Source organism: Aeromonas sp. ASNIH8, from assembly GCF_002919855.1.
In the GTDB taxonomy this organism is placed as follows: Bacteria; Pseudomonadota; Gammaproteobacteria; order Enterobacterales; family Aeromonadaceae; genus Aeromonas; species Aeromonas caviae.
On record NZ_PQLN01000003.1, the window covers coordinates 1 to 55,972 of the forward strand.

The window sequence follows — 55,972 nt, forward strand, 5'->3', positions numbered from 1 at the left end:
GACGATTAAAAAGTGTGAAGGCGATCCTGACTATAAAGTTAACTGCATATCACAGGCCTATAAGTATTTGTTTTGTAGGCAAAAAACTATTTTTAATTTTTAACAAAATGTTCACGATCTCGCCCTGCAAAACCGGTGAGTCCATAGTGAAGGATGCGCCAATCACAGAGGGAAGAACTGGTGACCCTAGCGACCCCATCAAGGAGTTTACCCCGCAGCAATTCATTAATCACTTTGGCAAGGCATATCAGGTCAGTCAGCAGATCCAGAAAAACCCAGAGCAATGGGATAACTACCTCGTACAGACAGGGATGAAGCCACCAGTTGACCACAAGGGATTCAGGAGTGCGGTATCAAAAATCAACGCAGACACGGCAAAGGCTATCAGCCAAATCCGGCGCAGTGATATGACCGAGCAGGATAAGCAGGTCGCAATTAAAGAAGAACGAGTGGCCGCAGAGACACAGATCAGCGACACCAAAGAAATATTTGATATGGGTGGTAAAAAGGCTGACGCTCCCGGTGCTGGAGCTGATACTGGATCAAGGCTACCTGAGCAAGTAAATGGGTGGGTTGGTGGTGATAAGAGAAAGCAGAGCTTTATTGACTCAGCAGTGAGTCGCGGCTTTGACTTTTCCACTTATACACCCGAGCAGCTTGAAAATGAATACCAGTCCATCATCAAGACGCAACGCCAGCGGTCGGCTTACGAGGCGATAATGGGTGGCGGGAAGCAGTGATTATAACCACCGCTGCTGGTTGAACATTTAGCCTGCCAGCGTTAGCATCTCTCCATACTCGGCCAATCTGTTCATTGGCCAGCACTCACCATATCAAGCCCTGATCGGTTCTCCGGTCGGGGCTTTTCTTTTGCAAAAAATCCGAGGATATCATGGCGGAAACCAACGAATTCGATGCCTACTGGGATGACAAGCTCAGCCAGCGTAACCTTGAGGTGGGGGGCATCGATGTCGCCAAAGGGATCGCTGGTGCTGCGGTAAAGGGGACCGGCTCTCTGATCTCGAATCTAAGTGCTGGCGACATTGCTCGCGGAGCCCGTGGTCTTGTTGATCCAACGATGAACAAGGTTGAAGAGGGTGGGGTCATTGATACTGCCCTGACTTGGTTGAATGACACTTTCGACCCAGAAGGTAAAGAGCGCCAGCGGGTTTCCGAGCGGGTAAAAGAGCTGCAGGACAGCGGGTCTCTGCCGAAAGGTGATGGTCAAAATAAGGATCTGACTGTAGCGGCGCTGCCAGGTTTATCTGCGCTTGCTGAGCCATTGAAGGGAGCGGAAGTTATTGGTGACATTGCAGACAAAGCGATAAAGCCGACAGCAAAGTTTATTGGTGAGCCCATCAAGGAGGTTGGTCAGGGAATCATTGAATCAACCTCACCAGATATGCAGGAGGCAATGAGCAACCCAGAGCTCTTCAAGGGTGGCCAGCTTGGGCGAGGGGCCGGGGACCCGGCAGCATGGGCAGGCGTTGCGGCGCAAGCTGTCGGTTCGCTAATACCGACTGTGGCCACGGCCGCTATCACCAAGAATCCAACCGCTGGCCTTGGTGTTGGCATGGGGATGTCAGTGGGCCAGGCCGGTGATGGCGCTTATGAAACGGCTATCAATAGCAACCCAATGGATTTGATCGACTCGCCAATCTTTGTTGGGGAATTGAAGAAGGTCAGCCAAGACCCAGAATTTGCCGAGCTTGATGGGGCCGCAAAGGTCGAAGAGGCGCAGCGACGATACGCAGAACTGTCGTCAAGCATGGCGAAGTCAAAGCCGGAGACCATTGCTGCCGCTGCGATGGGGACCATGCTTGGTGACGCAACCATCGTGAAGACAATGCTTGGTTCAGGTGCTGGCGGTGCTGTCCGTGGCATGCTGAAAGGGGCCGCAACCGAAGCTCCTGGTGAATTTGGTGAGGAATGGCTGCATCGGTATGTAGGCAACACCACTCAGAACCAGATGGCAAGTAAGCAGTTGGTGGAGCCAATGGCCGGCACCTTGGACGCTGGTCTACATGGCGCGGCGGGTGGTGTCATGGCCGGGGGCGCGATGGGCGGCGCTGCTGCAAAATTTGCCAAAGTGCTGCATGCCAATAAGGATAACCTGACGCCGGAGCAGGCTGTTGAGGTTGTTGAGCGATCTATGAAAAATCGCGGTGTTGATGATGCCACTGCAAGACAAGTAGCAGAGCAAGCTGCCAGTATGATGGCCAACCCCGATCTAGACGCTGCCGTGGATGGCCTGGCCGATCCGCCGCAAGCAAGCAGCGATCAAAACCCACTCGGCCCCAGCGCCAGCCAGTTTGACGAGCTGCGTGATGTGCCGGCCTACCTGCGCCGCGACGATACCGCAGAGCGGTTCAAAGGCATGGCTGCCGATAGCGAGGTGCAGCGCGCCCTGGCTGGTGAGTTTGGCCAGTCAGTGCAGGAGCTGGTTGCCTCCCAGATGCAGGCTGGCGATCAGGGCAAGAGCCTTTATGAGCGAGCTCAGGCTGGCGAGCTCGGGCTTGACCCGTTCGCGGGTAACAAGAGTGCCCAGCAAGTGGCCATGGAGAACCAGCGCCTAGCCCTGCCGCTCAAGGATGTGATCTTTGCAGGTGACGCCAATGCCAAGCCCAAGGGAGAGGCGTTGGCTGCACCAGGGGATCACGATGATCATCAGGCCGGTCCCGGCCCGCAGTTTCGTGGCACAGAGCGCACCCGGTGGCAGAGCGGGCAGGAAGGCGACCTGCTTCCGCCAGAGCGTGATCCGCGGTATTACGCTGCCGAGGCACTGCCCGGAGCCACTATAGAGGGTGAAGGGCGCGAGGTGGGCAGCGAGTTGCCATTTCGTGATGTGATCTACGGGGCTGACCAGCGCCAGCAAGAGGCGAGGCCGTCTCCCACCCGAGCGCAGCAGCAGGCCGATGATCGCCCCATGATAGGTAAGTCAGACACCATCTTTGCCGCTGGCACGCCGGGCGCTGACCCGCGCAACAGCGCTTACACCCCGCCGCGCCTGTCCCGCGATCAGGTTGACAGCACCCTGGGGGAGGAGTCCATTCGGGATCCGCGCAGCCCGGTCGCGCAGTCCATCGCCAAGGCTGGCAGCGCCACAGATAGCGTGTTTGGCCCGCTCAGGACCCTTCGCATTACCCGCAAAGGCAAGCCGTTCGCCAGCGAGAAAGAGGCTGCCATGGCCAGCCGCAAGGGCAAGGAAATCCCGGTCCCCCTCAATGGCGGTGGCTTTGGCGTGGCCGAGATAGCCGAAGTGGAGCAGGTGAGGACCGAACAGCCCACCCCCAGCCAGCCCCAACAACTCGCACCGGCCGTCGATACCGGCTACCGGGATGTTATCCCTTCCAGCGAACAATCCGAGGTGACCCATGGCCAGCCTACCCCGATACCTGCAATCAGCAGTGAGCGACCAGGTGATCAGCCTGGAGCAGGCGATCCGGTTGCAACAGGTGTTGGACAAACCCCTGCCGAACTCGCGGAGCGAGCTGGACCCGGAGATCCGGCAGATGGCGCTTCTCTTGCACCTGTACCTGTCACCCAACCAGGAGAGGAAAATGCACTGACAGCCCCGGCACCTGCCGGGGTTGCTGTATCTGAAGAGGTGCAACCTGAGCAAGCTCGCACGACTGCCGGGCCAGCGGCGGCACCGACACCATGGTCGGGGATGATCGATAACCCTGACGGCACCATCACCCTGGAAGGGGAAGTGGCGGCCCTCAAGTCGTGGGCGAAGGATAACGGCGTGAAGGCGATCCCGGGCAAGGGTGGCCTGGTAGTGTCCACGACTTCGGTAGCGAAGGTGCGACAGCTCACCACGCCTGCCACCAGTGAACCGGTGCGGCAGATTGAAGCGGCCCGCGCCGAGATAGCGCCGGAGCCCACCGAAGCACAGAAGGAAGCGGGGAACTACAAGAAGGGGCACATCAAGCTGCAGGGGCTGGATATTGCGCTCGAGAACCCCAAAGGCTCCACCAGATCCGGTACCGATCAGGATGGCAAGGCATGGCAGTCAACCATGACCCATGACTACGGCTACATTAAACGCACCCTGGGGGCGGACGGAGATCATGTCGATGTGTTCATCGGTGACAAGCCGGATAGCGAGACGGTCTATGTGGTGGACCAGGTTGACCCCAAAACCGGCAAGTTTGACGAACACAAGGTGATGATGGGCTTTTCCGATGAGCAGGCCGCCCGGGAAGGCTACCTTGGCAACTACGAGGCGGGCTGGAAAGGACTGGGTGCCATCAAGGCGATGCCGGTGGAATCGTTCAAGCGCTGGGTGAAGGAGGGGGACACCACCAAACCAGCCGACTCCATGGAGAGTGAGCCTGTTGATGCCAACGCGTTGGCCGATGAGGAAGCTATCGCGGTTGCGGATGAGTTGGGCATCGAGCATGGGGATAACCCTGATGATGCGCGCTGGGGGCTGGACGGCATCAAGGCTGATGTGCTGGCCGCTGCCGTTGGCCGGGTACGCAACCCTGGCGAGCCGGTAGCCATCAAGCGGCCGCTCGATAACCCCAACATTGTGGCAGCACCTCCCATGGAGGGCGACCCCGTCACTCGCGCCAAGAAAGTACGGATGTCCCAGCAGCGGGAAGGAGGTTATGAAGGGCTATCGGTTGACGAAGCGACGCGGATCGTGGACGATTTTCTGGCGGACTTTAACGGAAACATTCCGCTGAAGCCGTTTATCAGGGAGAAGGTCAGTGAAATCTACCGAAACGTCGCCGACGATTCCGATACCGCCAGAACCACCAAGGGTGCCTATCACCCCTCCGCCGACCTCTTCACCGTCGTCGCAGGAAATGCCAGAGGGACCGTTTCTGGATCTCCCGCTCTTCGTTTGCAGAAGGGACGACTACGAGAATCAGTGGAGTTGGGAGCGAAAGCGGACCTCCTCAAAACTTTACGCCATGAGTTGCTGGGTCACTACGGCCTGGACACGTTTGCGCCAGAAGATAAGCGGGCTCTGCTCCAGAAGCTGATCGCAGCACAAAAGGAGCCGTGGCTTGCCCCCGCTTGGAGGCATGCCAGCAATCTGGGTGACCAGCTCGATGCGATCAAGGAGCACGAGCGGGAACTGGCGGTCGCTGAAGAGGCGTTTGCCCGCCTCGCCGAGCGGGAACTGCCTTCTCGCGCCATCCAGACCTGGAACGATATCAAGGCCACCTTCTCCCGCCTGCTGCGCAAGATCGGTTTGGTCAAGGGCCCTATCAAGGAGCACGAGCTCGACAGCCTGATCCGGGCCGTGAGCAAGGGCATTCGCAAGGGTGAGCGCACCCGCCAGAACATCCGCGGTGATAAGGAGGTGATCGGCAAACAAGCCGATGAGCCAGCCAAGGATGACAAGCCCGAGCGCATCATCCGCTTCTCAAAGCAGGCAATGGCACAAGGGGACAAGCCGGCTAAGCACCTGACCCGTAAAGAGGCTGAGCTGGTTTCCCATGGTTGGTTCAAGCAGTACCGGGGGGCGAGCGGCATCAAGGTGCAGATCCACGCCACCCAAGCAGAGCTTGAAGGGGCCCTGGGGCTGGATGCCAAGGACGGATTGATCCGTCGCGCGGCGTTTGACGACGATGCAGGCACCCTGCACGTGGCTGCCGACACCATCTCCGACCCCAAGCGGATGCGCGAGATCCTGCGCCATGAGGTGCTGGCCCACTATGGCCTGGCCAATGTCCTGGGTGACGGGGAATACACCAAGCTGATGAGCCGCCTCATCCAGTCCCAGAAGGACCACAGCATGAAGCCGGTGTGGGACTGGGTGAACACCCATTACGCCGATGAGGACATCGGCACCCAAGCCGAGGAAGTGGTGGCCCACCTCGCCGAACTGGAACAGGGGGCTTGGGGCCGTGGCTGGGATCAGGTGGTAGCCTGGGTCACCCGGGCGCTGCGTGCGGTCGGCTTTGTACCTGATGGCATTACCGCCGCGGAGACCCGCTCCCTCATCGAAGGGTTGGGCAAGAAGCTCAAGCGTTCCGGGCCGGATGATAATGGTCCGGACGGCGACAAGAAATTCAGCCAGGAGGTAGATCTTCCAACAGAAATAAGCCAAGACTCGGTTGGAAAAACCCTTGATGTTAGCGGAGTGGAGAGACCGACCATAAACCATGATGGGCAGCCAATCCACCAAACCGAGGAGGGGCTTCGCAACTTCTGGCGTTGGTTTGGGAATAGCCTGATGCGAGATGGTGCGGGCAATCCAGTTGTTGTTTATCACGCAACAGAATCAGATATTACTGCGTTTAATACGCGTGATGCGGTCGAGAATCAATCGTTCTATTATGGTGAAGATAATGGTAGAGAAAAAGACGCCGGGGGATTTTTCTTTACCCCCGACAAGACACTCGCCAACGATTACGCCGAAAATCGACCTAATGCCAACATCATTCCCGTCTACCTGAAATTGAATAATCCAGTCTATCTGGACGAGATGAGCCTCGAAGAGCAAGGTAATTATCTGCGCGAGGCCAGAGCGAATGGGCATGATGGTGCCATCATTGGTGATGGCCTCGAATACGTAGTTTTTACCCCTGAGCAAATTAAATCTGCCATCGGAAACAATGGCGAATATTCCAAGTCCAACCCGGATGTCCGCTTTAGCCAAACCAATACCGCAGCCGACGACTCTAAAACTCTTGAGCAATCCATCAAGCAAAAGGCGGTCTACCAAGCCGGAGCTGCTCTTAGCTCAGTAAAAAACTGGCTCAAGCAGGGGCGACCGTTGATGCTTGGGACCTTGACCGACCTGCAGATTGACCAAGTTTACCGAGATATCACGGGCGGGGCTGTATCCCAGTATCAGCGCTTGCGCACCCAGATGGAGGCTGATCGCAACGACATTCTGCTGGATGCAGAAACCCGGATAGACCCTCTGTGGGATGCGCTCGGCAAGCAGGAGAAGGCAGATCTTTCCAACCTGATGCACGATGCCACCATGGCCCGTTTGCACCCTGACAAGTCACTGGATGAAAACAGCTACTACCAGGAGGCAAAGCAGAAGCTGGAGCGGGCCAAGAAGCCGGAGACGCGCGCGGCCTATGAAGCGGAGCTTCACATCATCGAGCGCAATCACTCCGAGCTGGCCCGCCAGTATCAAGCCTTGACCCCCAAGGCCAAGGCGCTGTACGACACCATGCAGGACACCTACACCAAGCAATGGGAATCCCTGCGTGGTGCGATTGAGCAGCGACTGGAGGATTTGCTGGGTGTAAACCAAGGGCGTGCCATGGCTGCCGAGATGCGCCAGAAGATGGAGCACGCCCTGCAGCATGGCCCTTACTTCCCGCTGACCCGCTACGGCGACTACGTGGTTAAGGCTCGCAAGGGGGACGAGTACGTCCGCGAGCACTTTGAGCGACGAGCCGACGCCGAACAGGCGGTTAAGCAGTACCAGCGTGACGGTTACAACGCGGTGATGACGGTCAAAGAGGAGGGCGGTGGCGATAGCGCCAACGCGAACCAGCTCGGCATGGAGATGCTGAGCTTCCTCGATAGCGCCGATGGGGTCAGTAAGAGCGCCTTGAAAGACGAGATATGGCAGGCGATGCTGCGCATGATGCCGGATGCCTCCTACGCCAAGCATGCCATTCACCGACGTCGGGTGAAGGGGGCCAGCCGAGATGCACACCGAGCCTACCTCAACAGCGTCTACCACTATGCCCGCCACGTATCCAAGATCCGCTATGGCCACAAGATGCAGGGGGAGCTGGACAAGCTGAGCGAGCAGATCCGGGCTGGTGTCGCTGGTGAGCCAAGCAGCCTCAAGCCAGAAGACCTGGAGATCGCTCAGCAGGTGCTCAATGAGATGAACAAGCGCCATGACCTGAACATGAACCCGACCGGCAAGGCGTGGGCGGGTTCTGCCGGTAATATCGGCTTTCTCTACTACATCGGCCCATCGGTTGCCTCTGCTGTGGTCAACATGACCCAGAACTTCACCGTGATGCTGCCCCAGCTGGGAGCCAAATATGGTTTTGCGAAGTCTGCTGCCGCCATGACCCAGGCGCTGGGGGATTATGTGAAGCACGGTAAATTCAAGGCTGGCACTACCGAAGCGTGGCACTCACTGACGCGCTCTACCACGTTGCCAGCGGATGAGCGGGCCATCCTGGATAGGCTTTACCGTGCAGGGGCGCTGGATCTCACCCAGGCGCACAGCATTGCTGCCAAGGCTGACACTGACCAGCAAGATGCCAAGCCGATGGGGAAACGCTGGCGCCGAGCCATGCGCTGGGCGGGGGCCACCTTCCACAACGCCGAGGTGCTCAACCGTGAGGTGGCGGCCCTGGCCGCCTACCGTTTGCTCAAGCAGGCGGAGCCGACGCTCAATGGCCAGCAATACGCTGACCGGGTGGCTGAAATGGTGTATGACGGCCACGGCAACTACGCCGCCAGCAACCGACCACGCTACATGCGCAACGACATCACCAAGGTGCTGACCCAGTTCAAGATCTACAGCCAGATGATGACCTACGTTCTTTACTCCAATGCAATCAAAGCAGCCAAAGCTGGGTCGTTGAAGGCTTGGAAGAAGGGAGTGCTTGGCAAGGAGCTGACGCAAGATGACCTCAGAGCGATTGCCGATGGCAAGCTTGCAGCCAAGACCCTTGGTGGCGTGCTCGCCACCCACTGGGTGATGGCGGGGGTGATGGGATTGCCAACTCCACTGACCTTTGCCGCCTACGCGATAGCGGCAGGGCTAGACGACGATGATGACCGCAGCGGTGAAGCGTCATTCCGCCTGGCACTGACCGAGGCGCTCGGGCCCCGCGCCGGGGAGCTGCTAGCCAAAGGGCCGATGGATGCCTTGACCAACCTCAGCATTGCCGGCCGCACCGGGCTGGGCGATCTGTGGTGGCGTAGCCCCAAGGAGGGCACCGAAGGGGACGATCTGGCATGGCACGCTGTTCAGCAACTGCTGGGCCCGGTTGCCGGGATTGGCATCAACCTGGCGCGGGGCACAGGGCAGATGACGGATGGCCATATTCAGCGCGGGCTGGAAACCATGTTGCCGAAGTCGATTCGCGACGTTGCCAAGTCCTATCGCCAAGCGACAGAGGGGGAGCAGACCATCAAAGGCGACATCATCATGGATGATGTTGCGACCTGGAACGTCGCCATGCAGGGGCTGGGTTTCGGTAGCGCCCAAATGGCCAAGAATTACGACGCCCGCGAATACATCAAGGGCAAGGAGAAGCGCATCGCGGATAAGCGCTCCCAGTTGTTGACCGACTATTACATGGCCCGCAAAAGCGGTGAGATGGACGAGGTGCAAGAGGTACTGGAGCGCATCAAGATGTTCAATGCCATCCACCACCCTCACGAGCGCATCACCGGCAAGAGCTTGGCGTTGTCCTTTAAGTCAAAGCTTCGTAGCAACGAGCGCACTCAGGGTGGGGTATACCTCAATCGCAACCGCGAATACCTGAGAGAGGAGGGGCGCTTCGCAGATTGATGGGGAATGGCGGCCGCCTGATAAAAAGGGAATCAGGCGGTTTTTTGCTCTTCTAACCAAAGCGCGTAAAGGATATCGGCAAACCACTCTTCTGGCAGCTCGCCGAGCACAAGGTCAACCATTGCATCTGCCAGCTTCTCGTTATCTCTTTCAATCTCGAAGTCGTTGAGGGAGAGATACTCAAGGCAGACCGCGAGCCCGGTGCGCTTGTTAGCATCTGAAAAGGCGTGAGCGGTACCGATGGCCATTGCGTACTTTGCAGCGATGAGAAACACATCGTTTAGCCCGCTGTAGGCGATGGCATTGTCGATGCGGCCAAGCGCCCCCTCCAATAACGCGATGCTGGCAGGACCCTGATGACCAGGCGACGCACCAAGAATGTAGTGGTTAATCTCCAGCACCCGAGCGGGAGGAAACTGGATGATGTCCATTACATGTCAGCCAAACGGGTGAAGGTTTTTTCGTGGGTTTTCAGTGTCAGCTTGGTTTCAGACTTGATGATCTGGCGACCCTCTTCACCGTCCAGGCACAGGTTCTTTTCAGCTTTGATCTGCGGCCGATTCTGCACTTGTGGCAATCCATATTTGTTGCTGACGGTGTTGTCTTTCATGCTGTGGCTACCTCTTGATGTCGCATGGTGAGACTTTACCATAAATGGTAAATCGACAACCGGTGGGATGTCCAATTCCGTTGCGCGGCCCTGGCTGACCCCCAGTGACAGATGTAAGCTGGGGGTATTTTCAGGGAGCGAGTTATGACGGTGAGAGAGTGTGTCGAAGGAATTCAAGAGGCGCTATGGTTTCTGGCTGGCCGCATTATGGAGGGGGTGGCAATGGGGTTTATCATCGCCTGCCTGATCGGTAGCACAGACACCTTCTTGGGGGTGTGGATCATCACCGGCGCCATGTTCGCGATGTTTGGGCGGCACTGGAGGGGGTGAACTACCTTCCTCTGAGCAATGAAAACAACCCTACGACGCCAAAGGCAGAAAATAACGCCACACCAGGCAATGCAGCTGCAAGTGATGCAATCCAGTGCCAGCCAAGGCCATGAAGAGCACCAAAGAATACGGCAATGGGTATTATCGGGGCCATTCTAAAGAGCAATATTACGACCATCGCTAGAGTGGCGTAACCATACCCAATAAAATATGAAATGCCAATAAACCCCAAGTATAGGTAAGCAATGGAGGCTAGCAGAATGCCACTCATAGTCAAAGCTGGCGCTATTGATATAACTGCGCCCACTAGATTCTTCACCATGGTCGTCATTTTTCGAGCCAAATAAATAGTGATGATAGCCAACGCAGATATACCTACTATTTGAGAAGGTAGGGCTTTATTGTTTGGTGCCAGCAGTTCACAAATGTATGAGGTTGCCAACGTAAATAGCACTAGCGTAGCTATAAATGCGATGCCAAACAAACACCCGTACATATTTGCCTTTGCCTCGATGGCGTCGGCATCATACTGCTCTTTGCTATAGCACGGCAGCGCTGACTCATCTTTTTTTATCTCAATGATATTGCGGATTTTGTGTTTCCTGGCGTTCCTTTTTTGATACGTGTTATCACCAACGAAATCCTTATGCGGCTCCACTCGTGATCTCCATCACAAAATCAAATAGGGTTTAACAGCACGACTTAGTCGATGCTGTTCAACGTGCTCTAACAGGCCATCCCACTCTTCCTGCAAAGTTGAGTACAATAGTTGACCACTGGTACTCCAAAGATCCGGGGATGCTTTGATGGTTTCCCAGATTCTGAGCTCGTCGTAATCCAGGAGGTCAGGGCGAGCCATAGCAAGATTAGCCAAGCGAACCGACTCATCGGTTGACCATAACCTATCAATCACTTCTAAAAAGCTATCGCCGCGCTCGATATCGAAGATGGCTTCAGCACCGGCGCGTTCAACAGCCCACTCAATCACCCCTGTAATCGTCCGCTTCTGATGTCTTGCCATTAGATCAATCAGGTACTTAGAGCGCGGATCTAGCCTCAATGAGAGGTTAACGCTAGTAGTGTTCTTCTTTGATTTTTTCTCGATAGCCATAACTGGTCCTAATGTGCCGATTGGGATAGTCATCAGCATTTTTCAATGGCGACAAGTATTTACCATGCAGCGCATGAGAGTCAAAGCGCTTCGTTTCACATATGGTATTGAAAAATCATTGCATGCGGTGATTTGTTGGATTATCTTCATCATGTCGAAACGACAACCAAGAGAGGAAGAAGGTGGAGAGCGAGAAGAAAAAACCAATACAGATACGCATGACGCCAGCGATGATCGCGGAGTATAGCGAGAATGCAGACCAACATTTCAGGACGCTGGCAGCAGAGGTGATGTACAGACTGGCGGTACTGGATGCACTGGTAAAAAGGGGAGAGGTAAACCTGAATGAGTTCAAGTTTTAGCAGAAAGAATTCGGCCAAGACGGGTGGAGCCGCCAAGGCCGAGGGATGTAAACCTAACCAGCAAAGTAAGGACTACGGTATGACTATACATCAATCGGATAGACAAACGAAAGTCAATGCCATCGTTATCGAGAGCCATTCTATCGCAGTGAAGGCTGACGGCATGTACTGCCTCAACGATCTACACAAGGCCGCTATGGCGTTGGGTAAGGCGACCGAGAGCCAGCGTCCGGGGGCATTCTTTGATGCAGAAACAAACCGAGAGTTTGCCCGTGTCGTTTCAGAAAGTGCAGGTATCGCTGCATTTAAATCTATAAAGGGCCGCAACGGTGGCACCTGGGCTGTCGAGTTGGTAGCCATGAAATATGCCGGCTGGATCGATGCCTCATTTGAAGTGCAGGTCTATGCCGCAGCTCAAGCCCTGCGCCACGGCGACATTGAAAAGGCGGTTGAGCTCTCGGGTAGCAAGGCAGCCAAGGCGGCGCTGGATGACATGCGGTTAGCCAAGGCTGTCACGTTGCGCGCTCAGGCGCTCGATCAGCAGATCAAGAATGCTCAGGCAATTTGTAATCTGCTCCCCCACCTGAGCGATGTGTCTCGCCAAACCATTACCGCATCACTGGTTAACCCAGTGGCGGGCGCTGACATCATTCCGCTGCCATTGCTCACTGAGCATTACTACACAGCCACGGAGGTGGGCGACCGCTACGGCATCAGTGCCAACAAGGTGGGCCGCCTCGCCAATGAGCACGGCTTGAAAACCGAGCAATACGGCAAGGTGTTTCTCGACAAATCGCCAAACTCGCCCAAGCAGGTGGAGTCGTTCCGCTACAACGACGCAGGCATGAAGGCCATTGGCGAGATCATCACACTGCTGGAAGTTGGGGGTGCGGCATGAACCTTCATCAGCAAACCAAAGTTTTGGCAGGGCCGCAGAATGACGGCGGCAGCCTGATCATGAAGTCTTTCGAGAACTACCAGATCCGCATCATCACCGACGAACAGGGCGAGCCTTGGTTTGTGGCCAGCGATGTTGCCGCCGTACTGGGGTATGCGCAAACCAACAACATGAACAAGCTGATTGATGAAGATGACAAGAACAAGAGGGTGCTCCAAATTGGAGGAAACTATGTCAATCAATCACTTATAAATGAGTCAGGCCTCTATCAAGCCATCTTCGGCAGCACGAAATTAGAAGCCAAACGCTTTAAACGCTGGGTCACCTCCGAAGTGCTGCCGAGCATTCGCAAGATAGGCAGCTATGGCGCACCGGCCGCCAACCTGCCTGACTTCAGCAACCCGGCCGCCGCTGCTCGCGCTTGGGCTGAGGAGTACGAGCGCGGTCAGGTGCTGGCTATTGAGAACAAGCAACAGCAATCGCAGATCGACTCACTCGAGAGCCTATTCCGCCAGGGTATGACCATCCCACAGTTCTGCAAGATGCTCAACGGCGTCAACTCTCAGCAGGTGTGCGCCTATTTTGAAGATCGCGGCTGGTTGTACAACGAAAGCCGTTCCGGCAAGCGCTGGCGCGCCGCATCTTACGCCCGTGACACCTACCTCACCGAGGAGCAGCATGAGCAGAAGCGGCATGGTTTCGACCCCTTCATCTATTTCACGCCTGTGTTGTTGCAGAAGGTGGCGGTACGGATCTATCAGATCTACCTGAAAGGTGAGCTCCCCATGAAGAAGGATTGGGACGGTCTGTTCACCCAGGACAAAGTGATCAAGGGGGCCGCATGAGCAGCCAGCCTATTTACCCAGTTTTTAGATTCAGAGATAGCGTCAGTGACGGTGAGAAGGAAAGACGCCTGTCGGGGTTTCGTGATGCCATGCAATCTGTGTCACTGGCTCTCAGCATGAGTGAAAGCCCCCCAATTGTTTTGAGTGCGGCAAGAACAACGCTGGCTGCTGCGTACCTGTTATTCAACGGTAGGGCATTCAACAATGGCACTGTCAGTAAGCTGCTCACACTGGAGGATATTGAGTGGACAATGAGCTGCACGCTCGAAGCTGAGTTTTATGGCGAGGGCGGAAGTAAAATCACTGCGTCTAAACTGACAGAGCTGTACATGTGCCTGACTGTAATTGATGACCACACATGCTGGCTTTCAGAGGCCGGGATTGGGGTGATGGATGACCTGATGATGAGTACCCTTGGCGTGACATTTGTGATGCCAGACTTCGTCACCGAGTTCATGGGAGGTCTGCAATGAGCGCCGCCCAACTGCAGGTTGAGTTGAATGCCCTGCTGGGGGAATTGGAGGTTATCGACCTCTGTCCTCAGGATCGCAGGGCGCTTGTTGACAGGATCCAGCGCATGATGCCTGACAAGGCTGACTGATACTGATGGGGCTGCGGCCCCATTTTTAATACCCAAATCAGTCCGAAAATGATAAATTCAAGAAGTTTACTGTATGTGTATACAGTGTTTCACAGTCGAGAGACTGGGAGAGCAAGGGGGAAATCGGATGGAATCACTACTAAGCGAACTGGAAGAGTTTGTTGAGACGCTGGACCTGGCGCCTGAGGAGGAGAGCAAGATCGCGCGCATTCTGGAAAAACTACGCGATGAAGCCACCGTGTCAGCGTGATGCGGAAGGATTCGGATTGGCCCGCCACTGTGCGGGCTTTTCTATGCCTGGATGGCAGAAAAGAAAAAAGCCTGCATTTCTGCAGGCTTTCTTGCTCTTGGATCACCAGTGGATCATTTCGATTCCAGTTTTGGTCCAGTCACTGTCGCTATGTTTTTGCTAAGTGGCTGTTTTTTCTTGGTTTGTCCTGTCAGTGTCCTAGTTAAATTGGTGGAGCTGGGGGGATTTGAACCCCCGTCCAAAATTACTACATCCTCGGTACTACATGCTTAGTCACTCTTTACATTCGCCAACACGCTGCGGAGAGACACGCCACGCATTGACTAGCTCGATTGGTTTTAATGCTTCCGCCCCGAGCAGGACTTCCACACGATCCTGTGAAGGATGACCTTCCATTTCCCTAGGACACAGGCAAGCTAGGGGAGAAGGGCTCAGCGCAGGTTATTAAGCTGCGAGTGCGTAGTTTTCGTCGTTTGCGACTATTTTTTTGCGGTTTATTAACGAGGCCTACCGCACCTCGGCATGCACCTTGGGTTTCGTGAATCTTGTCGAATCCAGAATCAGCCCCAAGTTGTCAAAAGGGATTGTACGCAAAAATCCTGTCATGGCAAGGCGTTGATGGCAATCGACCGGCCTTGGCCGGTCGATTGCTGGTTTATTGGTCGCCGCAGGGGGCCGGCGGCGCACAATCAACCGCGGTGCTTGTTCTTCATGATGCGGGCCTTCTCACGGTCCCATTCCCGTGCCTTGGTGTCTTCCCGCTTGTCGTGCTCTTTCTTGCCTTTCACCAGGCCGATCTCGACCTTGACCCAGCACGCTTTCCAGTAGAGGGCCAGCGGCACTATGGTGTAGCCCTGACGAGCGGTCAGGCTCTCGAGCTTGTCGAGTTCACGGCGACTGAGCAGCAATTTGCGGGTGCGGGTCGGATCGCATACCACGTGGCTGGAGGCGGCGTTCAGCGGCAGGAAGCTGGAGCCGAACAGGAAGGCTTCCCCCTGCATGAAGATGACATAGGCTTCGCTGATGTTGGCCTTGCCCGCCCGCAGGGACTTCACTTCCCACCCTTGCAGGGACAGACCGGCTTCCACGCGCTCTTCGATGAAGTACTCGTGACGGGCGGTTCTGTTGAGTGCAATGGTGCTGGACCCGGCTTTGTTTTTACTGTTCTTTTTGCTCATGACGGGGGCCTTAGGCAATGTTTAGGAAGGCGCATTATACGTGGGTGGCGGCGGCTGTAAAACGCACAGCGCTCCGAGTGGCGGCTTTGTGAGCAGTTCGATGACGATTTTGAGGGAAGGGCGGGGCGAGAGCAGGCCACACTGGCCGGAAAGTGTGCGATTGCCCTGCTTGGTGACCCGCGAACAGTTTCGGCGGTGATTTTGGCTGACAAGGTGATAAAATCGGGCCGATTGGATGAGGAAAACCCATGCCCCGTATTACTCGCAGTGCCCTGGTGATGTTCAGCGCGGAACAGATGTTCCGGCTGGTCAATGATGTTGATGCCTATCCTGAGTTCCTGCCCGGCTGTGTCGGCAGCCGTGTTCACGAGTCAGGTGAAGACTACATGATGGCCTCGGTCGATGTGGCCAAGGCAGGTATCGCCAAGACCTTTACCACGCGCAACCAGCTCGATGCCAATCGCACCATCAAGATGGAGCTGGTGGAGGGGCCTTTCAGCAAGCTGGCGGGATGGTGGACCTTCACGCCCCTGGACGTGGATGCCTGCAAGGTGGAGTTCGATCTCGACTTCGAGTTCACCTCCAAGCTCATTGAGCTGGCCTTTGGCCAGATCTTCCGCGAGCTGGTGAGCTCCATGGTGCTCGCCTTCTCCAATCGTGCCAAGGTGGTTTACGGTGTCTGAGCTCCTCAATATCGAAGTGGCCTATGCCCTGCCCGAGCGGCAGACGGTGCTGTGCATCAGGGTCTCGCCAGAGACCAGTGTGCTGGCGGCCATCGAACAGTCCGGCATCCTGCAAAAGCACCCGGAGATCGACCTGTCGGTCAACAAGTTCGGTATCTACAGCCGTCCGGTCAAGGGCGCAGAGCCGGTGCAGGAGGGGGATCGCATCGAGATCTACCGCCCTCTCATCGCCGACCCCAAGGAGATGCGCAAGAAACGTGCGGAAAAAGCCAAGGAAGAGGGGCGCGCCGATGTGGTCACCGGCGGGCGACCCGATGTGCACCGCAAGCGAGACGATGCCGGCACCTGACGGGTGATGGGCTGTGACAAGGGGCGCCGTGGCGCCCCTTTGTGATCGTCTCGCCCGGCGCGGGGCATCACAGGGTGAGCAGGCGCTCGTTTTCCACCGTCTCTATTCCGCTCTCCTGGATGGCAAGGCGCGCCATGGCGTGCGCCACCTGGCTGGCCTCGATGGCACGCCAGCGGCGCAGCGACCCGCGCAGCAGGGGCTTTACCAGCGGATAGATGGCCTGGATGATCTGCTCCGAACGGCGCGCAGGTTCGCGATGGCCGAGCAGCATGGCCGGGCGCAGGATGACGAGCCGCTGCCACTCCTGGGCCAGCAGAGCCTGCTCCATCTCGCCCTTGGTGCGGGGATAGAGGGCAGGAGAACCCGGGTTGGCGCCCAGACTGGAGATCACCAGCAGGCGGCGGCAGCCGTGACGACGGGCGAGCGCGGCAAAGGCCAGCACATAGTCGAGATCGACCCGGCGAAATGCCTCGGCCGAGCCGGCATCCTTGCGGGTGGTGCCAAGGCAGCAGAAGGCAATGTCCACAGGGGAGGGCAGCGTCAATCTGTCCAGCGCGTCGAACGAGGTGGGCAGCCAGGTGCGTCCCGGAACGGGGTCGCCCGGTTTGCGGCAGAGCAGGAGGAGGTCGTGCTCCGTTCCCAGCTCGCGCAGCAAGGCTTTGCCAATCAGACCGGTGGCGCCGGCAATCAGGAATCGACTCATGATGATCTCCTCGGGGCAATGAGGCATCCAGAGTGTGGCCCGGCGACATCACCGGGGCCAGAGAGAACAAAACCGGCAGAAGCCGGTTTTGTAATGTCATCTAGAGCGGTGTGGTGAAGGCGGCAGGGAGAGGGAAATCACCGGTCACGGTGGCCAGTCTGTCACCCACGAAGTTGAGGGTCAGCTCCTTGCGCTCCTTGTCGCCCCGACCGGGCTGGAACTCATAGAGGTAGTACCAGGTGTTGGGGTCAAAGCTGTCGCGCAACATGGGAGAACCCAGCACGAACTCGACCTGTTCGCGGGTCATGCCCTGGCGCAGTTTGTCGACCTGCTTTTGTTCCACATAGTTGCCCTGGGGAATATCGATGCGATAGACCAGGCTGCAACCGGACAGGGTGAGGGCGGTCAGGGCCGCGGCAATCAGGTGTTTCATCCGCATATCGGGTTCAGATCATCCATACAGTCTTTTTAGCTCGGCAAATCATACCCACTCCCCGTGCGGAAGTAAAAAGCCATTGATCCATCAGCCAATAAAAAGGGCCGCGTGGCGGCCCTGGCAGATCTTGCCCCCTTACATGGCGGCGCGGAAGATGGCGACGATCTCCGCGTGAGTCGCCTGCCTGGGGTTGGTGAGACCACAGGCATCCTTGAGCGCATTGGTGGCCAGCACGTCGAGGTCGTCGGCCCTGACCCCGAGCTGCTCCAGACCGGCGGGGATCTTGACGTCGCGAGCCAGTTGCCGGATGGCGTCAATGGCTGCCGCCGCACCCTGCTCATCGCTCATGGCGCTCACATCCACCCCCATATGACGGGCCACATCCTTGAGCCGGCCGGCGCACACCCGGGTGTTGTAGGCCTGGACATGGGGCAGCAGCACCGCATTGCACACCCCGTGGGGCAGGTCGTAGAAGCCGCCGAGCTGGTGAGCCATGGCGTGCACATAGCCCAGGCTTGCGTTGTTGAAGGCCATGCCGGCCAGGAACTGGGCATAGGCCATCTGCTCGCGGGCATGGAGATCCTCCCCCTGATGCACGGCGGTGCGAAGGTGTTCGGCAATCAGTGCGATGGCCATCACGGCGCTGGCATCGGTGACCGGGGTAGCGGCGGTGGAGACATAGGCCTCGATGGCGTGGGTCAGGGCATCCATGCCGGTGGCGGCGGTGAGGCCGGCGGGCTTGGCCAGCATCAGTTCCGGGTCGTTGACCGACATCAGCGGCGTGACGTGCTTGTCGATGATGGCCATTTTCACCTGACGGGATTCGTCGGTAATGATGCAAAAACGGGTCATCTCGGAGGCGGTGCCGGCGGTGGTATTGATGGCGATGAGCGGCAACTGCGGCTTGGCGGAGCGATCCACCCCCTCGTAATCCTTGATGTTGCCCCCATTGGCGGCCACCAGGGCGATGCCCTTGGCGCAGTCGTGGGGTGAGCCGCCGCCGAGCGAAATGACGCAGTCGCAGCCGTGGGCCCGGATCATCGCAAGACCCGCCTCGACGTTGGTCACGGTGGGATTGGGTCTGGTCTCGTCGAACACCACGGCACCGATGCCGTGCTCGGCCAGGAGGGCGGCAAGCCGGCCCACCACGCCAATCTGGCCCAGGATCTTGTCGGTGATGTAACCAGTCACCAAGAATGAAAAACCCGGGAGCACCTGAAAACAAGTGGGATCTCGTGGGAGAAGCCCAGACAGGGCATGGGTTACAGGTCAATCTGGGTCAAGCGCGGGCCAAAATGTGAAAATGAAAAAAAGCGGGGTCGATCTGGGGTCTGTGACGGCAAAAATGAAAGATGAGAGTAGGTTTTAAAAATCTGCCAGCTTGCGTTGAACAACCTGTTTAAACAGCGAGGCGATAGGCTGCAATTTTACATCTGGTTGGCCTGCTAACTCTGATGTGGCACTGTTTAACGCTTGGCTTCGTGACGCAACGTCAAAGAGGCCATCCGGCCAAGCCAGCAACTCGCTAGTGCTGGAAACAGGGGGCTATGGGGGGGAATTGAGGTTCTTTTCTATAGCCAAAAAAAGAATCAACGCTTCCTTTTCTTGGTGGTACTTTCCTTTGGGATCCGATTCACCCATCCAATTGATATTAAATGATTATTTATCAATCTATTACTCCTTTCCAGTGGTTTAAGTCTCAAAGGGAAAGAACCTGATCACGAATAAATGATGAATATAAATGCATTCTTGAGGCTAAATTACGCGCATGCGTAAACTGTCGTTGTGCGTGACTTCGGCTTCGGGTTATACTCATCTTCGGTGCTCAAAACACCCTCTATCAGCGGTTTCCGCGCCCGTCAGACTTGCGGTTTTTTTGTGCCTGAAATTTGAGGCGCAAACGGTTTACATGGTCGGGAGTGCGGCTAATACAACACTCTTGCAAAAGAGAAATATGCCCGCCGTCTGATAGCGGTTTTGAGCTCCCGACCACCCTCTCAAAAAGGGTCAACTCAAAATGTCTATCAGGAGGCCCACCATGGCCGCTACAACCCTTTCCACCGCCATCCAAGTAAATGACGCGATTGCATCTGTAGTCGTGACCGCGTTTGCTCAAGAAAAAAACCTAGCTGATCTGATTGACTTAAACTCCTCGGCATCTCACGTGCTAGAACTAGCCATTTCAGAGCTGGATGCGCTATCACCGGCTGAGCGCCGAGTCTTGGTTTTCTCACTGAACCTCGTGAAGGATATCGCTATGGCCAAAGCTGTGACCATAGCGGGCACATCAAATAACAACTGAAAACATTCCCAGCATTGTTGCTGAGAATGTTTTAGGACGTGAATTCATGGGAAGAACAAGAGAGCAAGCTTGGCTTTATATGAAAAGCGTAAAGACATTTACCTCAGCAGAGCTTGCTCTCGCTGTTGGTATGGCTATGCACAAATCTTACTTAATGGTTTCCCGCTATAGGGCTAAAGGCTATATCACCCAGACCGGTGGAAGTGGACATTGGATTGACCCATTTTTCTACACGGCGAATCAGAAAGCTAACCCCCGATTTGGTAAAGGAAATCGGAGCGGAATAGCGACAAAGCGTAGGCCTCGCCGCAGAGAAAAATCAAAACAGCAAAAGATGTGGAACGCCATGAAAATAGAGCGCTTCTTCACAACTACGGATCTATGTATTACAACTGGTGCAAGTACGCGACATGCTTACCGATACGTAGTTAAGTTGGAAAGGGCAGGTTATTTGCGAGCGGTGTTTAAAGTTAACATTAAAATTGCTGGTGCGATTAGCCGCTACACATTAATCAGAGATACTGGTTCCATGAGTCCGATAATCAGGGACGATGGTGTATGGGACCAAAATGAGCAAAGGCTATATTCTTTCGTGAGCTAGTTAAAGGCCGCCAGTAGGTGGCCTTTTCATTGCGCTTTCATAGCTCTTTATAAGCCACCATAAACAATATTATGGCCCAGTATCTTTATCATGTCATAAAGACATAATGAGGTGCGACATGAGCAAACATACTTTGGTAGAGCTTTTTGATGCGACGATTGATGTTGCTCCTGAATCAATTATGTTATCCGCACCTGATTCTATCAGGGAAATTTATGATGCCATGGTGCTCTCGTTGAAGGATACCAAGATATGGAACCCGTTGAACATCAGGCGGATTTTTGGGGCTATATTGGTTATCTGTAGCGAATTTGGTGGTGTAAATCTTTATATTCCCTTTATAAAAAACAGTAAGGTCCGGGATAGATTTATTTTGTCTGTAATTAATATGGTTGATGCAGGTAAGGAGTTATCTGGCTCGTTGGTTATTGAGGCACTAAAAGAAGCTGCACCAGAAAGAAATGTCACATCTGGTACAAATTGGTCAGATGATTTTTCCAGGCTGATATCCGCCGCTCATGGCTTCTTGATAAGTCAAAAACCTGCATGCTCTAACACTGAAGTGAAAGAGATACTCAAGTTGATTTTTGAGGTGCTGCTAAACACTTGCTCTGGGCGGGTCTTCTATATCTCCTCATGTAAAGGCTTGATAAGCGCTATGCGCAAGCAAGCTATCTGGAAAGAATTTAATGGTTCTAAGGAAGGTGCGAATAAGTCATATGGCACGAGAGCATTTACTGGTAACCCATTGATATTAAATGACTAAAATTTTCATTTTTTGTTCTTGGGATACTTGTTCGCACTTTCCCTAACGTGCGAGAGTTATCGGCTCGGTACGGCCTCTCGATACCGACCGTTTATGGTCTCTTGAAAGATTGCAGGAACGAGCGCCGGACGATGGTTTGACTTTGGCTCTGTAATCGATGGTGTCTGGCTTTTGCTGTGTATAGAAGTGGGATTGCTTCCGGCTGCATGGCTTAAACGCTTGGCGAAGATTTTAAACGGGTTTTAAACAGGGTGTAAGCATGAACGTTGCGTACTGTTCTGTAGAGTTTGCAAGAGAAGGTCAAGATGGTGTCCCGCAGTGGATTCGGATCTGGCCAAAAGGGCCCGTACATCGTACACGGGATGGACGGCAATTCAGATTGGATAACCCATCGAAATATGTTGCCAAGCTGAATTCCAGTCGCGTTGACATTGTGGTTGATTATGAGCATTCAACCGCGCTGCTTAAAGGGCAGAAAGCACCTGCCGCTGGCTGGTTAAAAGATTTCAAGGAAAATGATGGAGAGGTATGGGGTCGGGTGGAGTGGACAGAAGAGGCCGCACAACTTCTCTCCAAAAAGCATTATCGTTATATCTCGCCCCACTTCAATCATGATGAAATAGATGGTCAGGTTTTAAATCTTTGGAGCGTTGGTCTTGTTAATTCACCAGCATTGAATATGGAGGCTATTTGCGATGCAAATGGTCAATTAACAAAGGATCAAGTGCATGAAGTAAGTTCAATATTATCCGTTGCTGGCGTAGCAACACTTTCTGGCCTGTATGCAAAGTTAGAAAATGACAAAAACATGGCGATTCTCTCAGTCGTCGAATCAGCGCGGGAAAAAATGATAATTCCTGCGTCCATCAAGGATGAACTGATCGAGGTCTGTAGTGCCATTGGTATTGATAAGTTTCAACGAATAATAAAAGTGCTGAGTTCTATCCAAGGGTTGACACTTCCAAATAAATCACAAGTTGACGGACTCGAAAAACCGACCAATAAAAACTCATTGTTGACGCCACAAGAGCAGGAAATTTGCAAAAACTCAGGCATCACAGAAGAGCAATTTATTGAGGAAAAACGCCGACTAGCTAATCGTTAAGTATTATGGCGATATCAACTTATACTTTCACTAAAGGGGTAAACCATGAGTGAGTTCAATAATACCATTATCAATGCGAGTGCGGCCTTTAATGTTAAATTCAAAGGGGGGCAGGAAGCTGCTGAGCCGGACTATAAGGGGATCTGCACGGTAATACCGTCAATCGCTGCGACAACCGGTTATGGATTCCTCGGTGAGTTTCCGATGCTGAAAGAATGGATCGGGGAAAGAGATGTAAAAAATCTCGCTGACCATGACTATTCAGTAAAAAACAAACTCTATGAAGCCTCCATTTCTGTAAAGCGCACCGACTTTGAAGATAACGACTATGGCAAATATGGCCCCCTATTTGAAGAAATGGGACGTCAGGGGGAGGAGTATCCTGACGAGGTGGTATTCTCGTTACTGAAAAATGGTTTGACGGATCTTTGCTACGATGGCAAGCCGTTCTTTTCTGTAGAGCATCCCGCCCGAAGTGGTGTTGCTTCAAATTTGTTCGATGTTCCGGCAGGGGAGCCTGAAGGAGAACGGTGGTATCTGCTGGACACTCGCCGCGCATTGAAGCCTATGATCTGGCAAGAACGGGTCAAGCCCGCCATTGAGTCAGTCGTTGCCAATGGCAGCGTGATTGACTCCCACGTGTTCTTACAGGATCAATTCTTCTTCGGTGTACGTGCGCGTGGTAATGCAGGATTTACGTTGTGGCAACTGGCTGCATCCTCAAATCAGGCGCTCTCGGCAGATTCCTTTAACCAGCTGTATGACGCCATGTTTGCTGCTAAGACAGATTCTGGTCGCCCATTGCGTGTGCGTCCTTCTCTGCTCGTAGTGCCGCCTTCTTTGAGGCAGTCGGCCATGCAGATCACTCAGCGTGAGTATCTGCAAAACGGTGAGAGCAACCCGTTATACAAGATTGTGGATGTGCTCGTATCTCCTTGGCTTTAAGGCCAAGAGGGCGGGGCGAAGCGGGTTTGGCCGCGTCAGCGGCCCTTTTTATTATCCTGGTGAGCAGCGAGCTCGATCATGTCAACATCAGAGTCGGTTGCAAGGGTGATGCAGGGTATAGAAGATGGGCTCTGTATGAAGGCACTGCTCACAGCTTGTCTTTGGGTTGCTACCCAGTATCGAAGTGAAGTTATCGGCTCAAGGCTCATCACATGTGAAGGAATTGCCGCAGTGTGCTTTGAGCTTTTCGCGTGCGAACCTGACGTCCTTGCCGACATGAATCATGATTTGGCTATGGCAATCGCAGCCGATGAGAAGCTCTTAGATGCTCCTTTAACAGCTTGGTTTCGCTGTAAGGTGTGAGTCCTGGGTGGCTTTGACTTTGACGTTTAACCTGCTGTTAAACGGCTTTCAGGCTGGTGTTTACAGCAGGACTAAAATGCATAAAACGCGCTTTGGTGCGTTTTTCATTTTTGACGGATGTTTTTTTCAGGATTCGCGGCGGGCTACAGGTGACGATGAGCGCCTTGCGATAGCCATGTCCCTGGATATCCGCTGCCGCTTCCTGCAGGCAGCCCGCCCCCATCAGGTTGATTGCGGGAATGTAGAACTTGAATGTCGCCATGATGGACTCCGTATGATTAGCCATTAAGTGGTATGCGGGCGCCAACATAACAGCGTCGGAGGGGATGAGAAGGGGTCAATGGTATCTCGTTTGCAACCTTGTGGACTCGATCGAGCTCTTTAAATGGACGGTCGCTCAAGGCTTGACAAGGGATGGGAGTGCAAAAGGAACGTAAAAACGTTTTTCAAGAAATTCATCATCTTAGCAAACGTTTCGCGCCATTTTTGTCAGCTTTGAAGCGCAGAAGTGTGAGGCGCATCAAGGAATTGGAAAGCGTTTTTGACCATAGTTGGCGCCTCCCCGGATGAGGGGACACCGGCTTGAAAGTACCATAAAGAATCACCTTAACTGCACTCGGCTGCCATGCGGCGGGGCGCAACCAGGAGTCCACTATGTCTGATGTATTTCACTTGGGTTTGAAAAAAGCGGATCTGCAAGGCGCCACCCTGGCGATCGTCCCCGGTGACCCCGAGCGCGTGAAGCGCATCGCAGAGCTGTTGGACAACCCGGTGCACCTGGCCAGCCATCGTGAATTCACCACCTGGCGCGGCGAGATGGACGGCAAGGCCGTGATCATCTGCTCCACCGGTATCGGTGGCCCGTCCACCTCCATCGCGGTGGAAGAGCTGGCCCAGCTGGGTATCCGTACCTTCCTGCGCATCGGCACCACCGGCGCCATCCAGCCGCACCTGAACGTGGGCGACGTGATCGTCACCACCGGCTCCGTGCGCCTCGACGGTGCCAGTCTGCACTTCGCGCCGATGGAGTTCCCGGCAGTGGCCGACTTTGACTGCACCACCGCCCTGGTGAACACCGCCAAGGAGCTGGGCTCCAAGCTGCATGTGGGCGTCACTGCTTCTTCTGACACCTTCTACCCGGGTCAGGAGCGTTACGACACCGTATCCGGTCGCGTGGTACAACGTTTCCAGGGTTCCATGAAAGAGTGGCAAGCCATGGGCGTGCTGAACTACGAGATGGAGTCCGCGACCCTGCTGACCATGTGTACCAGCCAGGGCCTGCGTGCGGGCATGGTGGCCGGTGTCATCGTGAACCGTACCCAGCAGGAAATCCCGAACGCCGAAACCATGGCGAAAACCGAATCTGATGCCATCAAGATCGTGCTGGGCGCCGCCCGCAAGCTGATCTGATAGCCCTCTTTGTAACAAAGAGTACCGAGTGGGGGGTGGGGGCCGTTGCGAAAGCGCGGCCCCTATCTTTATCCGCCGTTTGCCCCTTTTGCCTTCCTGGCCCTGCTTTCCCCCTTCTTCGTTACCCCTGTTGCACCGTCATGGCCGCCAGTGCCTGCGCAAAGGGTGCCTCACAGCGGATCTGTACCGCTTCGCCGCTCACCGGGTGCACAAAACCGAGTTCACTGGCGTGCAGCATCAGTCTGGGGGCCCGTTCGCAGCCGGGCGGGAGCAGGCCGCCATAGAGATCGCATCCCAGGATGGGATGGCCCAGCCACTGGCTGTGGATGCGCAGCTGGTGGGTGCGCCCGGTTTCCGGTACCAGCCTGACCCGGGTCAATGGCACCGGCTGGCCTGCCCCCTCCAGGGTGAGCCGCTCCATCACCCGATAGCGTGAGCGGGCGGGTTTGCCGCTGGCGGCGCAGATGCTCATCAGCGGGAACAGCGCCGGATCCTTGGCAATGGATGCGTCGATGACGCCCTCATCCGCCGCCAGATGGCCGCAGAGCAGTGCCTCGTAAGCCTTGCTCACAGTGCGCTGGCTGAACTGGTGGCAGAGCAGGGCGTTGATGCTCTTGTTTCTGGCCACCACCATGACGCCCGAGGTGCCAAAGTCGAGGCGGTGCACCAGGGTGCAGCCGGGGTAATCCTGTACCAGCCGGTAATGGACCGAATCGAGGTTCTGCGGGTTCTTGCCCGAGAGGCTCAGCAGGCCGCTCGGCTTGTTGATGAGCAGCAGATGCGCATCCTCAAACAGGATCTCGATGATGGCGGCGCAGGGCGGAGCAACAAAGGTGTCGATGATGGCGGACATGGGGCAACCGGACGATGAAGGGGGAGGGATCATACCCGAACGATGGCGGCGCGGCGAATCTGGGTGTCCGCTCCCAAGGCCTGTCGCCAAGTACTTGATCTCGTTGGTTGAGGCGTTTTGTGACTCCCTCCTGAGTTCATCTGGCCATCTCTTGCTAAGGTATGGCTCCCTGTCATGTTGTAAGGAGTCTGTCCATGGCGTTGCCCGTTATTCTCGATTGCGATCCCGGCCACGATGATGCCATCGCCCTCATTCTGGCGCTGGCGAGCCCCGAGCTGAAGGTGCTGGCGGTCACCACCAGCGCGGGCAACCAGACCCCGGACAAGACCCTCAACAATGCCCTGCGCATCCTGACCCTGCTCGGCCGCGACGACATCCCGGTGGCGGCGGGGGCTGCCAAGCCCCTGGCCCGTGAGCTCATCATCGCCGACAACGTCCACGGCGAATCGGGGCTGGACGGCCCAGAGCTGCCGGATCCCGCCTTTGCTCCCCGGGCGATGAGCGCCCTTGAACTGATGGCAAGGTGTCTGCGCGAGAGCCCGGAGCCGGTCACCCTGGTACCGACCGGGCCGCTCACCAACATTGCCCTCTTGCTGGCGGCCCACCCCGAGCTCAAGCAGAAGATCGCCCGCATCGTACTGATGGGGGGCGCCGCCGGTGCGGGCAACTGGACCCCCGCGGCGGAATTCAATATTTATGTGGATCCCGAAGCGGCCGATATGGTCTTCAAGTCGGGGCTGCCCATCACCATGTGCGGGCTGGACGTGACCCATGAGGCCCAGGTGATGGACGAGGATATCGAGCGGGTACGCGCCATTCCCAACCCGGTAGCGCAGTGCGTGGCACAGCTGCTCGACTTCTTCATGATCTATCATCGGGATCCCAAGTGGGGATTTGCTGGCGCGCCGCTCCATGACCCCTGTACCATCGCCTGGCTGCTGGCGCCCTCCCTGTTTCACGGGGTGGAGTGCCGGGTCGATATCGAAACCGGCGGGACCCATACCCTGGGCATGACGGTGGTGGATCGCTACGACCTGACCGGCAAACCGGCCAATGCCCTGGTGCTGCTGGGGCTCGACAGGGTCGGTTTCATCGAGTTGCTGGTGCAGCGACTGCGCTCATTTGGTTGACATCCTGGACATCGGATAAGGGGTTGGGAATGTGGAAAGGGACGTTGGCGCTGCTGACATGCATGCAACTGACGGGTTGCGCGACCCCGTTCGAGAAGATGTGGCAGGGGCTGGCGACCTGCGAGCTGGACACCCTTCATCTCGACATCGAGACCGGGCGCCCGGCCAATCCGCAGCTCGCCATGTATACCCCTGACAAGGTGAGCGAGGGCTTTGCCTGGTACAAGGTCCATCAGGAGTTGCACGGCCTGCCCATCGTCGGCTTCCTGGTGCCAGCCTCCACCTTCGAGGTACATGCCCTCTTCGTGGATACCCCCATCGCCAATGCCCGCAGGCTGACACATAACGCCTATGGCAGCGAATTTTCCGACGAGAGGCTGCATGACGAGGGGATGGCCCCCCTGTTGCTGCGCGACCCCAACAATCCCAAGCGCTCCATCATCGACTGCACCCGGGGTGAGTCGGCGGAGCCGCTGCCGGAAGAGTCTTTCGGCGAAGGGGAGTGAGTCCGGGGGAGGGCAACGGGATATCAGGCCAGACAAGAAAGGGGCCAGCCGCAAGGCTGGCCCCTTCTCTATGGGAGCAGACCCGGGTCCGGGGTGTCAGGAATACCCCAGGGTCTGCCTGATGACGGGAAGCTGCGCAGCAATCCAGGCCGGATTGATGGGCCCCCAGTCGCTGATGCGGTAGTGCCCCTGCAGATGGCGAGCCCCCTCGGTCTGCTCGAAGGCGCACTGGATGTCGAGCTCCGCCAGGGCACTGAGGGTGTCCTGGGCGGTGCGGCGCGGCATGCCGGTCGCCTCCATGATGGCGGGCACGGTGTCCGTGCCCTGACTGATGAGGTGAGCCACGTAGAGCCGGCGATAGAAGCTGGTGCGGGTCTTGCTCGGCTCGCTCATATCTCGTCCTCGAGGCGATCGAAGTAGCGCCAGGTGGCGATGGCCGCCTTGCCCATCACCAGGGCCCAGACACCGAACCAGAACCAGCGGAAGAAGCTCCAGGTGGAGGCATCGGGCTCGGTGCTCGCGATCTTGGTGACGTTGGGGAACATGGAGAACATGTTCACGCGCCAGCCGTAGGAGGTGATGATGGCCAGGCGTTTTTCGAACTCCATGGACTTGGCCTTGGCCTGGACGTCGGCGGCGTTGAACTTGAAGTAGAAGGGCCAGCCCCATTCGGTGTCTTCATTGCGAAACACCCGGATCTTCTCGCCGGGGCGCTCGGTGTAGATGTAATAGACGTCGGTGGTGGGGCCGTCAGCCGGGTTCTTCTGGCTGATGGGGCCATCCTTGTCGGTACGCTTCACCTCCACCCCGGTGATGGTGGCGATGGTGTGCTCCGGCAGATAGAAATCGAGCCAGAGTGCGGAGAGCAGGGCGATGAGGCCGAGCATGATAAAAGCGGGTTTCTTGAACTTCAGGCTCATGATGATCTCTCGATGAGGGGGAGTGACGTGCCTCTACCATACCCACATTTGCGAAGGCAGCCCAGCCCCCAATGACACCTTGATGGCAAAAACCCGTTTTAAACAGGAGGCGTGAAGGGGGAGGGGCAAGTGCGGGGCCTGCGCCGGGCCCCGCGGTATCGAAGAGACCCTCTCGGGATCAGAGCTGGAACTGGGCGAGCTGCCTGCGCTGCTGCTCGGCGAGCTGTGACAGTTCGTGACTGGCGGCGGCACTCTGGCTGATGCCGGCGGCGTTCTGGTTCACGATCTCGTGGATGTTGGTGAGGTTGCGGCTGATGTCGGCGGTGACGCAGGATTGTTGTTCTGCCGCGGTCGCCACCTGGGCGTTGGCACCGTTGATCTGGTTGACCGCATCCGTGATGCCCCCCAGCAATGCCTGTACCTCGGCGGAGAGCTGCTGGTTGTGGCCGAGGATCTCCAGGGTCTGCTGCACGCCGCTGTTGGCGGAGAGGGACTGGCTCTGCAACTGCTCGATGATGGCCTGGATCTCCTTGGTGGAGTCCTGGGTACGGGCAGCCAGCAGGCGCACTTCGTCGGCCACCACCGCAAAGCCGCGGCCGCTTTCACCGGCGCGGGCCGCCTCGATGGCGGCGTTGAGGGCCAGCAGGTTGGTCTGCTCCGAAATGCTCTGAATGACTTCGATCACCTTGCCGATCTGCTCGGACTGGGACTTGAGCCTGGCCACCACAGTCGCGGCGTTCTCCAGACTGCCCGCCATGCGGCCGTTGGCCTCGATGCTTTCGGCAAACAGGGCCAGCCCCTGCTCGACCCGACTGTTGGCATCCCGGGCCAGCTCGTCGGCCAGGGCGGCGTTGTGGTTGACGTTGTCGGCGGTGCTGGCCAGCTCGGTGACGGCGGAGGCCACCTGTTCGGTCTCACCCCGCTGCTGCTGGGCGTTGACCTCTGCCTGGGTCATCACAGCGGCAAGCTCGGTGGCGGCGGAGGCCACATTGCCGCTGATGCCGGTCAGGGTCTGGATGGTGTTGGCAAGCTGGCTCAGGGTCCGGTTGATATCCCTGGCGAGCTGGCCCAGCTCGTTGTTGCCTTCGGCATTGGCACGAACGTTGAAGCGGCCGAGGGCGACGGCGTGCATCACCTCCTGCAACTGGCCGATGGGCTGCACGATGCGCCCGGAGATCCACCAGCCACCCAGCAGGGCCGCGATCAGGGTGCCCCCCATCAGCAGCAGGGTGCGCAGCAGGGTCGCGCGGTCGTGGGCCTGCTCCTCGGCAATCTCAGTCTGGGTCAGCTGATTGATGTGGACGGACATGGCATCGATCTGCTTGATGAGCGCCTCCCCCAGATCGCGAAAGTGCAGGCGGGCCTGCTCATAGGCGGCGGGATCGCCACTGCCTTGGTACTTGGCGGTCAGCAGGGGCAGCATGCTGCTGCGGGTATGGCCGAGGTAGGCCTGCAGGGCGGCCGCGACCTGACGGTTGTCCTGCTCGGCACCGGTGACAACCAGTCTGGTCAGGATGGCGCCAATCTCCTGTTCGGCGGCGGAGAGCTGGGCCGGCAACTGGGCGAAGAGGGCCTCATCGTAGAGGCCGTAGATGGCGTTGGTGCGCAGCCGGTAGGTGGCGTGGATCAGGGCCGCAATGTCGTCCTTGTGGCGGGTGACGCTGGCGGTGGTTTCATTCATGTCCTGAATGGCACCGTCGATTTCCTGTTTGCTGATCACGGCCATCAGCAGCATCAACAGGCTGGCGAGCAGGAGAGGGATAAGCACTTGAAGACGAATGGACAGATTATTCAATGACATGAAAGATCCTAACCCGAAAGAGGAGTGAGGCGGTATCTTACACAGACGCGACAATCCTTGTCACAGGGTTTTTAATGCTGAATTCTTGCTGAATGAAAAGGTTTTTCTTGTGTTAAAAGAGTGTGATAGGCAAGATCGTCTGCTTGTTACCCTGGAGGTGTAGTGTGTCCGACTGGATTGATCCCGCCATCTTGGCGCTCTTTATTCCCACGTTCTTTTTTGTCTCAGTAACCCCCGGTATGTGCATGACCCTGGCGATGACCCTGGGCATGAGTCTGGGGGTGCGCCGTACCCTGCACATGATGTGGGGGGAGCTTGTCGGCGTCGGCCTGGTCTCCGTGCTGTCGGTGGTCGGGGTGGCGGCAGTCATGCTCAACTACCCGGCCCTGTTCTCAGCATTCAAATATGTAGGTGGCGCCTACCTGGTCTGGCTTGGCATCCAGATGTGGCAGGCCAAGGGCAAGATGGCCATCCCGGCGGATCTCTCGGCGGGCCAGCAGACCAGCTCCATGGGGCTGGCCGTGCAGGGGTTCGTGACCGCCATCGCCAACCCCAAGGGGTGGGCCTTCATGGTCTCCCTGCTGCCCCCCTTCATCAATGCGGCCAAGCCGATGGCACCCCAGATAGGGGCCCTGGTCGCGCTCATCCTGGTCATCGAGTTCTCCTGCCTGATGCTCTATGCCAGCGGTGGCCGCACCTTGCGCCATTTCCTCGCCAAGAGCGGCAATGTCACTCTGATGAACCGGATCGCGGGCTCTCTCATGCTGTTTGTCGGGGTCTGGCTGGCCTTCGGTTAAACACCCGCTCAATCAGCCGCCCTATGTGACGCCATGGGGCACCTGAAGAGAGATGATGCAAAAAGGCCACCTCCCTGCCCGGGAAGTGGCCTTTTACATGGGCCCGTTTTTTCATGAACCCACTTTTCATGGACTCATGAGGTCAGTCGGTCAGGCAGTCCGGATCGAACACGTATTCCCCGGCCAGCCAGCGCAGGATCTCGTTCACGCAGGCCTGATCCTGGAACGGCAGGTAGCGGCTCTTGAGGTGGATGACCTGCTCGGGGGTGAGCTGGGCCAGACCGATATCCTGGAAGAGCGGCAGGTCGGCCTGGATCATGGCGGAGATCTGCGGCCCGCAGGTGGCGTTGAGGGAGGCGTGCAGCGCCTTGTCAGGATCGTACTGCTTGCCGAGCTTGTAGCTCATGGGCAGGGTGGCGAGCGGCAGGGCCGAGAGGGCCGCCTGCTTCATGGGATTGACCGCATGGCCGCTCACGAGGTCCGCCAGCTCTGCCGGACGGTTTTCGAAGGCGCGCAGGTGCAGGAAGCTGCTCGCCTTGCTGCCGTCATTGACCGGATAGTTGTCCCACAGGAAGGGCTTGCGATGGAGCCAGTCGGCGGCCTGTTTGAGGTGGGCAGCCGGATACTCGGTGGAGCAGACTTTGGGGCCGGTCCAGAAGACATCGATGCGCCTGTCGAGCCCCTGACCCAGATCCTGCAGATAGTGGGGGGGCATGGCACCGAACACCTTCTCCAGCACCGGATCCGTGCTGTAGTAGCTGGGGCAGAACAGCAGGCGGCCTGCGCCGGTGTGGGCCGCGATGTCGTGGGCGATGGTGAGCTGCCAGTGGGCGAGATCCGGGGTGTCCCCCTTCATGTCGTCAAACAGGATCGCCAGGATATCGGGCTTGAGCGCCTCCTCGATGAGCCTCACCTTCTCCAGCAGGGCGGGTCGCTGGCGGGCATAGTCGTGATGGGCTCCCATGGGGCTCAGGCCCACCCCGAAGGCCAGACCGTTCTCCCGGCACTGGCGGGCGAGCTGGCACAGGGCTTCAAGCTGGTCGGCGGGCCAGGGGGTGGCCCAGTGCTTGCGCAGGTAGCCGTCTTCCTTGGGGGCGTAGAGGTAGAAGCCATAGCCGTGGCGGGGCAGCCACTGGGCGTAGCGGGCACGGGCTTCCCAGCTCCAGCCCTTGCCAAAGAAACCCTCGATGAGGCCCAGCTTGGGCGAGGGAGGATACAGACCGGACAACAGGGTTTGATAAGGCATGGTTCACTCCCTTCTCACACAAATGCGGGCTACGATGGCCGGCGCCTAGACGGGGTCTTCTTCCAGGAAGCGCACCCCTATCTTGCGGGGTTCACCCTCTTCCATTTCCGCCACCGTCCAGAGCAGTCCCTGCCAGGCGACATGGTCACCGACCACCAGATTATCGCCCAACTGATGGGCAATAAAATCGCCGAGGCTCTGATCCGCCACCTCGCTCACATCCAGCCCGTAGAGCGGGGCGAGATCCACCAGCCTGGCGTTGGCCTCCAGCAGGAAGTCACCGAAGAAGCGCGGGCCCAGATCCTGCTCTGGCGCCTGGCTGAAGAGCTGACCGAGGGCGGGCAGGTCGTGCTCGTGGCCGATGACGCAGAGGATGTCATCGGATTGCAGGCAGGTACTGCCCGAGGGGTGGAGCAGCTCCTGGCCGCGGAACAGGGCGCAGATGCGGGTGCCCTGGGGCATGCGTAGCTCCCGCAAGGGGGAGCCGATGCACCACTTCTCGGCGCTCAGGCGATAGACGAAGGTCTCCCACTGGCTGTCGAGATCGATTTCCAGCCCAGAGCGGTTGATGGGAGAGGGCGGGGCGGGCACCTCCACTCGCGCCAGCTTTGATGCCAGCGGCAGCGAGCTGCCCTGCAGGATCAGCGAAACCAGCACCACGAAGAAGGCGACATTGAAGTAGAGCTGGGCATTGGGCAGCCCCGCCATCATGGGGAAGACCGCCAGGATGATGGGCACGGCGCCGCGCAGCCCCACCCAGGAGATGAACCAGCGCTCGCGGGGCGCGAAGTTCTTGAACGGCAGCAGGCCAATCCAGACCGACACCGGACGGGCAAACAGGATCATCCACATGGCCAGGGCCAGCGCCGGCAGGGCGATGGGCAGCAGCTTGTGGGGCGAGGCGAGCAGCCCCAGCACCAGGAACATGCCGATCTGGCTGAGCCAGGTCAGGCCGTCCAGCACGGAGAGGGTGGTGCTGCGGCTGCGCAGGGAGAGGTTGCCGAGCAGCAGGCCGGTGAGGTAGATGGCCAGGATGCCGCTGCCCCCCACCGCCGTGGTGAGGGCGAAGATGAGCAGGCCGCCGCTCACCGTGAGCAGGGGGTAGAGACCGGGGGCGAGCTTGGCACTGTTGATGAGCTTCCACAGCAGCCAGCCCCCGGCAAGGCCGATGCCAGCGCCCAGCCCGAACTGCTTGACGAGTTGCAACAGCAGGAAGCCGGCATCCAGCCCCTGCTGGGCGGTGGCCAGCACCTCGATCAGGGTGACGGTGAGAAAGACCGCCATGGGATCGTTGCTGCCCGATTCAATCTCCAGGGTGGCGCTGACCCGCTCGTTGAGGCTGCGCCCGCCGAGCAGGGAGAAGACCGCCGCCGCATCGGTGGAGCCGACGATGGCACCGATGAGCATCCCCTGCATCAGGTTGAGGTCGAACAGCCAGGCGGCGGCGAGGCCCGTGAGGCCGGTGGTGATGGCCACCCCGACCGTGGCCAGCGAGAGCGCGGGCCAGAGCGCGACCCGAAAGGAGGAGACCCGGGTGCGCATGCCGCCATCCAGCAGAATGATGGCCAGCGCCAGGTTGCCCACCAGGTAGGCGACCGAGTAGTCGGCGAAGTGGATGCCGCCGGGACCATCCTCACCCGCCAGCATGCCGACGGCGAGGAAGATGACCAGGATGGGGATGCCGACTCTGGAGGAGAGCGCGCTCAACAGGACACTGGCGCCCACCAACAGGGCACCGATGAAGAAGAAACTGTTGACGGTGGTGGCATCCAATGGCGAACTCCTTATGGCGGGCTGCAAAACAGGCACATTATATGCAGATTGACCCCCTTTGTGTGGCTTAATTGTGCATTGTTTTGCAGTTTTTTACGTTTGTTGCGCGGTTTTCAAGCAGGGCGAAGGCGAAGTGACCGCGCGGGAAAGCGAAGGGAAAGGGGGCAGTGGATGGGGATTTCAGGGCCGGCTCAGGGGGCGGCAGAGGGCGGAAAAATGCCGTGGTCGGGAAGGGGGCAGGAGCGCCGACGGGCTCCTGCGAGGGGGTCAGTCGTCCTCGTCGTCCTTGACCTCCCGGATCTTGTCCTTGTACTTGGGCAGCTGTTTCTCGAGCTGCTTCATGTCCTTGATGGCGTTGAGAAACAGGCCGAGCAAAAACAGCAGCGGCAAGCCTATCCATAACCACAAGCTCATCAGAATCTCCTTTCGTGGTGTGCCGGGGTGACATAGCGGGCCAGGATCTCGTCGAGATGGGCCAGGATGCACTCCTTGCCTTCAATATCCGCCCGTTCCAGACAAAGCGCCAGCGCCGCCGGATCCAGGGCCAGCCCGTCGGATTCGGGCGCGAAGCTCAGGTGCCAGGGCTCGTAGGCCACCCCCTGATCCGGTTGCTCCCCTTTTGCATAGGGCAGGAAGAAGCCGAAGTCGTTCATGTGATCGTCCAGCCATTCGCGCAAATCGGCAAACCAGCCGCCCGCCTCGTACTCCCAGGGTTCCAGCGCGAGCCGGGTGCCGGCGGGGAGGCAGTCCGGATCGTAGATGTCGAGATCCGTGCCCCAGTGATGGCGGCTGGTGCCGGGCAGGGCGCTCCAGTGCAGGATGGCGTGCAGTCGCTCGGTCTCGCCCAGTTGCAGGGCATCGAGGGGCTGGTTGTGCGCATCCAGCAGAGGGCGCTCCCCGCGCCATTTGCCGTTCCAGATGGCGAGCTGGCGCTCGAAGCCGCGCCAGCTGGAGGCCGCCTGCAGGTTGAAACCGGCATGGGCGGCAGCCACCTGCATGTCGTTGAAGGCCGCCGCGGTGGCGGCGGTCAGACGATGGGGGCCGCGCCCCACCAGGATGAGGTGGCTCTCATCCAGCCCAAGCAGTTGATCCTGATTCATGGTCTGGTCTCTCTTGTCCGGAGCGCTGCTCATGCCAGCAGTCGTGCCAGCACCCCTTGGTACATGTCCGCCAGCAGATCCAGATCGTCCGCCTTCACGCACTCGTTCACCTTGTGGATGGTGGCGTTGACCGGGCCGAGCTCGATGACTTCCGCCCCGGTGGGAGCGATGAAGCGCCCATCGGATGTGCCCCCCGTGGTGAGCAGGGCCGGCTGCTGGCCGTTCACTGCCGCCACGGCGGCGACGGTGGCGTCCAGCAGGGCGCCGGTGTCCGTCAGGAAGGGCTGGCCGGAGAGGGTCCACTTCAGCTCGAAGTCCAGGCCGTGACGGGTCAGCAGCGCCTCGACCCGCTCGCGGATAGCCGCATCGGTGAGCTCGGTGCTGAAGCGGAAGTTGAACTGGACCTGCAACTCCCCCGGGATGACGTTGGAGGCGCCGGTGCCGCCCTGGATGTTGGCGATCTGGAAGCTGGTGGGGGGGAAGTAGGCGTTGCCCTTGTCCCACTCGATGGCGGCGAGCTCCGCCAGCGCCGGGGCCGCCTTGTGGATAGGGTTGTCCGCCAGATGGGGGTAGGCGACGTGGCCCTGCACCCCGCGCACCAGCAGATCGCCGGTGATGGAGCCGCGACGACCGTTCTTCACCACGTCCCCAACCTGGGCGGTGGAGGAGGGTTCGCCGACGATGCACCAGCGGATCTTCTCGTTGCGTGCCTCCAGGGTGTCGATGACGCGCACCGTGCCGTTGATGAAGGGCCCCTCTTCATCCGAGGTGATGAGAAACGCGATGGAGCCCTTGTGGTCCGGGTGCTCGGCCACGAAGCGCTCGGTCGCCACCACCATGGCGGCCAGAGACCCCTTCATGTCGGCGGCGCCCCGGCCATGGAGCATGCCGTCCTTGATGGTTGGCTCGAATGGCGGGGTGTCCCACTTCTCCAGGGGGCCGGCGGGTACCACGTCGGTGTGGCCGGCGAAGCAGAAGAGGGGACCCTCGCTGCCACGGCGTGCCCAGAGGTTGGTGGTGTCCTCAAAGACCATGGGTTCGATGACGAACCCCAGGCGTGCGAGGCGCTCCGCCATCAGGGTCTGGCACCCTTCATCCAGGGGGGTCACGGAGGGGCGGCTGATCAGATCCTTGGCCAGTGTGATGACGTCCGACATCGGTGTTCCTTAACAGAAAAAGTTAACGGGAGAAGAGGGATTGATAGAGGTCTGCCTTGAAGCCCAGGGTCAGGGTGCCGTCCTGGTCCAGCAGCGGGCGCTTGATCATGGCTGGGTGGGCCAGCAGCAGGTCACGGGCCTTGGCGGTGTCGAGCCCCTGTTTTTCTGCTTCCGGCAGGGCGCGGAAGGTGGTGCCACGGGTGTTGAGCAGGGCTTCCCAGCCCAGCTTGGCGAGCCAGAGATCGAGCTGTTCCGGGCTCAGACCGTCGGCGCGGTGATCATGAAAGCGGTAATCGATACCCGCCTCCTCCAGCCACTTGCGGGCCTTCTTGATGGTGTCGCAGTTCTTGGGAGAAATGCCGTAGAGTACGACTTTACATTCGCTCTTGTTTTCCATGGGGTTCACCGTGTTCCGTTTGATGGGCAGTAGCATACAGACGATCACCATCCATGGAAACGTGACCGCTTAGGTTGGTCATCTGACCTATGGCTTGTTTGTTGGATTACAGTGATGTCGGTAAAAATAACTACCAATGAATATTGTGGGATGTACCGCTTTGCTGGTAGGCTCACCTCATCTTGGTTATCAACCTTGCTCACCTACCCCTGATGTGAGCCAATGCAAAGGAGTTGTTATGAGTCGTCCCCCGAAGGCCTATTCCTACATTCGGTTCAGTACCCCAAAGCAGGCACAAGGGGATAGCTATCGTCGTCAGCTTCAGAAGGCAACCGATTACTGTGCCGAGCACAATCTCCAGCTTGATGAGAAGACCATTGATGACTTTGGGTTGAGTGCGTATCGAGGAGCCAACATGGCTATAGGGGCGCTAGGTCGCTTCTTTGATGCGGTAAAGAGCGGAAAAATTGAGCAAGGATCCTATCTGTTGGTTGAATCGGTAGACCGCCTGAGTCGGCAAACGGTAGAAGATGCACTGATCCAGTTTCTTGCGATAATCAGTGCGGGCATTGTTATCGTTACGCTCGACGACAAAGCGGTGTATCGCAAAGGTCAGGTGGAAACTCAGAATCTATTGCTTTCTATTGTCTTTATGGCTCGTGCGAATAATGAGTCAGAAACAAAGAGTGGTCGAAGTCGTGATGCTTGGGAGAATGGCCGGGAGCAGGCCAGAGAGAATAATAAGGTGATGAAAAACTCTCGCTTACCCTCATGGCTGAAATTGGAAGAGGGAAAGATTAGGCCTATCCCTGAACGAGCTGCAATCGTGAATGAAATGTTTGAGCTGGCTAAGACTGGTTGTGGTTATGAACAGATTGCCAAGATTTTTCTGGAAAAGGGCTACAAGACATTTGGCAAAGAGGCTGATTGGCGTCCGGCTGGAATTCAGGCGGTCATCAAGAGCCAAACTGTGATAGGTGTGTTTCAGCCACACAAGTTAGATATAGATAGTGGTGAGCGGGTACCTGAAGGAGACCCTATTCTGGGGTACTATCCCACAATTGTTTCCCCTGCCTTGTTTGAAGAGGTGCAGCACCTTATTAGTAAGAGGAACAAGCATAGTGGTTCTTATCGCAAAGGTACCTTTAACAATCTCTTTAGTGGTGTACTTCGTTGTCAGTGTGGCGAATCGTTGCGTTACCAAAATAAGGGGCGGGCAGGGAGCCCGAGAAACTATCTGGTTTGCCCCAAGCAGAATACAGCTGGGTGCAAATTGCCTAACATGCTTTACAGCAGAGTTGAACCACAACTGTTACAAGCTATTTTCTTGCTGAACAACGTGATGAAGCAGCGGGTTGAGATTGAGGATAAGACGATCGCTCTTAAAAACACGCTAGCAGAATTACGAGTTCAGCTAGAGGCGGAGACCCAAAAGAGAAAGAAGGCCGCACAACTCGTACTGGAGAACGATAACGATGCTGATTTTCGAGTCTTATTCGAGCAGTGTAAGAAGAAAACACAGGCCTTAGAAGAGCAAGTGCAACAAGCTGAGAGAGAGCTTTTTAGTCGAGAGCTATCAGCCAAAACACTTAAATACATCATAAAACCAGATGAGTTAAAAACAACGGAACAGCGTCAGCTATTCAACAGTCAGTTAAAAATGGCATTGAAGGAAATTAGATTCCGTTTTGATGGTGGCTATCTGTGGGCAGAGTATAAGGATCTTGATGGCGGGCTCATGCTGACGCAGGTTTTTGAAAACAAATTGGCGGGGAGTTCGATTTATGATGGGTCTAGATACTGTGTTAGAAAGACTCAACCTAATGCTCCTTATGGTGTTGATCCTTCAGTGATGCAACAAGAGATGGAAAATGATATCCGTAACTCCCAGAAGAACGATGATGGCACAGATCCTGACTTTGAGGATTTAAGCTCAGAATATTCGCAATAAATGCCTACAAGGGGGTTGTATTGGACGCTACAGGTGTTTTCATTGGCCCTCCTTCACAAGGGCTTATTGATGCAAAAAAATTGCTTTCGCGGATACCTGGATTCAACCGCCGATACAGCCAGTATGTCTGGAGAGCAATAGGTAACATCCGGCAGGTGCAGGGGCTTGACCTGCCGGAGGTTCCCGAACCGGATAATGGATTGGGGACGTGGACTCCTTTACAAGCCTTGGCTGTGTTGACCTATGGCCCCAGCTCTCACTTAAACCTGAGGCTAATAGCGGAGATCGAGCAGCTTACCGGGCTGGAGTTACCACATGATGAAAGGCAAAGCCGCCATGAGGCTGCATTTTATGTGGAATACTTGGCCCCGCTGGTTACTTACTTTCAAATGCAGCAACCGGGTTTGCGAATGGAGGTGATCCCGCAGTTCGATTGCGACCCTTACCGGGTGGATTTTCGGGTAGATTTGCAGTGGTTCGACCCAAACGGGAAGTATTTTGACAAACCTATCCGGCAGGAAACCTACTTGCTGGAGTTTGACGAAAAAGAGCATCTGGAGCCAGTGAACCGTAAAGCAGACCAGCAGCGTGATGCTTGCATCGAGCAGCAGACGGGCCTCAGACCGCTCAGGATTCGCCATGAGGAGCAAGAGCTGTGGGCTACCATTTGCCGGACTCAGGGACGCATCCTAAGCGTTGAGGAGTACCTGCAAGGGCTGCTGGGAGCAATGGCAGAGCCGGGCGATGGCCGACATCTTGATATCACGCGAGAGTCTGCCCAGAGTGCTTATACCTGCGATTCTGCCGGGTATCTGCGATATCCAGCCCAGCCCAAACGCGACTTGGAGAAGATTGCACAACGGCTTGGCTGGCGGTTGAGTCCGAGGCATAGCGGTAATCTGGCATATCACCGTCTGACCCCGCCGCGAGTGACTGCCAATCGACACATTTCGGGGTGATGTGTCTGGTCGATTTGAGTCTCATCGACACATCCAACAACGTGTTCATGGGCTTTTCGGCGACATGTGTCTGATGTGTCGTTTGTTCCAGCCCGATATATATACCCGTTTAGTTACTCTGACTCTTATCTATTTACTACACCGAGGGGGGAGCTTACCAGCCACCCGAAGGAGAGATTTCGAGAAGATTGCAACGAACTTGCCCGGTTGATTGCCCGGCAAAAACAATCCCAAACCCCACCAGCACAAGGAAAGCGAGCAGGCAACATTCAGACCCTACGCCGGTATAAGACAGATGAGAGCAACCCCATAGGAGAACCCCATGGAATACATCACATCTGGCCCCTTGTCGGGAGCCATCCAGCAAGGAGAAGGCGTATGAATGAGCAGCAAGGGAACCCGTTACTGAAAGCGTTGGAGGCGGCACTGCTGGCAGCCTTGGGCGTCCTCATTAAGGAGGCCGTCAACTCGATGCAGACACCGCCGCCCCCACCGAAGGAGCCGGACGCTCAATAGACCATGCCCGTGTGACAGACCGGAAGCCCCCCGGCAACCCCTGTCACACGGGTTGGTTTTCGAGTTTTGACACGTTTTTCTTGCAGGGTCTTGAGCCTATTGGGAGGCCATCATGGCAATCATCGGGTATGCCCGTGTCTCGACCACGGGGCAATCGCTGGAGCAGCAACTGACAGCTCTGGCGGAGTGTGAAAAAGTTTTTCAGGAGAAAGTCAGCGGTAGCAAGACGGATAGGCCGCAACTACAGGCAATGCTCGAATTTGCCCGTTCTGGAGACGTGCTAAAGGTGACCAAATTGGATCGTCTGGCCCGGAACACCCGGCACTTGCTGGAGATCACAGACCAGTTACACGCCAAAGGGGTAACATTACAGATCCAGAATCTGGGCATCGACACGGCCACTCCGACAGGTAAGCTAATGCTGACCATGATCGGGGCCATCGCCACGTTCGAGCGGGAAATCATGCTGGAGCGTCAGGCGGAAGGAATCGCCTTGGCTAAGGCCAAAGGGGTCTACAAGGGCCGGAAGCCGACAGCGATGGAGAAGCGGGATGAGGTGCTGCATCTTCTATCGCAGGGCATCGCTAAGGCATCAGTGGCAAAGCGGCTGGGTATCAGCGTGTCGAGTGTCCATAGAATTGCTTGTCAACCTTGAGTTGCTTGGGCATGATTTTGTACCGAGTACCCCCTCATTAACTGGGTGTATATCAACCACGATTCAGAGAATGGATTTTGAAATGAAGAAAATTGCAATTCTATTTTCAGTAGCATTAATGACTGCATGTTCATCAAGTTCATCAGCATCATTGCCAGTAAAAGTTATTGATGCTAAAGCGGCAGAGAGCTGCAAGCTCATTGATGTAGTATCAGGAACTGAGATTTTCAGCTTGACGGTAGATAAGAACGTTGCATTGGCAAGACAGAATGCTGCAAATGAGGCTATCAAGCTAGGAGCTAATGCTGTTGTCATTACAGGTACTGACGTTACCGCAAATGGTAATTCGGCAACTGTTACGATGAATGCATATTCGTGCAACTGATTCAGTATTGGTGCTAGCAACCTCGGATATGAGGAGATGTGATCTTGATTGATCGCATCTTTTCATTGCCATCTATCGATAAGGGAGTGTTCATACAGTGAAGTTATCAGGGATTGTATGTGTTCTGTGTGGTGTTTTTCTTACTTCTAATGCTATTGCTGCGATTTCTGAAGAGGGAAGTTCTGTACAAAAGTCCCTCTCTGAAGGCAAAAAATGTATGGCGACATGGAGTAATGAAAGTTCTAAGGAAGGCCAAAAGACAGAGATTTTCGCAGTGAGGGAGCTGGATGATAAGACCCAATACTACGTTTCTCACTCGAATGAGTACCCAAAGATATGGACTTGGGACTTTAGACTTATGGGCATCAAGTGCGAGTAGTACCCTAAGCAAGCATCATATAGAAAAGAAGTCTGATGCTACGTTGAAAATAGGGTGCCCTGATAGCACTACCTGCGTAGTTGCTTGAATCACATGCGGTACAAACTAGTGGTGCAGTTGACAAAACGTTAACTTATGCCTTCTCAATGAGATCTGTTTGTTACTAATTGGTGATGACATCAATGGTTCGAAGCCCAAGCATTCCTTGGGCTTTTTTGTGGTCTATTCAATAAAAACAGCTCGCAGTTCTTGATGCCATAGAGGGTGGTGGCCATGGGGGATCCTTTGTCTGCGGGCCGGCGGCCCTGAAATCGTGCAAGGGCCCGATTCTGGCATTGTGGCCCCCCCATGGCAACGCTCATGGCCGGATGGGCTGGTTTTACCAGTCAGGCTGAGTGGAGAAGGGAGGGGGCCGCGCGCCAGCACACGCTGGTCTGGGACGGGATGCGCTGCGGCATCAAAGGGGGAGACCGAGGGAGGAGGCCCTTATGCTGCACACCTGGCCGGATAGGACGACAGGGGGCAGGACGCCTCACAGGGAAGCACACCTGGCCGGATGGGGCCGCTGGGGCCGGGGAAGAAACGGCGGGGGCCAAAAACCAGAACGCGCCTGCTGGTCTGGGCGCGTTCCGGATTCAGGGGGCGGCACTCAGTGCAGGGTGGTCCACTCGTGATCGAAGACCCGTGCCCGCTCCCAGGGGGCATCCGGCAGGCTGGAGGAGAGGCCGGCGTATTTGCCCACGTCATCCATCACGATGGCGGAGAGAATGGGCAGGTGATTTTCGGTGCAATACATGCGGATGCGTTGCAGCAGGGTACGCAGTTCATCCTGGCACTGCTCCAGCCCGGCCTGCCTGGCCAGTTTGGAGTAACGAATGGTGGTGCGTTCCTTTGCAGACTCGACGAGGATGTCCCACAGCTTGCAGTCGCAGGTCGGGGTGCCTGCGGTGGCTTGGTTTGTCATAACTCTCTCCGGTGCGAAATGGTCGCTCTGTGTCGACGGGCATCTTGGCCAGTTCACCCCGGCGGGATGTTGATCCAACGCAAACAAAGTGGCGGTTGTCGGTCAGGGATACCCTGGGGAGCATTCTAGATCCAGTTCTGTGATGTTAAATGTCGTTTTTAGTTTTATTTTTGGAATAAAAATCCACAACCGTTTGCTTTTTCCATCTTTATTGATGGTGATCAAGAGGAAAGGGGAGATCCACCACTAGATTGCGCTTCTCGATAATCTTGTCAGGAGTGCACCTTGGAACTCGTCTTCGTCTTGCTCGTGCTGATCGCCGTGGTCTACGGCATCGTCAAGGATTACAACCCGCAGGCGGTGCTGGCGCTGGCGGGCATGGCCCTCTTCACCGTCGCCTACTGGCTGGGACTGCACCCCATTCTGCCCGCCGACAAGAGCACCGGCTTCGCCCTGTTCGACCTGTTCGAGGTGTTCAAGGGGATCTTCTCCTACCGTGCGGCGGGGCTCGGCCTCACCATCATGGCGGTGGCGGGCTTTGCCACCTACATGTCCCATATCGGCGCCTCCCAGGCCCTGGTGCGGGTGGCGGTCAAACCGGTGGCGGGCATCCAGTCCAGCTACCTGATGCTGGCCATCTGCTACCTGGTGGCGGTCTTCGTCTCCCTGTTCGTCACCTCCGCCACCGGCCTTGGCCTGCTGTTGATGGTCACCATGTACCCTGTGATGCGCAACCTCGGCATCAGCCCGGCTTCCGCCTGCGGCGTCATCGCCACCTCCCAGGCGTTCGAAATCGGCCCGACCCAGACCAACGCCATCTTCTCCGCCGGTCAATCCGGCATGGATCCCACCAGCTACTTCGTCGACTACCAGATCTGGCTGGTGGCCCCCATGCTGCTGGTGACCATGGTGCTGCACTTCTTCTGGCAGCGGCACTGTGACCGTCAGGAGGGCTGGGATCCGGCCCTGCATCGCGGCGAGCACGCGGAGCTTGACGAAAAAGGGGCGGACGAGGTGGCCGCGCCAACCTGGTACGGCCTGCTGCCCATCATCCCCTTCGTACTGATGATGACCTTCTCCAAGCTCCTGGTGACCAGCATCAGCGTCAGCGTGGAGGTGGCCATGCTGCTGTCGGTCTTTATCGGCATGCTGTGCGAGCTGCTGCGCACCCGCTCGGTGCGCACCGCCTTCGCGGGGCTGTCGAGCTTCCTCGACGGCATGGGCAAGGTGTTCGGCCCCGTGGTGGCGCTCATCGTCTGTGCCGAGCTCTTCGCCGAATCCCTCAAGGCCATCGGCGCCATCGATACCCTGCTGCACTCTGCCAGCAATGCCGGCATCGGCAGCGGCCTGATGACCCTGGTGATGGTGGGGCTCATCATGGTGGCGGCGGTCATCATGGGCTCGGGCAACGCAGCCTTCCTCAGTTTCTCCTCCCTGGCCCCCGCGGTGGCAGCCAAGTTTGGCGTGCCAGCGGTGACCATGCTGCTGCCGATGCAGCTCGCCTCGAGCATCGGCCGCACCGTCTCCCCCATCGCGGCGGTGCTCATCGCCTGTGCGGGCATCGCCAAGGTCTCTCCCTTCGTGGTGGTCAAGCGCACCAGCGTGCCCATGGCGGGGGCCCTGGTGACGGCGCTGCTCCTCAACTATCTGCTGTTCATGTAAAGGCTCTGGTGTAGTAGAGGCGGCGGCCAGTTGATCCACGCTGGCCGACCGCCGTTGACGAGACGGCGTCGAGTGCCCGCCCACTCTTATCGTTGCAAAAACAGTCTGTGTTTTACGCAGATTGTTCCATGGAGAAGACAATGAACGACCTCACGCGCCCGTTTTCCCTCGATACCTATCTGGCGGATCTCGCCCCGCTCATCAACCTCGACTGCGGCACCCGCACCCCGGCCGGGGTGGCCCGGGTCGCCGACATCATGACCGAGAAATATGAGGCCATCGGCTGGCAGGTGACCCGCCACCAGTTCGCCGCCGAGTGCGGCCCCTGCCTCGAGGCAACCAATGCCCCGGGGGCGGATCACTACGACGTCATGCTGGTGGGCCACATGGACACCGTCTTCCCCGAGGGGACGGCGGCCAAGCGACCGCTGAAAATCGAAGGCAATCAGGCCTTTGGCCCCGGCGTCTCGGACATGAAGAGCGGCCTGCTCTCTACCTGGTATGCCTTGAAAGAGCTGGACCCGGCCGTGCTGGCCAGGCTCAAGGTGCTGGTTTGCTGCAACTGCGACGAGGAGATTGGTTCCCCCTGGTCCAAAGCGTGGCTGGTGGAGCGGGCCAGACAGAGCGGCTGCGTGCTGGTGGCCGAGGCGGCCCGCCCGAGCGGGGATCTCATCAGCGCCCGCAAGGGCAATGCCAAGTACCGCATCACCTTCCACGGCAAGGCCTCCCATGCCGGTTCGGCCCTGGCACAAGGGATCTCCGCCATCACGGAGCTGGCCCACTGGGTGCTCGCCATCAACCAGCAGGTCAACATGGAAACCGGTACCACCATGAACGTGGGGGTGGTGCAGGGGGGGACCGGCGTCAACGTGGTGCCCGACTTTGCCGAGGCGATCGTGGATCTGCGCTTCTGGCGCAACGAAGAGGCGCAGGCGGTGCACGACCGGCTCACCTTCATGGCCAACAACCCCTTCCTCGCCGGTTGCCGGGTCGAGGTGGCGCGCCAGAGCTTCAAGCCCGCGATGCGCCCGAGCGGCTACACCGAGGCCCTGATGGCACTGGTGGAGGCGGCAGGCAGGGAGGAGGGAGTCCCTTTCACCTGGCTGGAGGCCGGTGGCGGCTCCGATGCCAATTTCACCGCGGCGGCCGGGGTGCCGTCCCTCGATGGCTTCGGCCCCATGGGGGGGGGCTTTCACTCGGAGGCGGAGTTCCTGCTGCTGGACAGCATCGAGCCGCGCATCCGCCTGCTTAAGCGGGTGCTGGGCAAGCTGGCCAACTAGGTCAACGTTAAGGACAAGCAAAACGGGAGGCCAGCGCCTCCCGTTTTTTATGTGTCGCCCTCGTGAGAGGTCATTCCTCGTCCTCCAGCAGATAGGCGAGGTGCTCCTGGCGCGCCACCTGCCAGTGGCCGAGTGTCAGCGGCGCCGCAAACCCGGGGCCGTCGGTCACCATGGTGTGGTACTCCCCCTGCTCGCCGCAGGCATCGAAGCCCCGGGTTGCCGCCAGTTGCTGCAGATCGCTGAGGGTGCCAGCATCGAGCCTGCGCCCCACCCACTCGGTGGCCAGTACCCGGGTATCGACGCAGGAGAGGTGGGCGACGATGCCGCGGGCCAGCATGTCCGCCAGCAACGCCTCGCGGGGTTGTTGCCAGAGCGGGGTGTGAACGGTGAGCCCCAGGGGGCGACAGCGCTCGCGGATCCAGTTCGGCGCGCCCCCCACGCTGTCGATGTCGCCGGTGACGACCCCATCGAGTTGCCACTCCTCTTTCAATGCCGCCAGGGCCCGTTCATAACCGAGATCGAACGGCGCTTCGATGGTGACCAGCCGATGGGGCAGTGCGAGGGCCGCCGCCTGACGGCGAACCTGTGACAGGGGATGGGCGAGAAAGCGGGGCGCTGGCGGGGCAAAGGTGATCAGGGCCACCACCTGATGGCCCGCTTCCCGGGCGTGGCAGAGGGCCTGCATGGCATCTTTGCCGCCGCTCCAGAGCAGGATGACGCGAGACATGGGGGATTTCCGCAAAGAAAAGAGGGGTCATGCTACCCAGAGTGGGGGGCGATGGCAAAGCGCGGGCCGGGGATGCGGGGATAAAAAAGCGGCTCCCACGGGGGAGCCGCTCGCACTGGGTGCCTGTTACAGCAGGATGCTGGTCAGGATGAAGCCCAGGGTACAGGAGGTCACCACCCCGATGAGGCCGGGAATGATGAAGCTGTGGTTGATGATGAACTTGCCGATGCGGGTGGTGCCGGAGCGGTCGAAGCCGATGCAGGCGAGATCGCTCGGGTAGGTCGGCAGCACGAAGTAGCCGTAGCTCGCCGGCAGGAAGGCGATCAGCAGCTTGGGTTCGACCCCCAGCGCCAGCCCCATGGGGGCGATGGCGGTCAGCGCCGCGGCCTGGCTGTTCACCAGCTTGGAGATGAGGAAGAGCACCAGGGCGTAGGTCCAGGGCTGGGCCTGCACCACGTGGGCCAGGGTCTCTTTGAGCAGCGGCATGTGGGCCTGGAAGAAGGTTTCGCTCATCCAGGCGACCCCGAACACGGAGAAGATGGCGACCATGCCCGCCTTGAAGACGGCACCGTTGGCGATCTCCCCCGGCTTGACCTTGCAGCGCATCAGTATGATGGCGCCGGCGATCAGCATCATCATCTGGATCACCAGGTTCATGGAGAGGGGGCCCGTCTTGTCCTTGATGGTAAAGACGGGGCGCAGTGCCTCATCAGCCCCCAGCAGCACCACGGCGGCGATGGCGGCGAAGAAGATCCAGGTCGACCAGTAGGCCTCTTTCGGGAACTTGGTATTGAGCAGGGTCTCGCCACCGCCGTAGATGAAGTCGCGCTGGGCGGGGTCCTTGATCTTGGCCTGGAACTCCTCGTCCTTGTCCAGAGCCTTGCCGCGGCGCAGGCTCCACAGGGCCGCGACCATGACGCCGGTCAGGGAGGAGGGGATGGCCACCATCAGGATGTCGAGCAGACCGTAGGCCTGACCCACGCCGTGGGCCGCCGCCAGGATGGAGACCATGGAGACCACGGCCACCGACACCGGCGAGGCGCAGATGGCCATCTGGGAGGCAACGGAGGCCACCGCCATGGGGCGCTCGGGGCGAATGTTCTTTTGCAGCGCGATGTCGGCGATGATGGGGAACATGGTGTAGACCACGTGGCCGGTACCGCACAGGAAGGTGAGGGTCCAGGTGGTGAGCGGCGCCAGCAGGGTGATGTACTGGGGGTGGCGGCGCAGCAGGCGCTCGGCCACCTGCATCATCAGGTTGAGGCCACCGGCGGTCTGCAGGGTGGCGGCGCAACCGATCACCGCGAGTATGGTCAGCATCACCTGCACCGGCGGTTCGCCCGGCACCAGGCCGAAGACGAAGGTCAGCAGGAAGAGACCGATGCCGCTGATGAGACCCAGCCCCATGCCACCAAAGCGGGTTCCCAGCAGCAAGCAGCCGAGTACCACCAAAAATTCCATCAAGATCATTCCATTACCTCGTGTGGTTGAATCCATGTCCCCATCGGCCAGGGCCCCGGGATCATCTGCCGTTATTTACCCCTTTAGGGAGTGATGTCATTCTGCCCTCCCTAAAGGGGTAAAAATTTGCGTTGCTTCAACAACTCGCCTTTTTCCGATTTAAGTGCATAAAAACTACGGCAGACTCGCTTTACCGGGGCCAAATCTGGTCCTGCTTCAGGGGCAATGGGAATACGAAGGGGAAACGACGGGCACAAAAAAGCCGACCCAGGGGTCGGCTTTATGCGATTCGCGTGTTGTCCGCGATCAGAACTCGGCGGTACGGGGGGTACGCGGGAAGGGGATCACGTCGCGCACGTTGCCCATGCCGGTCACGTAGACCACCAGACGCTCGAAGCCCAGGCCGAAGCCGGAGTGGGGCACGGTGCCGTAGCGGCGCAGGTCGCGGTACCACCAGTAGTCTTCCTTGTTCAGGCCCATCTCGGCCAGACGGGCATCCAGCACCTCGAGACGCTCTTCACGCTGGGAGCCGCCGATGATCTCGCCGATGCCCGGGGCCAGCACGTCCATGGCGGCAACGGTCTTGCCGTCGTCGTTGAGGCGCATGTAGAAGGCCTTGATGTCTTTCGGGTAGTTCTTCACCACCACCGGGGACTTGAAGTGCTCCTCGGCCAGATAGCGCTCGTGCTCGGAGGAGAGGTCGATGCCCCAGGAGACCGGGAACTCGAAGCTCTTGCCGCAGTTCTTCAGCACGTCGATGGCGTCGGTGTAGTCAATCTGGGCGAAGTCGGAGGCAACGAAGCGCTCCAGACGGCCGATGGCGTCCTTGTCCACGTGCTGGGCGAAGAACTCCAGATCGTCGCGGCGTTCCGCCAGCACGGCGTTGAAGACGTACTTCAGCATGGCTTCGGCCAGGGCGGCGTTGTCTTCCAGGTTGGCGAAGGCCACTTCCGGCTCCACCATCCAGAACTCGGCCAGGTGGCGGCTGGTGTTGGAGTTTTCGGCGCGGAAGGTCGGCCCGAAGGTGTAGACCTTGGACAGGGCGCAGGCGTAGGTTTCGACGTTCAGCTGGCCGGACACGGTCAGGAAGGTCTCCTTGCCGAAGAAGTCCTTGTCATAGTCCACCTTGCCTTCGGGGGTGCGCGGCAGGTTTTCCATGTCCAGGGTGGAAACGCGGAACATCTCGCCGGCCCCTTCGGTGTCGGAGGCGGTGATCAGCGGGGCCGCGATCCAGAGGTAGCCCTGTTCGTGGAAGAAGCGGTGAATGGCCTGGGAGAGGCAGTTGCGCACCCGGGTCACGGCACCGACGATGTTGGTGCGGGCACGCAGGTGGCCCTGCTCGCGCAGGTACTCGATGCTGTGGCGCTTGGCAGACATGGGGTAGGTGTCCGGATCTTCGACCCAGCCCACCACCTTGACCTCGGTGGCCTGCAGTTCGAACGCCTGGCCGCTGCCCTGGGACTCGACCACGGTGCCGGTCACTTCGACGGAGCAAGCTGTGGTCAGACGTTGCACTTCATTCTCGTAATTGGCCAGGGTATTGGGGGCGACGGCCTGCACCGGATGGAAGCAGGAGCCATCGGAAACGGCCAAAAATGAGATCCCCGCCTTGGAATCGCGGCGGGTCCGGATCCACCCTTTCACAGTCAGGGTGGTGCCGACCGAATACTTACCGGCCAGCACATCAACTACGGATGCGTGCGTCATCGAAATATTGTCTCCAGCTTGTTCTTGCAGCGCTATTTGCAACACTAGGAGTCTGGCCCGGGCGCAGTTGGCCCACCATGGCAGACTAAGCCGTTCATCTTACCCGCGCAGGTTTGATAAACAAGCAAAAATGTCGGACCCTTGCGGGGATTTCCCCATGCATCGTGCATGGATCATGGCGGCTGGACGGGGGTGAGGGTGAAGGAGCGCAGGCGGGGGCCGGATGGCTGGATACGGGTGTTGCAGGGGCTGGTGATCCTCTGCTGGGGCGGCTTTGTCGCCCTGCTCTCCCTCTATCACTTCGCCCGGCCAGAGGTGGCTTACGGCTTTCTGGTCTATGGGGGCGTCAAGGTGCGCCAGAGCTGGGACCCCCTGCTCACCCCCTGGCTGGAGCGCGGGCTCTGGGGTTGCTGTCTGCTGACCCTGGTGGTGCTGGTGCTGGCCCGTGGCCGCAGCCGTCGGCAGGAAGATGCCCGCCACGTCAATCTCTTCATCCTGCTGCTGATCCTGGTGGCCTGCCTGCTGCTTTACTACCGGGGCTGAGGGCCGTCGCCGTCATCCAGCCCCTGAGAGGCGGGGCGTTTGCCTATCTGGCGCTCCATGCTGTCGAGCATCTGGTTATAGGCGAGCGCCACCCGGCCAATCTCGTCCCCTTCATCCCCCTCTAGCCTGTGGCCGAAGTCGTTGCGATCGGTGGCCTCCTCCATGGAGCGGGTCAGCTGGTTGAGGGGGCGGACTATCCAGGTGCGGATGACCCAGAGGGTGAGCAGGAGTCCCAGCCCGAAGATGAGGGTGAGACTCAGGGCCGAGGTGAGGATGTTCTGCTCCACCCGGGTAAACAGGGTGTCGAGGGAGTAGTCAAAACGCACCGCCCCCAGCACGGTGTTTTCCGGCACCTGGTGGCAACTGGTGCAGTCGGTACCGCGAAAATCCTTTCTGGCCAGCAGCGGGCGGGTCACCACCAGTCGGCTGTGCATGCCGTCATGCTCTACCTCCAGGCTCCCCTTGCCCGCCAGCGCCAGGGCATCAAACCTGTCCTTCGGGGCCTCGTCGTCACGGCCCGGCCCGTACTGCTTGTTGACCGCCGCCCCGCGCACGATGCGAGCATCTTCCACGTGGGCGTGATCGAGAAACTTGGCGCGCAGGGTGTCGCGGGCGTCCATCTTGCCGGTCAGCATCAGCATGTTGAGGCCGTCGAAGTAGGCCTCGGTCTGCTCGCGGCTCTGTTCCTTGATGAGGGTCAGGATGAGGTCACGCTCGCGCACCGCCTGATAGGCCGCAGAAAACACCAACACCATGGAGAAGATGAAGAGCAGGAAGAAGTTGATCTTGGCAGCAATGGAGAGGCGCATGGGACTGGTACATCTGTTGGGTAAAACCCGCGCAGTCTACTCTCCTCGCCGGACGGGTTTTGGTGTCTTGCTCACATTCTGATGAAAAAGCGTCAAAAGACCCTGCGTTCTCATGCAGGGCCCGTTCATCCGGACTCAATATTCGCCGATGGTGATGGCCTCGTGGATGGCGCCGGTCAATACCCGCAGCTCTTCAGGGGTGATGACGAAGGGAGGCATCAGGTAGATGAGCTTGCCAAAGGGACGGATCCAGGCGCCCAGCTCCACGAACTTGCGCTGGATGCGCGCCACGTCCACCCGCTCCTTCATCTCCACCACCCCGATGGCGCCGAGCACCCGCACATCCGCCACCGCCGGGTGCAGGGTCAGCTCCACCAGTTCGGTTTTGAGTTGGTGTTCGATGGCTTGCACCCGCGCCTGCCACGGGGAGGCGAGCAGCAACTCGATGGAGGCGTTGGCCACCGCGCAGGCGAGCGGGTTGCCCATGAAGGTAGGGCCGTGCATGAAGACGCCCGCCTTGCCGTCACACACGGTACGAGCCACATGCTCGGTCGTGAGCGTGGCCGACAGCGTCAGATAGCCACCGGTGAGCGCCTTGCCCAGACACATGATGTCGGGGCTGATCCCCGCCCAGTCGCAGGCAAAGAGCTGGCCGGTGCGGCCAAAGCCGGTGGCTATCTCGTCGGCAATCAGCAGCACGCCAAACTCGTCGCACAGGGCGCGCACCCACTGCAGGTAGCGGGGGTGGTAGAAGCGCATGCCGCCCGCCCCCTGGACGATGGGTTCGAGCACGATGGCGGCAATTTCCTCGTGATGATCCGCCACCAGGGTGGCCAGCTCCACCACGCTCTGCTCGTCCCACTGGGCGTGGAAGCGGCAGCTTGGCGCTTCGACGAAATGGTGTTCGGGCAGGAAGCCCTGGTAGAGCTCGTGCATGCCGCCATCGGGATCGCACACGCTCATGGCGCCGAAGGTGTCGCCGTGATAGCCGCCCCGAAGGGCAACGAATTTGGCGCGGGGCGTCCCTTTGGCATGCCAGTACTGCTGGGCCATCTTGAGGGCTACCTCCACCGCCACCGAGCCGGAATCCGCCAGAAAGACCCGATCCAGCCCCTTCGGGGTGATCTCCACCAGTTTGCGGCAGAGCTCGACCGCCGGGGCATGGGTCAGGCCGCCAAACATCACGTGGGACATCTTGCCGAGCTGGGCGGTGGCGGCCGCGTCCAGTTCCGGCACCTGATAGCCGTGAACGCAGGCCCACCAGGAGCTCATGCCATCCACCAGCTCGCGCCCGTCCGTCAGGGTGAGGGTCACCCCTTTGGCGCTGGCCACTTCATAGCAGGGCAGGGGATGGGTGAGGGAGGTATAGGGGTGCCAGACGTGGTGCAGGTCGAATTCTTGATTGGTCATTTTGTGTTCTGTTGTCAATTAATTTGATCTGGTCGGTGTTGACAGTCTACGCGTGCTCTCTACACTAGCCAACAATTTCAGCCACTTGGCTTCGCGAATGCCCTGGCGTCGCGCTGTCCAGCTGGCGGGTCTTGCGGCGAACGCTCTCTTGAGCGCGGCGCAGGATCCCACCAATAACAACCGGAAGCCATGTATGAATGTTCTTACCGCGGGTGCCCACGCCCTTCGTCACGACTGGACCCTGTCCGAGGTTCAGGATCTCTTTGCCCTGCCATTCAACGATCTGCTGTTCCAGGCCCAGACGGTGCACCGCGCCCATTTCGACCCGAACGAGGTGCAGGTGAGCACCCTGCTCTCCATCAAGACCGGGGCCTGCCCGGAAGATTGCAAATATTGTCCCCAGAGCGCTCGCTACCACACCGGGCTCGAGACCGAGCGGCTGATGGAGGTGGAAAAAGTGCTGGAGCGGGCCCGGGAGGCCAAGGCCAACGGCTCGTCCCGCTTCTGCATGGGGGCGGCCTGGCGCAACCCGAAAGAGAAGGACATGCCCTACATCCTGCGCATGATTGAAGAGGTGCGCGGGCTCGGCATGGAGACCTGCATGACGCTCGGGATGCTGACCGCCGATCAGGCGGCGCGTCTCGGGGCGGCGGGGCTCGATTACTACAACCACAACCTCGACACCTCGCCGGAGTTCTACGGCGACATCATCACCACCCGCACCTATCAGGACAGGCTCGACACCCTGGAGCATGTGCGCGGTGCCGGCATGAAGGTCTGCTCCGGCGGCATCGTCGGCATGGGAGAGCAGGCGAAAGACCGTGCGGGCCTCCTGATGGCGCTGGCCAACCTGCCGCGCCACCCGGAGAGCGTGCCCATCAACATGCTGGTCAAGGTGAAGGGGACGCCCCTGGAGAACCAGGAGAACCTGGACCCGTTCGAATTTATCCGCACCATCGCCGTGGCGCGCATCATGATGCCGGCCTCCCACGTGCGCCTCTCCGCCGGACGGGAGAAGATGAACGAGCAGATGCAGGCCATGTGCTTTATGGCCGGGGCCAACTCCATCTTCTACGGCTGCAAGCTGCTGACCACCCCCAATCCGGACGAGAACAGCGACATGCAGCTCTTCAAGCGCCTTGGCATTCGCCCCGCCCAGCGGGCCCAGAAGCCGGATCAGGTTCAAGAGGAGGAGCTGCTGGCCGAGGTAAACCGCCAGAGCGAGCCGAGCGAACTCTTCTACGATGCCACCCGTTCCCGCGCAGATGTCCTCCGTCCATGATGACGCCCGTTGTTACCGGCCCCTTTGCCCTGGGGGAGGCGCTGGCCGAGCGTGAACAGGCCACCCTGCTGCGCCGACGCACCCCGGTGGATGTGGCGAGCGGTGGGCGGATCCGGGTCGGGGGGCGTGATTACCTCAACGTCTCTGGCAACGACTACCTGGGCCTTGCGGGTCACCCCGCCATCAAGGCCGCCTTCACGGCGGGGGTGGCGCAATATGGCGCGGGGGCAGGTGCCTCGCCCCTGGTGACCGGCTACAGCCGCGCTCACCAGGAGCTGGAAGAGACGCTTGCCGACTGGCTCGGCGTGGAGGCGGTGCTGCTGTTCAACTGCGGCTTCTCCGCCAATCAGGCGGTGCTCAAGGCCCTGCTCGGCAAGGATCACCTGCTGTGGCAGGACAGGCTCAACCACGCCTCCTTGCAGGAGATGGGGAGCCAGCTCCCCTGCAAGATGAAGCGCTTCGGCCACAACGACATGGCGGCCCTTGAGCGGCTGCTTGAGCCAAACCGGGGCATGATCGTCTCGGAAGGGGTCTTCAGCATGGACGGGGATCAGGCCCCCTGGGCTGAGCTGGCCACACTCGCATCCCGAAGCGGCAACTGGCTGATGATTGACGATGCCCACGGCCTCGGCGTGCTGGGTGCCGAGGGGCGCGGCACCCTGGCAGCCCAGGGGGTGAACCCGGCCAGCGTGCACATCCAGATGGGGACCTTCGGCAAGGCGCTCGGGGTGGCCGGCGCCTTTGTGGGTGGCAGTCGCGAGCTGGTGGAGTACCTGGTCAATTTTGCCCGCCACTATGTCTACAGCACCCATATGCCCCCCGCCCAGGCGTGCGCCGTGCGCCAGAGCATCGAGCTGGTATGCGTAGCCGACGAGGCCCGTGCCCACCTGGCTCGCCTTGTCGCCCGGTTCCGGCAGGGGGTGCAGGCGCTCGGCTGGCGGCTTGGGGCAAGCGATACCCCCATCCAGCCGTTGCTGGTGGGGGAGAGCGTCGCTGCCCTGCAACTGGCCGAGCGCCTGCGGGAGTGCGGTGTCTGGGCCGGCGCCATCCGCCCGCCCACGGTGCCGGTCGGCACGGCGCGCCTTCGCATCACCCTGTGCGCTGCCCATGGCGAAGATGACGTGGATCGCCTGCTCGAGGCCCTGGGGCCCAGCCCATCCACTGACGAGAGAGGGGGCGCCCATGGTGCATGAGCGTTTCCAGTCGGTGGACAAGGCACAGCTCGCCCGCCGCTTCGGGGCGGCGGCCCGCCACTACGACGCCCACGCCCGCTTCCAGCAGGAGGTGGGGCAGTCGCTGCTGGCGCGCATGGACGAGTGGGGCGTGAAAGAGGTGCGCTCAGGGGCCGGGCTGGATCTGGGTTGCGGCACCGGTTTCTTCCTGCCTGCCCTGGCGCCGCGCTGCGAGACGCTGACCGGGCTGGATCTCGCGCCCGGCATGCTGGCCCAGGCGGCCCTTCGCGGCAGCGGAGCCCGCCTGGTGTGCGGCGACGCGGAGGGGCTGCCCTTTGCTGACCAGAGCCTGGACTGGGTCTTCTCCAGCCTGGCCCTGCAGTGGTGCGAGCGGCCGGCCCAGGCCTTTGCTGAGCTCAACCGGGTGCTCAAACCCGGTGGCCAGGTCTTCTTCTCGACCCTGCTTTCTGGGTCACTGTGGCAACTGCGGGAGGCCTGGCGGGCCGTGGATGGTCGTGACCATGTCAATCGCTTCCTGACGTTGTCCCAGTTGCAGCAGGCGGCCCGTGACGGGGGCTTCGAGGCCCCGGCACTCTGCCCGCTGACCTGGTCCCTCGCCTACCCGGCGCTCAGTGGACTGCTGCGCGACCTCAAGGGGATAGGTGCGAGCCAGGTCAACGACGAGCGGTCTGCGGGCCTGGGTCATCGCCAGCGCCTGGTGCGACTGGGGGAGGCCTACGAGCGCCACCGTCAACCGGACGGCCTGCTGGCCGCCAGCTATGAGGTCTGCCTCGGGCGCCTGGTGCGGCGCTGACACAAAAAGACCCGACGCACCCACCCCTTCAGCGGCAGGACGCGCGCCTGCCTTTCACCATGGATATCGGGGCGCCTCTGCGCCCCTGCACTGCATCGAGGAATCATCATGGGGACATCCTATTTCATCACGGGCACGGACACCGACGTGGGCAAGACCCTGGTGGCCCGCACCCTGTTGCTGGCGCTTGGCGCCAGAGGCATTCGCTGCGCCGGGTACAAACCGGTGTCGGCGGGCTGCACCCGCACCCCGGAGGGGCTTCGCAATCGGGATGCCTTGCTGTTGCAGCAGGCGGC

General features: G+C 58.7%; 58 protein-coding genes and 1 other RNA gene (1 of these 59 cut by a window edge). 33 read left to right on the plus strand and 26 right to left on the minus strand.

The genetic code is table 11. From position 1 onward, the window contains the following. Both C3418_RS01440 and C3418_RS24625 read left to right on the plus strand, forming a co-directional pair. Positions 1–740, plus strand: a 740-nt coding sequence (locus C3418_RS01440; protein WP_219812682.1) for a hypothetical protein, incomplete at its 5' end; no start/stop codon positions are given. 152 nt (positions 741–892) lie between these two features. Next, positions 893–9,472 (plus strand): PLxRFG domain-containing protein, encoded by an 8,580-nt coding sequence (locus tag C3418_RS24625; protein WP_258039726.1) that lies wholly within the window; start codon positions 893–895, stop codon positions 9,470–9,472. A 32-nt stretch (positions 9,473–9,504) separates the two neighbouring features. Here the strand turns inward: C3418_RS24625 and C3418_RS01460 are convergent, their stop codons facing one another. Together C3418_RS01460 and C3418_RS01465 are read right to left on the minus strand one after the other, a co-directional pair. Then, the gene (locus tag C3418_RS01460) at positions 9,505–9,903 is read right to left on the minus strand and encodes a type II toxin-antitoxin system death-on-curing family toxin (protein WP_103857864.1); all 399 of its coding nucleotides are present in this window, start codon (positions 9,901–9,903) and stop codon (positions 9,505–9,507) included. Continuing rightward, on the minus strand, positions 9,903–10,082 hold the full coding sequence (locus C3418_RS01465) for a hypothetical protein (RefSeq protein ID WP_103857865.1): 180 nt from the start codon (positions 10,080–10,082) through the stop codon (positions 9,903–9,905). Before C3418_RS01465 ends, C3418_RS01460 begins: the two co-directional genes overlap by 1 nt. 144 nt (positions 10,083–10,226) lie before the next feature. On the opposite strand from C3418_RS01465, the gene C3418_RS01470 reads away from it, so the two are divergent. Continuing rightward, a complete protein-coding gene (locus C3418_RS01470; protein WP_103857866.1) occupies positions 10,227–10,412 on the plus strand; it encodes a hypothetical protein in 186 nt (61 codons plus the stop codon). 1 nt (position 10,413) lies between these two features. On the opposite strand, the gene C3418_RS01475 is transcribed toward C3418_RS01470, so the two are convergent. Continuing rightward, entirely contained in the window at positions 10,414–11,070 is a 657-nt protein-coding gene (locus C3418_RS01475) for a hypothetical protein (RefSeq protein ID WP_103857867.1), read from the minus strand. 12 nt (positions 11,071–11,082) lie between these two features. Then, entirely contained in the window at positions 11,083–11,523 is a 441-nt protein-coding gene (locus C3418_RS01480) for a hypothetical protein (RefSeq protein WP_146054086.1), read from the minus strand. Between the two features lie 182 nt (positions 11,524–11,705). Between C3418_RS01480 and C3418_RS01485 the strand changes: the two genes are divergently transcribed. The 6 genes from C3418_RS01485 (at position 11,706) to C3418_RS24635 (ending at position 14,479) form a co-directional block, all read left to right on the plus strand. Further along, positions 11,706–11,885 carry a hypothetical protein gene (locus C3418_RS01485; RefSeq protein WP_103857869.1) on the plus strand — a complete coding sequence of 60 codons (180 nt, stop codon included), beginning with the start codon at positions 11,706–11,708 and terminating at the stop codon, positions 11,883–11,885. Between the two features lie 79 nt (positions 11,886–11,964). Further along, positions 11,965–12,783, plus strand: coding sequence for a KilA-N domain-containing protein (locus C3418_RS01490; protein ID WP_181023051.1), 819 nt, complete (start codon positions 11,965–11,967; stop codon positions 12,781–12,783). After that, complete coding sequence (locus C3418_RS01495; RefSeq protein WP_103857871.1) at positions 12,780–13,628, plus strand: BRO family protein; 849 nt, start codon at positions 12,780–12,782, stop codon at positions 13,626–13,628. Before C3418_RS01490 ends, C3418_RS01495 begins: the two co-directional genes overlap by 4 nt. Then, the gene (locus C3418_RS01500) at positions 13,625–14,101 is read left to right on the plus strand and encodes a hypothetical protein (RefSeq protein WP_103857872.1); all 477 of its coding nucleotides are present in this window, start codon (positions 13,625–13,627) and stop codon (positions 14,099–14,101) included. The genes C3418_RS01495 and C3418_RS01500 overlap by 4 nt, the downstream gene beginning before the upstream one ends. Continuing rightward, on the plus strand, positions 14,098–14,229 hold the full coding sequence (locus C3418_RS24630; protein WP_258039729.1) for a hypothetical protein: 132 nt from the start codon (positions 14,098–14,100) through the stop codon (positions 14,227–14,229). Before C3418_RS01500 ends, C3418_RS24630 begins: the two co-directional genes overlap by 4 nt. Before the next feature lie 127 nt (positions 14,230–14,356). Continuing rightward, a complete protein-coding gene (locus tag C3418_RS24635; RefSeq protein ID WP_258039730.1) occupies positions 14,357–14,479 on the plus strand; it encodes a hypothetical protein in 123 nt (40 codons plus the stop codon). A gap of 208 nt (positions 14,480–14,687) precedes the next feature. On the opposite strand, the gene ssrA is transcribed toward C3418_RS24635, so the two are convergent. Both ssrA and smpB read right to left on the minus strand, forming a co-directional pair. Then, positions 14,688–15,047: a transfer-messenger RNA gene (gene ssrA / locus C3418_RS01505) on the minus strand. A 121-nt stretch (positions 15,048–15,168) separates the two neighbouring features. Next, positions 15,169–15,657 carry an SsrA-binding protein SmpB gene (smpB, locus tag C3418_RS01510; RefSeq protein WP_010673973.1) on the minus strand — a complete coding sequence of 163 codons (489 nt, stop codon included), beginning with the start codon at positions 15,655–15,657 and terminating at the stop codon, positions 15,169–15,171. Between the two features lie 248 nt (positions 15,658–15,905). On the opposite strand from smpB, the gene C3418_RS01515 reads away from it, so the two are divergent. Beyond that, positions 15,906–16,340: an SRPBCC family protein gene (locus tag C3418_RS01515; RefSeq protein WP_010673974.1), complete on the plus strand. Its 435-nt coding sequence runs from the start codon at positions 15,906–15,908 to the stop codon at positions 16,338–16,340. Continuing rightward, positions 16,333–16,689 (plus strand): RnfH family protein, encoded by a 357-nt coding sequence (locus tag C3418_RS01520; protein WP_010673975.1) that lies wholly within the window; start codon positions 16,333–16,335, stop codon positions 16,687–16,689. Before C3418_RS01515 ends, C3418_RS01520 begins: the two co-directional genes overlap by 8 nt. Before the next feature lie 67 nt (positions 16,690–16,756). Here C3418_RS01520 and C3418_RS01525 read toward each other — a convergent pair whose 3' ends face one another. The 3 genes from C3418_RS01525 to yiaY form a co-directional block, all read right to left on the minus strand. Then, positions 16,757–17,392: an NAD-dependent epimerase/dehydratase family protein gene (locus C3418_RS01525; RefSeq protein WP_010673976.1), complete on the minus strand. Its 636-nt coding sequence runs from the start codon at positions 17,390–17,392 to the stop codon at positions 16,757–16,759. Between the two features lie 100 nt (positions 17,393–17,492). Beyond that, complete coding sequence (locus C3418_RS01530) at positions 17,493–17,831, minus strand: outer membrane protein assembly factor BamE (protein WP_029314185.1); 339 nt, start codon at positions 17,829–17,831, stop codon at positions 17,493–17,495. A 132-nt stretch (positions 17,832–17,963) separates the two neighbouring features. Then, positions 17,964–19,043, minus strand: a complete 1,080-nt coding sequence (gene yiaY, locus C3418_RS01535) for an L-threonine dehydrogenase (protein WP_258039731.1) — start codon at positions 19,041–19,043, stop codon at positions 17,964–17,966. Positions 19,044–19,866: 823 nt separating this feature from the next. On the opposite strand from yiaY, the gene C3418_RS24015 reads away from it, so the two are divergent. From C3418_RS24015 to C3418_RS24025, 6 genes are all read left to right on the plus strand, one after another. Continuing rightward, positions 19,867–20,130: a hypothetical protein gene (locus C3418_RS24015; RefSeq protein ID WP_010673304.1), complete on the plus strand. Its 264-nt coding sequence runs from the start codon at positions 19,867–19,869 to the stop codon at positions 20,128–20,130. A 46-nt stretch (positions 20,131–20,176) separates the two neighbouring features. Continuing rightward, positions 20,177–20,731, plus strand: a complete 555-nt coding sequence (locus C3418_RS24020; RefSeq protein WP_139700642.1) for a hypothetical protein — start codon at positions 20,177–20,179, stop codon at positions 20,729–20,731. A 118-nt stretch (positions 20,732–20,849) separates the two neighbouring features. Next, the gene (locus tag C3418_RS01545; protein WP_103857873.1) at positions 20,850–21,497 is read left to right on the plus strand and encodes a hypothetical protein; all 648 of its coding nucleotides are present in this window, start codon (positions 20,850–20,852) and stop codon (positions 21,495–21,497) included. Between the two features lie 259 nt (positions 21,498–21,756). Then, positions 21,757–22,602 carry a phage protease gene (locus C3418_RS01550; RefSeq protein ID WP_080560415.1) on the plus strand — a complete coding sequence of 282 codons (846 nt, stop codon included), beginning with the start codon at positions 21,757–21,759 and terminating at the stop codon, positions 22,600–22,602. Positions 22,603–22,647: 45 nt separating this feature from the next. Then, positions 22,648–23,547, plus strand: a complete 900-nt coding sequence (locus C3418_RS01555; protein WP_010673307.1) for a Mu-like prophage major head subunit gpT family protein — start codon at positions 22,648–22,650, stop codon at positions 23,545–23,547. Positions 23,548–23,625: 78 nt separating this feature from the next. Continuing rightward, a complete protein-coding gene (locus tag C3418_RS24025; protein WP_139127853.1) occupies positions 23,626–23,910 on the plus strand; it encodes a hypothetical protein in 285 nt (94 codons plus the stop codon). A 37-nt stretch (positions 23,911–23,947) separates the two neighbouring features. Here the strand turns inward: C3418_RS24025 and C3418_RS24320 are convergent, their stop codons facing one another. Further along, on the minus strand, positions 23,948–24,172 hold the full coding sequence (locus C3418_RS24320) for a hypothetical protein (RefSeq protein ID WP_069784486.1): 225 nt from the start codon (positions 24,170–24,172) through the stop codon (positions 23,948–23,950). A 392-nt stretch (positions 24,173–24,564) separates the two neighbouring features. Here C3418_RS24320 and udp point away from each other — a divergent pair, with 392 nt between their 5' ends. Beyond that, complete coding sequence (gene udp / locus C3418_RS01565; RefSeq protein ID WP_010674037.1) at positions 24,565–25,320, plus strand: uridine phosphorylase; 756 nt, start codon at positions 24,565–24,567, stop codon at positions 25,318–25,320. A gap of 121 nt (positions 25,321–25,441) precedes the next feature. Here the strand turns inward: udp and C3418_RS01570 are convergent, their stop codons facing one another. Beyond that, a complete protein-coding gene (locus tag C3418_RS01570) occupies positions 25,442–26,173 on the minus strand; it encodes an RluA family pseudouridine synthase (protein ID WP_010674038.1) in 732 nt (243 codons plus the stop codon). 194 nt (positions 26,174–26,367) lie between these two features. Here C3418_RS01570 and rihA point away from each other — a divergent pair, with 194 nt between their 5' ends. Together rihA and C3418_RS01580 are read left to right on the plus strand one after the other, a co-directional pair. After that, entirely contained in the window at positions 26,368–27,303 is a 936-nt protein-coding gene (gene rihA, locus C3418_RS01575; RefSeq protein ID WP_010674039.1) for a pyrimidine-specific ribonucleoside hydrolase RihA, read from the plus strand. A 29-nt stretch (positions 27,304–27,332) separates the two neighbouring features. After that, positions 27,333–27,809, plus strand: coding sequence for a hypothetical protein (locus C3418_RS01580; RefSeq protein WP_029314217.1), 477 nt, complete (start codon positions 27,333–27,335; stop codon positions 27,807–27,809). A 96-nt stretch (positions 27,810–27,905) separates the two neighbouring features. Here C3418_RS01580 and C3418_RS01585 read toward each other — a convergent pair whose 3' ends face one another. From C3418_RS01585 to C3418_RS01595, 3 genes are all read right to left on the minus strand, one after another. Then, positions 27,906–28,202, minus strand: coding sequence for a helix-turn-helix domain-containing protein (locus C3418_RS01585; RefSeq protein WP_010674041.1), 297 nt, complete (start codon positions 28,200–28,202; stop codon positions 27,906–27,908). Next, the gene (locus C3418_RS01590) at positions 28,199–28,729 is read right to left on the minus strand and encodes a DUF1523 family protein (RefSeq protein WP_010674042.1); all 531 of its coding nucleotides are present in this window, start codon (positions 28,727–28,729) and stop codon (positions 28,199–28,201) included. The genes C3418_RS01585 and C3418_RS01590 overlap by 4 nt, the downstream gene beginning before the upstream one ends. A 178-nt stretch (positions 28,730–28,907) precedes the next feature. Next, positions 28,908–30,530 carry a methyl-accepting chemotaxis protein gene (locus C3418_RS01595; protein ID WP_029314219.1) on the minus strand — a complete coding sequence of 541 codons (1,623 nt, stop codon included), beginning with the start codon at positions 30,528–30,530 and terminating at the stop codon, positions 28,908–28,910. Positions 30,531–30,694: 164 nt separating this feature from the next. On the opposite strand from C3418_RS01595, the gene C3418_RS01600 reads away from it, so the two are divergent. Next, entirely contained in the window at positions 30,695–31,327 is a 633-nt protein-coding gene (locus tag C3418_RS01600) for a LysE family translocator (protein WP_029314220.1), read from the plus strand. Between the two features lie 142 nt (positions 31,328–31,469). Here C3418_RS01600 and C3418_RS01605 read toward each other — a convergent pair whose 3' ends face one another. The 6 genes from C3418_RS01605 to C3418_RS01630 form a co-directional block, all read right to left on the minus strand. After that, positions 31,470–32,573 (minus strand): beta-N-acetylglucosaminidase domain-containing protein, encoded by a 1,104-nt coding sequence (locus C3418_RS01605; RefSeq protein ID WP_010674046.1) that lies wholly within the window; start codon positions 32,571–32,573, stop codon positions 31,470–31,472. 45 nt (positions 32,574–32,618) lie between these two features. Continuing rightward, positions 32,619–34,346, minus strand: coding sequence for a potassium/proton antiporter (locus tag C3418_RS01610; RefSeq protein WP_010674047.1), 1,728 nt, complete (start codon positions 34,344–34,346; stop codon positions 32,619–32,621). Between the two features lie 267 nt (positions 34,347–34,613). Continuing rightward, a complete protein-coding gene (locus C3418_RS01615) occupies positions 34,614–34,760 on the minus strand; it encodes a hypothetical protein (RefSeq protein WP_010674048.1) in 147 nt (48 codons plus the stop codon). Beyond that, entirely contained in the window at positions 34,760–35,446 is a 687-nt protein-coding gene (locus tag C3418_RS01620; RefSeq protein WP_029314223.1) for a M15 family metallopeptidase, read from the minus strand. Before C3418_RS01620 ends, C3418_RS01615 begins: the two co-directional genes overlap by 1 nt. A gap of 29 nt (positions 35,447–35,475) precedes the next feature. Then, entirely contained in the window at positions 35,476–36,603 is a 1,128-nt protein-coding gene (dapE, locus tag C3418_RS01625; RefSeq protein ID WP_010674050.1) for a succinyl-diaminopimelate desuccinylase, read from the minus strand. A 22-nt stretch (positions 36,604–36,625) separates the two neighbouring features. Further along, positions 36,626–37,000: an ArsC family reductase gene (locus C3418_RS01630; protein ID WP_029314225.1), complete on the minus strand. Its 375-nt coding sequence runs from the start codon at positions 36,998–37,000 to the stop codon at positions 36,626–36,628. Positions 37,001–37,238: 238 nt separating this feature from the next. Here C3418_RS01630 and C3418_RS01635 point away from each other — a divergent pair, with 238 nt between their 5' ends. The 5 genes from C3418_RS01635 to C3418_RS24030 all read left to right on the plus strand — a co-directional run bounded on the left by C3418_RS01635 (position 37,239) and on the right by C3418_RS24030 (position 41,466). Continuing rightward, on the plus strand, positions 37,239–38,951 hold the full coding sequence (locus tag C3418_RS01635; RefSeq protein ID WP_010674052.1) for a recombinase family protein: 1,713 nt from the start codon (positions 37,239–37,241) through the stop codon (positions 38,949–38,951). A 20-nt stretch (positions 38,952–38,971) separates the two neighbouring features. Further along, positions 38,972–39,910, plus strand: coding sequence for a hypothetical protein (locus C3418_RS01640; protein WP_146054087.1), 939 nt, complete (start codon positions 38,972–38,974; stop codon positions 39,908–39,910). A gap of 378 nt (positions 39,911–40,288) precedes the next feature. Next, positions 40,289–40,426: a hypothetical protein gene (locus C3418_RS24325; protein WP_010674054.1), complete on the plus strand. Its 138-nt coding sequence runs from the start codon at positions 40,289–40,291 to the stop codon at positions 40,424–40,426. Positions 40,427–40,538: 112 nt separating this feature from the next. Beyond that, on the plus strand, positions 40,539–41,081 hold the full coding sequence (locus C3418_RS01645; protein WP_010674055.1) for a recombinase family protein: 543 nt from the start codon (positions 40,539–40,541) through the stop codon (positions 41,079–41,081). An 82-nt stretch (positions 41,082–41,163) separates the two neighbouring features. After that, the gene (locus tag C3418_RS24030; RefSeq protein WP_146054088.1) at positions 41,164–41,466 is read left to right on the plus strand and encodes a DUF4156 domain-containing protein; all 303 of its coding nucleotides are present in this window, start codon (positions 41,164–41,166) and stop codon (positions 41,464–41,466) included. A gap of 1,028 nt (positions 41,467–42,494) precedes the next feature. On the opposite strand, the gene C3418_RS01650 is transcribed toward C3418_RS24030, so the two are convergent. Continuing rightward, a complete protein-coding gene (locus tag C3418_RS01650) occupies positions 42,495–42,809 on the minus strand; it encodes a hypothetical protein (protein ID WP_010674057.1) in 315 nt (104 codons plus the stop codon). 285 nt (positions 42,810–43,094) lie between these two features. On the opposite strand from C3418_RS01650, the gene dcuC reads away from it, so the two are divergent. Together dcuC and C3418_RS01660 are read left to right on the plus strand one after the other, a co-directional pair. Then, entirely contained in the window at positions 43,095–44,471 is a 1,377-nt protein-coding gene (dcuC, locus tag C3418_RS01655) for a C4-dicarboxylate transporter DcuC (protein WP_010674058.1), read from the plus strand. Positions 44,472–44,611: 140 nt separating this feature from the next. After that, on the plus strand, positions 44,612–45,751 hold the full coding sequence (locus tag C3418_RS01660) for a M20 family metallopeptidase (RefSeq protein ID WP_010674059.1): 1,140 nt from the start codon (positions 44,612–44,614) through the stop codon (positions 45,749–45,751). Between the two features lie 70 nt (positions 45,752–45,821). Here C3418_RS01660 and C3418_RS01665 read toward each other — a convergent pair whose 3' ends face one another. The 3 genes from C3418_RS01665 to asnS all read right to left on the minus strand — a co-directional run bounded on the left by C3418_RS01665 (position 45,822) and on the right by asnS (position 49,646). Next, positions 45,822–46,478 (minus strand): hypothetical protein, encoded by a 657-nt coding sequence (locus C3418_RS01665; protein ID WP_010674060.1) that lies wholly within the window; start codon positions 46,476–46,478, stop codon positions 45,822–45,824. 126 nt (positions 46,479–46,604) lie between these two features. Continuing rightward, the gene (locus tag C3418_RS01670) at positions 46,605–47,948 is read right to left on the minus strand and encodes an anaerobic C4-dicarboxylate transporter (RefSeq protein ID WP_010674061.1); all 1,344 of its coding nucleotides are present in this window, start codon (positions 47,946–47,948) and stop codon (positions 46,605–46,607) included. A 297-nt stretch (positions 47,949–48,245) separates the two neighbouring features. Then, the gene (gene asnS / locus C3418_RS01675) at positions 48,246–49,646 is read right to left on the minus strand and encodes an asparagine--tRNA ligase (RefSeq protein WP_010674062.1); all 1,401 of its coding nucleotides are present in this window, start codon (positions 49,644–49,646) and stop codon (positions 48,246–48,248) included. Between the two features lie 240 nt (positions 49,647–49,886). Between asnS and C3418_RS01680 the strand changes: the two genes are divergently transcribed. Continuing rightward, on the plus strand, positions 49,887–50,189 hold the full coding sequence (locus C3418_RS01680; RefSeq protein WP_010674063.1) for a hypothetical protein: 303 nt from the start codon (positions 49,887–49,889) through the stop codon (positions 50,187–50,189). Here the strand turns inward: C3418_RS01680 and C3418_RS01685 are convergent. Together C3418_RS01685 and bioA are read right to left on the minus strand one after the other, a co-directional pair. Next, a complete protein-coding gene (locus C3418_RS01685; protein WP_010674064.1) occupies positions 50,177–50,998 on the minus strand; it encodes a HAMP domain-containing protein in 822 nt (273 codons plus the stop codon). The two genes, C3418_RS01680 and C3418_RS01685, sit on opposite strands and share 13 nt — an antisense overlap. A 135-nt stretch (positions 50,999–51,133) precedes the next feature. Continuing rightward, positions 51,134–52,408, minus strand: a complete 1,275-nt coding sequence (gene bioA, locus C3418_RS01690) for an adenosylmethionine--8-amino-7-oxononanoate transaminase (RefSeq protein WP_010674065.1) — start codon at positions 52,406–52,408, stop codon at positions 51,134–51,136. Between the two features lie 193 nt (positions 52,409–52,601). Between bioA and bioB the strand changes: the two genes are divergently transcribed. From bioB to bioD, 4 genes are all read left to right on the plus strand, one after another. Further along, positions 52,602–53,690 carry a biotin synthase BioB gene (gene bioB, locus C3418_RS01695; protein ID WP_010674066.1) on the plus strand — a complete coding sequence of 363 codons (1,089 nt, stop codon included), beginning with the start codon at positions 52,602–52,604 and terminating at the stop codon, positions 53,688–53,690. Further along, positions 53,687–54,883, plus strand: coding sequence for an 8-amino-7-oxononanoate synthase (bioF, locus tag C3418_RS01700; protein WP_010674067.1), 1,197 nt, complete (start codon positions 53,687–53,689; stop codon positions 54,881–54,883). Before bioB ends, bioF begins: the two co-directional genes overlap by 4 nt. Further along, entirely contained in the window at positions 54,873–55,676 is an 804-nt protein-coding gene (bioC, locus tag C3418_RS01705) for a malonyl-ACP O-methyltransferase BioC (protein WP_010674068.1), read from the plus strand. The genes bioF and bioC overlap by 11 nt, the downstream gene beginning before the upstream one ends. Before the next feature lie 108 nt (positions 55,677–55,784). Further along, a protein-coding gene (bioD, locus tag C3418_RS01710; RefSeq protein WP_010674069.1) for a dethiobiotin synthase crosses the window boundary here: on the plus strand, positions 55,785–55,972 show its 5' portion. The gene runs 493 nt beyond the window's last position; only the first 188 of its 681 coding nucleotides appear in the window; its start codon is at positions 55,785–55,787; its stop codon lies beyond the right edge, outside the window.

Coding starts and splice junctions, on each gene's coding strand:
- C3418_RS24625 (WP_258039726.1), top strand. CDS start 893: ATGGCGGAAACCAACGAATTCGATGCCTACTGGGATGACAAGCTCAGC.
- C3418_RS01460 (WP_103857864.1), bottom strand. CDS start 9,903: ATGGACATCATCCAGTTTCCTCCCGCTCGGGTGCTGGAGATTAACCAC.
- C3418_RS01465 (WP_103857865.1), bottom strand. CDS start 10,082: ATGAAAGACAACACCGTCAGCAACAAATATGGATTGCCACAAGTGCAG.
- C3418_RS01470 (WP_103857866.1), top strand. CDS start 10,227: ATGACGGTGAGAGAGTGTGTCGAAGGAATTCAAGAGGCGCTATGGTTT.
- C3418_RS01480 (WP_146054086.1), bottom strand. CDS start 11,523: ATGGCTATCGAGAAAAAATCAAAGAAGAACACTACTAGCGTTAACCTC.
- C3418_RS01490 (WP_181023051.1), top strand. CDS start 11,965: ATGACTATACATCAATCGGATAGACAAACGAAAGTCAATGCCATCGTT.
- C3418_RS01495 (WP_103857871.1), top strand. CDS start 12,780: ATGAACCTTCATCAGCAAACCAAAGTTTTGGCAGGGCCGCAGAATGAC.
- C3418_RS01500 (WP_103857872.1), top strand. CDS start 13,625: ATGAGCAGCCAGCCTATTTACCCAGTTTTTAGATTCAGAGATAGCGTC.
- C3418_RS24630 (WP_258039729.1), top strand. CDS start 14,098: ATGAGCGCCGCCCAACTGCAGGTTGAGTTGAATGCCCTGCTGGGGGAA.
- C3418_RS24635 (WP_258039730.1), top strand. CDS start 14,357: ATGGAATCACTACTAAGCGAACTGGAAGAGTTTGTTGAGACGCTGGAC.
- smpB (WP_010673973.1), bottom strand. CDS start 15,657: ATGAGCAAAAAGAACAGTAAAAACAAAGCCGGGTCCAGCACCATTGCA.
- C3418_RS01515 (WP_010673974.1), top strand. CDS start 15,906: ATGCCCCGTATTACTCGCAGTGCCCTGGTGATGTTCAGCGCGGAACAG.
- C3418_RS01525 (WP_010673976.1), bottom strand. CDS start 17,392: ATGAGTCGATTCCTGATTGCCGGCGCCACCGGTCTGATTGGCAAAGCC.
- C3418_RS01530 (WP_029314185.1), bottom strand. CDS start 17,831: ATGCGGATGAAACACCTGATTGCCGCGGCCCTGACCGCCCTCACCCTG.
- C3418_RS24015 (WP_010673304.1), top strand. CDS start 19,867: ATGGCCGCTACAACCCTTTCCACCGCCATCCAAGTAAATGACGCGATT.
- C3418_RS24020 (WP_139700642.1), top strand. CDS start 20,177: ATGGGAAGAACAAGAGAGCAAGCTTGGCTTTATATGAAAAGCGTAAAG.
- C3418_RS01545 (WP_103857873.1), top strand. CDS start 20,850: ATGAGCAAACATACTTTGGTAGAGCTTTTTGATGCGACGATTGATGTT.
- C3418_RS01550 (WP_080560415.1), top strand. CDS start 21,757: ATGAACGTTGCGTACTGTTCTGTAGAGTTTGCAAGAGAAGGTCAAGAT.
- C3418_RS01555 (WP_010673307.1), top strand. CDS start 22,648: ATGAGTGAGTTCAATAATACCATTATCAATGCGAGTGCGGCCTTTAAT.
- C3418_RS24025 (WP_139127853.1), top strand. CDS start 23,626: ATGTCAACATCAGAGTCGGTTGCAAGGGTGATGCAGGGTATAGAAGAT.
- C3418_RS24320 (WP_069784486.1), bottom strand. CDS start 24,172: ATGGCGACATTCAAGTTCTACATTCCCGCAATCAACCTGATGGGGGCG.
- udp (WP_010674037.1), top strand. CDS start 24,565: ATGTCTGATGTATTTCACTTGGGTTTGAAAAAAGCGGATCTGCAAGGC.
- C3418_RS01570 (WP_010674038.1), bottom strand. CDS start 26,173: ATGTCCGCCATCATCGACACCTTTGTTGCTCCGCCCTGCGCCGCCATC.
- rihA (WP_010674039.1), top strand. CDS start 26,368: ATGGCGTTGCCCGTTATTCTCGATTGCGATCCCGGCCACGATGATGCC.
- C3418_RS01580 (WP_029314217.1), top strand. CDS start 27,333: ATGTGGAAAGGGACGTTGGCGCTGCTGACATGCATGCAACTGACGGGT.
- C3418_RS01585 (WP_010674041.1), bottom strand. CDS start 28,202: ATGAGCGAGCCGAGCAAGACCCGCACCAGCTTCTATCGCCGGCTCTAC.
- C3418_RS01590 (WP_010674042.1), bottom strand. CDS start 28,729: ATGAGCCTGAAGTTCAAGAAACCCGCTTTTATCATGCTCGGCCTCATC.
- C3418_RS01595 (WP_029314219.1), bottom strand. CDS start 30,530: ATGTCATTGAATAATCTGTCCATTCGTCTTCAAGTGCTTATCCCTCTC.
- C3418_RS01605 (WP_010674046.1), bottom strand. CDS start 32,573: ATGCCTTATCAAACCCTGTTGTCCGGTCTGTATCCTCCCTCGCCCAAG.
- C3418_RS01615 (WP_010674048.1), bottom strand. CDS start 34,760: ATGAGCTTGTGGTTATGGATAGGCTTGCCGCTGCTGTTTTTGCTCGGC.
- C3418_RS01620 (WP_029314223.1), bottom strand. CDS start 35,446: ATGAATCAGGATCAACTGCTTGGGCTGGATGAGAGCCACCTCATCCTG.
- dapE (WP_010674050.1), bottom strand. CDS start 36,603: ATGTCGGACGTCATCACACTGGCCAAGGATCTGATCAGCCGCCCCTCC.
- C3418_RS01630 (WP_029314225.1), bottom strand. CDS start 37,000: ATGGAAAACAAGAGCGAATGTAAAGTCGTACTCTACGGCATTTCTCCC.
- C3418_RS01635 (WP_010674052.1), top strand. CDS start 37,239: ATGAGTCGTCCCCCGAAGGCCTATTCCTACATTCGGTTCAGTACCCCA.
- C3418_RS24325 (WP_010674054.1), top strand. CDS start 40,289: ATGAATGAGCAGCAAGGGAACCCGTTACTGAAAGCGTTGGAGGCGGCA.
- C3418_RS01645 (WP_010674055.1), top strand. CDS start 40,539: ATGGCAATCATCGGGTATGCCCGTGTCTCGACCACGGGGCAATCGCTG.
- C3418_RS24030 (WP_146054088.1), top strand. CDS start 41,164: ATGAAGAAAATTGCAATTCTATTTTCAGTAGCATTAATGACTGCATGT.
- C3418_RS01650 (WP_010674057.1), bottom strand. CDS start 42,809: ATGACAAACCAAGCCACCGCAGGCACCCCGACCTGCGACTGCAAGCTG.
- C3418_RS01660 (WP_010674059.1), top strand. CDS start 44,612: ATGAACGACCTCACGCGCCCGTTTTCCCTCGATACCTATCTGGCGGAT.
- C3418_RS01665 (WP_010674060.1), bottom strand. CDS start 46,478: ATGTCTCGCGTCATCCTGCTCTGGAGCGGCGGCAAAGATGCCATGCAG.
- C3418_RS01670 (WP_010674061.1), bottom strand. CDS start 47,948: ATGATCTTGATGGAATTTTTGGTGGTACTCGGCTGCTTGCTGCTGGGA.
- asnS (WP_010674062.1), bottom strand. CDS start 49,646: ATGACGCACGCATCCGTAGTTGATGTGCTGGCCGGTAAGTATTCGGTC.
- C3418_RS01685 (WP_010674064.1), bottom strand. CDS start 50,998: ATGCGCCTCTCCATTGCTGCCAAGATCAACTTCTTCCTGCTCTTCATC.
- bioA (WP_010674065.1), bottom strand. CDS start 52,408: ATGACCAATCAAGAATTCGACCTGCACCACGTCTGGCACCCCTATACC.
- bioB (WP_010674066.1), top strand. CDS start 52,602: ATGAATGTTCTTACCGCGGGTGCCCACGCCCTTCGTCACGACTGGACC.
- bioF (WP_010674067.1), top strand. CDS start 53,687: ATGATGACGCCCGTTGTTACCGGCCCCTTTGCCCTGGGGGAGGCGCTG.
- bioC (WP_010674068.1), top strand. CDS start 54,873: ATGGTGCATGAGCGTTTCCAGTCGGTGGACAAGGCACAGCTCGCCCGC.